Here is a 55544-nt window from a genome sequence, read left to right on the forward strand (position 1 = left end):
GGTCAAGCGCTGGCGGGTCTGCTCCCAATCCAGGATCAGGCGCTGCGCCTGCGGCGAGGCGGTCAGCGCGATGTGCTCGGTGAGCAGCGCGTGGATCGCCTGCGCCTCGGCCTCGTCGATTCCGCGGACCAGCAGATCGCCGGCCGCGGCGGCCAGCGGATTCAGGTTCTTCTCCTCGAAGTCCAGCACCCAGGCCATGCCGCCGGACATCCCGGCGCCGAAGTTGCGTCCGGTGGCGCCGAGGATCAGCACCCGGCCGCCGGTCATGTACTCGCAGCCGTGTTCCCCGATGCCTTCGGTGACGATCGTGGCGCCCGAGTTGCGCACCGCGAACCGTTCGCCGACCATGCCGTTGATGAACATCTCGCCGCTGGTCGCGCCGTAGCCGACCACATTTCCGGCGATCACCTGGTCCTGCGGGTTGGACAGGGTGGTGCGCGGCGGGTGGATGGCGATCCGTCCGCCCGAGAGCCCCTTGCCGACGTAGTCGTTCGCGTCGCCGGAGAGCCCGAGGGTGATGCCGGCTGGCAGGAAGGCGCCCAGGGACTGGCCCGCGCGCCCGGCCAGGTTCACCCGGATGGTGTCCGCGGCCAGTTCCTCGAGCCCGAAGGTCTTGGTCACGTGGTGGCCGAGCAGCGTGCCCACCGAACGGTCGGTGTTCACGATGTCCGCGTCGATCACCACCGGGATCCGGTCCGTCAGGGTCTGCGCGGCCGCGGCCAAGAGCCGCTGGTCCAGATGCTTGTCAAGACCGTGGTCCTGGCCGATCCGGCGGCGGCGTGCGGTGAGTTCCACGTCGGGCACGTGGGTGATCGCGCCCAGGGCCAGGGACTGGACCTTGTCGTGGGCGCCGGCCTGCGCGCCGCTGAGCAGCTCCACCCGGCCGATGACCTCCTCCAGGGTGCGCGCACCCAGGCTGGCGAGCAGTTCGCGGACCTCTTGCGCGATGAACTCGAAGAAGTTCACCACGAATTCGGCCTTGCCGCTGAAGCGTTCGCGCAGCGCGGGGTTCTGCGTGGCCACGCCCACCGGGCAGGTGTCCAGGTGGCACACGCGCATCATGATGCAGCCCGAAACCACCAGCGGGGCGGTGGCGAAGCCGAATTCCTCGGCGCCGAGCAGCGCGCCGATGAGCACGTCGCGCCCGGTTTTCAGCTGGCCGTCCACCTGCACGGTGACGCGGTCGCGCAACCCGTTGAGGATCAGCGTCTGCTGCGCCTCGGCCAGGCCGATCTCCCACGGGGTACCCGCATGCTTGAGCGAATTCATCGGCGAAGCGCCGGTGCCGCCATCGTGCCCGGAGATCAGCACGACGTCGGCCTTCGCCTTGGCCACGCCGGCCGCGACGGTGCCGATGCCGGACTCGGAGACCAGCTTCACGTGCACGCGCGCCGCCGGATTGGAGCACTTCGCATCGTGGATCAGCTGGGCCAGGTCCTCGATCGAGTAGATGTCGTGGTGCGGCGGCGGGGAGATGAGTCCCACGCCCGGGGTGGAGTGGCGGGTCTTGGCGATCCACGGGTAGAGCTTCTGGCTCATCAGCTGGCCGCCCTCGCCGGGCTTCGCGCCCTGGGCCATCTTGATCTGGATGTCATCGGCGTTGGTCAGGTACAGGCTGGTCACCCCGAAGCGGCCCGAGGCGATCTGCTTCACGGCGCTGCGGCGCACCGGGTCGAGCAGCCGCTCGGGATCCTCGCCGCCCTCGCCGGTGTTGGACTTGCCGCCCAGCCGGTTCATCGCGATGGCCAGGGTCTCGTGCGCCTCGGCGGAGATCGAACCGTAGCTCATCGCCCCGGTGGCGAAGCGCTTCACGATCGAGCTGACCGGTTCCACCTCGTCGATGGGGATCGGGGTGATGGACTCGGTGTTGAACTTCAGCAGCCCGCGCAGGGTTTTCAGCTCCGAGGCCTGGTCGTCGACGGCCTTGGTGTACTCCTTGAACACGTCGTAGCGGCGGGTCCGGGTGGAGTGCTGCAGGCGGAATACGGTCTGCGGGTCGAACAGGTGCGGCGGCCCTTCGCGGCGCCACTGGTACTCCCCGCCCACCTCCAGCTCGTTGGGCTGGCTCGCCCCGGAATGCTCCGGGTAGGCCCGGGCGTGCCGGGCCGCGGCCTCGGCGGCGACGACGTCGAGCTCGATGCCCGAGAGCTTGGTGGCGGTGCCGGTGAAGTACTGGTCGACCACGCGCTGGGAGAGCCCCACGGCCTCGAAGGTCTGCGCCCCGCAGTAGGAGGACACCGTGGAGATGCCCATCTTGCTCATGATCTTCAGCACCCCCTTGCCCAGGGACTTGATCAGGTTCGCGGCGGCCGCCTGCCCGGTGATGCCCGGCAGCGAGCCTTCCTCGGCCAGCTGCTCGACGCTTTCCAGCGCGAGGTACGGGTTGATGGCGCTGGCGCCGTAGCCGATGAGCAGCGCGATGTGGTGGACCTCGCGGGCGTCGCCGGACTCGATGATCAGCGACACGCGGGTGCGGGTCGAGCTCTTGAGCAGGTGGTGGTGCACCGCGGAGGTCAGCAGCAGCGACGGAATCGGAGCCCAGGCCGCGGAGGAGTCGCGGTCCGAGAGCACGATGTAGCGCACCCCGCGGTTCACCGCGGCGGAGACCTTTTCGCAGATTTCCTGCAGCCGGGCCCGCAGTTCGGATTCGCCTCCGGCCGGGCGGTAGAGCCCGCGGACCTTCAGCGAGTACTTGGCGCCCGACGCGTCGCGCAGGTTCACGATCTTCGCGACCTGGTCGTTGGTCAGCACCGGGTAGTCCAGATCGATCTGCGTCTGCGCCACGCGGTCCAGGGAGAGCAGGTTGCCGTCGGGTCCGATGGAGGTGCGCATCGAGGTGACCAGCTCCTCGCGGATCGCATCCAGCGGCGGATTGGTGACCTGGGCGAAGGACTGCGTGAAGTAGTCGAAGAGCAGCCGCGGGCGCTGCGAGAGCGCGGCGATCGGGCTGTCGGTGCCCATGGCGCCCAGCGGCTCGGCGCCGGTGGTGGCCATCGGGGCCAGCAGCATGCGCAGCTCCTCGGCGGTGTAGCCGAAGGTCAGCTGGCGCTGCAACACGGAGGCCGAATTGTGGCGCACATGCTCCAGGTCCGGGAACTCCTCCAGGGACTTGATATTCGTCCCGACCCATTCGCGCCACGGCTTCGCGGCGGCGACCTCGGCCTTGATCTCGGCGTCATCCACGATGCGTCCGGCATTCAGGTCCAGCGCGAACATCTTGCCCGGGGCCACGCGGCCCTTGGAGACGATATGCTCCTCGGCGATGTCGATGACGCCGACCTCGCTGGCGAGCACCACCAGGTCGTCGTCGGTGACCCACCAGCGCGCCGGGCGCAGTCCGTTGCGGTCCAGCACCGCGCCGGCCAGCTGGCCGTCGGTGAAGCAGACCGCCGCCGGGCCGTCCCACGGTTCGATGAGCATCGAGTGGTACTGGTAGAAGGCGCGCAGATCGGCGTCCATCTGGGTGTCGTTTTCCCAGGGCTGCGGGATCATCATCATGATCGCCTCGGTGACCTTGCGCCCCGAGAGCATCAGCATCTCGGCGACCTCGTCGAAGCTCGCGGAGTCCGAGGCGCCGGGGGTGCAGATCGGGAAGAGCTCCTCGGGCACCTCGCCGAGCAGCTCGGATTCCAGGGTCGACTGGCGGGCGCGCATCCAATTGCGGTTGCCCTTGACGGTGTTGATCTCGCCGTTGTGCGCGATGGTGCGGAACGGCTGGGCCAGCGGCCACGACGGGAAGGTGTTGGTGGAGAAGCGCGAGTGCACGATGGCGCAGCGGCTGGTGAAGCGCTCGTCGGACAGATCCGGGAAGAACGGCTCGAGCTGGGCGGTGGAGACCATGCCCTTGTAGACGATGGACTGCGCGGAGAAGGAGGCGAAGTAGACGCCGATCTTATTGTGCGCGCGCCGGCGGATGCGCCAGGCTGCCGCGTCCAGGGCCCGGGAGTCGAGCTCGCCGGAGGCCGCGCTGGAGGCGACGAAGAATTGGGTGATATGCGGCATGACCGCACGGGCGGAGGCGCCAAGTACTTCCGGATCCACCGGGACGGTGCGCCAGCCGAGCACGGTCAGCGACTCTTCGGCGGCGAGCTCTTCGAGTTCGGCCTTGGCGAACTCCAGTTCGTTCTGCGCCGCGGGCAGGAAGCCCATGCCGACCGCGTAGCTCCCGGGGGCGGGCAGCTCGAATTCGGTGACGGCGCGCAGGAAGGCATCGGGCAGGTGCAGCAGGATGCCCGCTCCGTCGCCGGTCCCCTCGTCGGCGCCGATGGCCCCGCGGTGTTCCAGGCGGCGCAGCGCGGTCAGCGCGTGGCTGACGATCTCATGAGTTGGGTGGTTCTTCAGCGATGCAATCATCGCCAGTCCGCAGGCATCCTTTTCGGCGCTCGGGTCGTATAAACCCTGCGCCGGCGGAATTGCCGCGAATCGGGTATAGGGCGAGGGGGCGGCCTCGCCAAATCCGGGCGAGGCGTTCAACTGGACTCCGGTCATGCTCATGAGCGTGCCTTTCGTGGTTCATGCGGCGGAAAAAGGCGAACCGGGTCCCACCTTGGGGATTCTCGAAGGTGCGTCAGCCACCGGTCGCCTTAACCTCGTGGCCAGCTGCGCCGCCGGCGGGGTGGGGCCGAGCGGGTGCGCTGCTTCGAAGGTTGAAGGATCCACCGCGTTGTGGTTCCTGCGCCTCGCCCGGGTCATGGGGTGTGGACTCCCGGAGAGGTGCGTAGATTTACCTTACGCCCCCTATGTTTCCCGCTTTCGCGCGGTTTTGTTTCGAAAATGTTAAAACGGTCACGCACAGCGCCAGCTAAAAAGCAGGTTTATTCGCGGTGATGCTGGCCTTTTCCATTGTTTCGCCCGGGGTTGAGCCGATTTTTAAATGTTTCGCGCAGATTGCGTACCGCCCACCCGAGGGGCAAAAAAGTCCTGCGTTAACGCCGAAACGGGGACCGAAAAAACACGCGCTGGTGTTTTTCGATCCCCGTTGGAGGTGCGGAGGCAGCTCCGCGATCAGCCCGGCGGCTGCTCGTCGTCCTTCGTAATCTGCCGCTCGGTGCCGCTCGACGGTGCGTCGGTGCCCGCCGCCGCGGCGCGGGCCGCCGGCTCGCGCCCGGGCAGGAAGAGCGAATCCTTGCCTTCCCCGCGCAGCTTCGCCAGCACGTAGGCCAGCGCCAGCGAGCCGAAGACGACCAGGGCGATGGCCAGCCACTGGTGGATGCGCAGGGACAGCGGGCCGATGCTGATGATCTCCGCCGCGTCCAGGCGCAGCGACTCGGTGAAGGTCCGGCCGATGCCGTACCAAATCACGTAGCAGCAGAACAACGCTGTGCGGCGCAGCGCGAACTTCTTGTCCAGCGCCAGCAGCACCACCACGCCCAGCAGGTTCCACAATGATTCGTAGAGGAAGGTCGGGTGGAAGAGCGTCTCGGGCGGCAGCGAGGCCGGGAAGTTATAGTGCTCCGGGTCGATTTCAAGTCCCCAGGGCAGGGTGGTCGGCGCTCCGAAGAGTTCCTGGTTGAACCAGTTCCCCCAACGGCCCACGGCTTGGGCCAGCAGCACGCCGGGGGCGACGGCGTCGATGAAGGCCGAGAGCCGCACCCCGCTCCGCCGGCAGCCGATCCAGGCGCCGACGATGCCCAGCGAGACCGCGCCCATGATGCCCAGTCCGCCCAGCCAGAGCTGCGGGATCTCGGCCCAGTGCGCTTGCTGCCCGCCGAGCCCGAAGTAGTACATCGGGTCGGTGATCAGCACGTGGTAGAGCCGGCCGCCGACGATGCCGAAGGGGATCGCCCAGATGACGATGTCCCAGAGCAGGTCCGAGTCGCCGCCGCGGGCACGCATCCGCCGCCCGGTCAGCCACAGCGCCAGCACGATGCCCAGCAAGATGCACAGTGCGTAGGCGTGGATGGTCAGCGGGCCCAGGGAGAGCTTGGAGAATTCCTCCGGCGGAGACGGGATGGAGACCGGGAGCATGCCTAGGCCCGTCCGCTCAGCTCCGCGGCGAGGCGGCCCACGGCGGGCACTCCCCCGTCGCGCAGCGCGGCGACCAGCGCGGTGCCCACGATCACCCCGTCGGCGTAGCCGCCGATCTCGGTGACGTGTTCGCGGCGCGAAACGCCGAGCCCGACGCAGGCGTTCGCGGCGCCGGCGGCATGGGCGGCGTCCACCACGGCCTGCGCGGCGGAGGAAACCTCGCTGCGCGCCCCGGTGACACCCATCAGCGAAACGCAGTAGACGAAACCGGAGGAGGCCGCGACGGTCTGCTTAACGCGCGCCTCGGTGGAGCTCGGAGCGATCAGGAACACCCGTTCCAGGTCGTACTTCTCGCTTGCGGCCTGCCATTCGGCGGCCTCATCGGGCACCAGGTCGGGGGTGATCAGCCCGGCCCCGCCGGCTTCGGCGAAGCGCCGGGCGAATTCGTCCACGCCCAGGCGCAGCACCGGGTTCCAGTAAGTCATCACCATCACCGCGGCGTCGGTACGCTCGGTGATCCCGCGCACGATGTCGAAGATCTGCGCCACGCGGAAGCCATTGGCCAGCGCGTGGTTGGTCGCCTCCTGGATGACCAGCCCGTCCATCACCGGGTCCGAGTAGGGGATGCCCATCTCGATGACGTCCACCCCGTTCTCGGCCAGCGCGACGGCCGCCTCGATGCTGGTTTCGACATCCGGGAAGCCCGCGGGCAGGTAGCCGATCAGCGCCGGGCGGCCTTCGGCACGCGCCGCGGCGATCTTTTCTGCACTAGTGACACGCGACATTTAGTTGCCCTCCGGGGTGTTCTCGGCGGCCTCGGAATCGAGCATGCCGAACCATTGCGCGGCGGTGGACACGTCCTTGTCCCCGCGGCCCGACAGGTTTGCGATGATGATGGTCTCTTCGGGCTGCGCGCCCTCGGCGATCTTGCGGGCCGCCAGCCGGATGGTGCCGGCCAGCGCGTGCGCGGATTCGATCGCCGGCAGGATGCCCTCGGTGCGGCAGAGGATCTTGAACGCGTCCATCGCCTCGGTGTCGGTGACCGGTTCGTAGTGCACGCGGCCGATATCCGCCAGGTAGGCGTGCTCCGGGCCGACGCCCGGGTAGTCCAGGCCCGCGGAGATCGAGTGCGACTCGATGGTCTGCCCGTCGTCGTCCTGCATCAGGTAGCTCTTCGCCCCGTGCAGCACGCCGGGCTTGCCCAGGGTGATGGTCGCGGCGTGGCGGTCGGTGTCCACGCCGTCGCCGCCGGCCTCGAAACCGTAGAGTTCCACCTCCTTGTCGTCGAGGAAGCCGTGGAAGATGCCGATGGCGTTCGATCCGCCGCCGATGCAGGCGGTGACCGCATCGGGCAGGCGGCCGGCCTGCGCGATGATCTGCTCGCGGGCTTCTTCGCCGATGACCTCGTGGAAGTAGCGGACCATGGCCGGGAACGGGGCCCCGCCGGCGGCGGTGCCCAGCAGGTAGTGGGTGGTGCCCACGTTGGCGACCCAGTCGCGCAGCGCCTCGTTGATCGCGTCCTTCAGCGTCTGGGAGCCGACGGTCACCGGGATCACCGTGGCGCCGAGCAGCTGCATGCGCGCGACGTTCAACGCCTGCCGGCGGGTGTCCTCGGCGCCCATGTAGACCACGCATTCCAGGCCCATCAGGGCCGCTGCGGTGGCCGAGGCGACGCCGTGCTGGCCGGCTCCGGTCTCCGCGATGATGCGGGTCTTGCCCATGCGCTTGGCCAGCAGCGCCTGGCCGAGCACGTTGTTGATCTTGTGGCTGCCGGTGTGGTTCAGGTCCTCGCGCTTGAGGAATACGCGCACGCCGCCGCAGGCCTCGGTGGAGAAGCGCTTCGCCTCGGTCAGCAGCGAGGGGCGGCCCGAGTAGCTGCGGTTCAGCTCCTTGACCTCTTCGATGAACGCCGGGTCGGCCTTGGCCGCCTCGAACGTCTCGTTCAGCTCATCCATGGCCGCCATAAGCGATTCGGGCATCCAGCGTCCGCCGTACTGCCCAAAATACGGTCCGCTGGCATGTTTCAGCGAGTCATCCGATGCGTTCATCGATTCCCTCTTCTCTTGAATTTTTTAGCGGTGCCCGGCCAGGAAGCAGGCCCTGGCCGGGCACCGAAGATCTGGGTTCGGCTCGCCTAGCGCGCCGGCTTGGCTGCGGTACCCGCCGCGATGAACTCCGCGACGGTGGCTTGCGGGTCCGCGTGCTTGACCAGCGCCTCCCCGACGAGGATTCCGTCCGCCCCGGCCGCAGCGTAGATTTCTACCTGTTCGGCCGATTCGACACCCGACTCGGCAATGAGCACCGCGTCGCTTGGCAGCAACGGGGCCAACGCGCCGAAGGTGTCCACATCCACCTCGAGGGTCTTCAGGTTGCGCACGTTCACGCCGATGATCTTCGCCCCGGCCTTTACGGCCCGCGCGATTTCCTCCTCGGTGTGCGTCTCCACCAGTGCGTTCATTCCCAGCTCGTGGGTCAATTCTAGGAAACTGGAGAGCGTTTGATCATCCAGCGCCGCAACAATGAGCAATACGAGGTCCGCGCCGTGCGCCCGGGCCTCGTAGATCTGGTACTCGTCGACGGTGAAATCCTTGCGCAGCAGCGGAATCGAGACCGCCTCGCGGACCGCGTCCAAATCGGCCAGCGAACCGCCGAAGCGCCGCTGTTCGGTGAGCACGGAAATCACCGAGGCGCCGCCGGCGGCATACGCCGCGGCGAGCTCCGCCGGTTCGGGGATCTGCGCCAGCGCGCCCTTGGACGGGGACTTGCGCTTCACCTCGGAGATCACCCGCAGGATGGTGTCGCGCGCGGCGGGGCCGGCTTGGCCGCCGAGGGCCGCGAAGCCGTCGCGGGCCGCCGGCATGGCGGCCGCGGCGGCCTTCACCTGCGCGAGGCTGGTGATGGCGCGACGGGCGCCCAGGTCTTCCCGGACGCCCGCGATGATGTCATCAAGAACAGTCAATTTAGTGCGCTGCTCCGCTGCGCGAACCGCCCACGCCGAAACCGGCCTTCTTCATGATCCAGCCGACGATCAGGCCGAGCACCATAATGCCCGCGCCCGCGTAGACGATGGCCGAGTTGTGGAACGCGAAGGCGACGCCGCCGACGATCGAACCGACGATCATGGTGCCGACGCAGGCCCAGGCTGCGATCGAGTTGCCGTGGCCGATTTCTTCGTTGTAGACCGGGTCAATCTCGGTGTTCTGCGACATTGCTGGATGTCTCCCTTTGCTCTTCAGGTTGCGCGCCGCCCCGGTGGACCGGTCGGCGCGATGGACTTCGCTTACTATTCTGCCACTTGGACTTGATGATGGCCTATTCCACGGCGCTTCGTTGCGTCCCGGTGGGCCGAATCACCTACTGGTTGCCGCTGGTGGGATCCTCGCCCTTGGAGAGCTGCTCCCAGTCGGAGATCCCGCGCGATTGAGCGTCCTTGGCCGCGGGGGCCGCGGAAACCTCCCGGTCGTACTTCGAGCTCTTCTTCCACCCGCCGCAATAGATCAGCACCAGAATTCCCTGCAGCACGATGATCGCCCCGGCCACCACGGTCAGCGACGGCCAAAGCGAAACGGTGTACTGCCCGGCGCCGCTGGTCAGCCCGGTGGCCTCGGCCACCGCGCCGGCGGCCGCCGCCTGCGGGTTGGTGACCGCTTGGACTCCGGCGGCGATCACCGCGATGCCGGCCAAGAGGGTGATCAGCCCGATCAGGTAGCGGGCGATCTTCCCGGCGATCAGCAGCGCAAGCGCACCGGCGAGCACTGCGACGCACAGGGCGGTGACGGAGGCGGCGGCGGTGGACCCGTCGACGACGATCTCCGGGACCTGCACGGTGCCGGATTCGACCTGGACCACCACCCAGGTGCGGGTGGCGGTCCACAGTCCGGCCAGCGCTCCGAGGATGCCAAGCAGGGCGGTATTGCGGGCGGTGAGATGTTTTTTCACTTGGTTCCACCAGTTTCGGTATTGGCTGGGCGCATCGAGCCGGCGGCCCACACCGCACGCAGCGGGGCGGCGGCCTTGTTGACGGTTTCCAGCGCTTCGTCGGCGAATTTCGAATCGTTCACGATGCCGCCGCCGGCCTGCACGTAGGCGCGGTGATCCTTGAGCAGCGCGGAGCGGATCGCGATGGCCATGTCCATGTCGCCGGCGAAGTCCAGGTAGCCCACCACGCCGCCGTACACTCCGCGGCGGTAGGGCTCGTACTCGTCGAGCAGCTGCAGCGCCCGGGGTTTGGGCGCCCCGGAGAGCGTGCCGGCCGGGAAGGTGGAGGCGAGCACGTCGTAGGCGTCCACGTCCTCCCGGGCCTTGCCGACCACGTTGGAGACCAGGTGCATGATGTGGCTGAAGCGCTCCACCTCCATGAACTGGGTGACCTCCACGGTGCCGGCCTGGCAGACGCGCGAGAGGTCGTTGCGCGAGAGGTCCACCAGCATCAGGTGCTCGGCGCGTTCCTTCTCGTCGGCCAGCAGCGACTTCTCGTGCAGCTGGTCTTCCTCGTAGTTCGCCCCGCGCGGGCGGGATCCGGCGATCGGGTGGGTGACCACATGCGCGTCGTTGACCGTGACCAGCGCCTCCGGGGAGGAGCCGACGATCTGGAAGGGTTCGCCGTCCTCGTTCTCGAAGTTGAACAGGTACATGTAGGGGCTCGGGTTGGTCGCGCGCAGCACCCGGTAGACGTCCAGCGCGTCCGCCTTGGTCTCCAGCTCGAAGCGCCGCGAGACGACAATCTGGAACACCTCGCCGTCGACGATGGCCACCTTCGCCTTCGCCAGCGCCTCCAAATACTCGTTTTCGGCCCAGGAGTGGCTGACCGCTTCCATCAGCGTTTCGCGCGGCACGTCGGTGCCCTGCAGGGTGATGGCCGTGGAGTCCAGCGGGGTGCCGAGCTGGTCGAGCATCTTCTGCAGCCGCGCCACCGCGGCATCGTAGGCCGCCTCGGCGTGCTCTTCGCGGCCATCGAAGTTGATCGCATTGGCGATCAGCGTCACGGTGCCCTCGGTGGCGTCGTGCGCGGCCATGTCGGCGACCAGGTTCATGCTCAGTTCGGGGATGTTCAGGTCATCAACCGGCGGATTGGGCAGGCGCTCCCAGTGCCGCACGCACTCCCAGCCGATGAAGCCGACCATGCCGCCGGTTAGCGGCGGCATGCCCGGGACCGGTTCGGTATGCAGCGCGCGCACGGTGTCGCGCAGGACGTCCACGCTCACCCCGCCGGTGGGCAGCCCCTCGGGCACATGCCCCTGCCAGTAGGCCTCTCCGCCGCGGGTGCTCAGCGTCGCGGGCGAGTTCACCCCCACGAACGAGTACCGGCTCCACACCCCGCCGGGGGCGGCGGACTCCATCAGGAAGGTGCCGGGCCGTCCTCCGGCCAGCGAGCGGTACAAGCCGATCGGGGTCAGCGAATCGGCGAGCACCGAGATGGTGACCGGAATGACGCGGCGGTTGGGTGCCATGGCCAAAAAGGCCTCGCGGGAAGGGGAAATCTTGCCTAGGGTTTTCATTCAGCTTCTTTTCAAACGCGTAAACTTTGCGGACGCCCGATGCTTGCCGGGGCGCTCGTGGGCTGCAAGCCCGGACTATTCGGGTCGGTGGCCGACGGTGGCGGGCAGCTGGCGGTCGGTAAAGCAGGACTCGGTGCCGGTATGACAGGCGGCTCCCACCTGGTCGACCATCAGCAGCAACGCGTCGCCGTCGCAGTCCAGGGCGGCGGACTTCAGGTACTGCCCATGCCCCGAGGTATCTCCCTTGCGCCAGTATTCCTGGCGCGAGCGTGAGTAGAACGTGACTCGCCCGGTGGACAGCGTGCGGCGCAGCGCTTCGTCGTCCATCCAGCCAAGCATGAGCACCAGCCCGGTGTCATGCTGCTGCACGATCGCGGCGAATAACCCGTTCGCATCGCGCTTCAGGCGCTGCGCGATCTGCGGGTCGAGGTTTTCTGGTTCGGGGCTCGGATTCGAGCCGCTCTGAGAAGTAGACATCCCCTTTAGCATACTGGGTCTCCCGCGTTCAGCTCCCGAGCGTGACGCACCGCTTAGAGCCAATCGCAACCGCTTGGCGACACCCGCGGATGATTACGCCCATCAATCGCCGACCCGTGCTAGTTTCAGAGGTGATGCACCTAGTACAAGCTTCCAGATTGGCGTTGGCCGAGACCCTGCTAGCAGCGGGCCCCAGCGCCGACACTCTGTGCGCCGGTTGGCAGACCCGCCACCTCGCCGCGCACTTAGTCCTCCGCGAAAATTCTCTGCTCAGCGCCGGCGTCGTGCTGAAGCCGCTCGCCACGAAACTCGATGTGCGCCTGCAAGAGCTCGCCGACGACGCGCAAACCCCCGAACGGTATGCGGCCCTGGTGCGCCGTTTCCGTGCCGGGCCCAAGGGCTACTCCCCCTTTTCCTTCGAAAAGCTGGACAAGGCGCTGAACCTCAACGAATTCTTCATCCACACCGAAGACGTGCGCCGTGCGCGCACCCAGTGGGCTCCCCGGGTGCTGGACAAGGAGTACACGGAGCTGCTGTGGCAATCGCTCATCAAGACCTCGCGCTTGTTCTTCCGCAAGGCGCCCGTGGGCATCATCCTGTGCCGTCCGGATGGGCAACGCCACGTAGCGAAGAAGGCTCCCAACGCCGTATCCATCAACGGCCCGGTCACCGAGCTGATGATGTACGCCTCGGGACGCACCGATGAAGCCCTGGTGACCTTCGAGGCCGGCCAAAGCGCGCTGCAGATTATCCGCGGCTACCATCCCTCGATCTAGCGCTCGTCACTAATTCCTGGCTCGGCCTGACGGCCTCGAGTTATCCACACATTTCTCGCATGCTCTCCCAATAACTGCGCGAGGGGTCTAGGATATCGCTCAAACGCGATCCTCGACATGCTCGGAGAGTTCTCATGAACACTCGGAAAATTGCAGTGGCACAATCTGTCGTTTTGGCTTGTGCATTGACGGTTACGGCCTGCGCGGGTGGCGCCTCCCCGCCGGACCCCACAGAATCATCTAGCCCGGTGGTGCAAGAATCGAAAACCACCATGCCAAGCCCGTCCCCGGCGAAGCCGAAATACGAGCCGGCAACCGCAAAAGGGCCCGCGAAAAATGTTCCGAAGCCGCAGATGCCCGAGCTGGCCAAAAAGCAAAATGAAGAAGGTGCAATTGCCTTCGTCAAGTACTACTTCGAGGTAATGAACTACTCACTGGAAACATACACAGTCGATGAATTGATTGAGATTACGATGCGTTCATGTCAACTTTGCGGTGATAATTTTATTGATCCCGTTCGGAGTCATGCGAAAAAGAAATACTGGCAAGTTTCAGGTGACTACGAAACCAATGTGTACGGCGTAAAACTTACAGTGACGGATGAGGCCCTAGTCGAGTTCGGAGCAAAAACAAACAGAGTCAAGGTTTATTCCTCAACGAATAATATCATTGCGGAGAGCCCAGCAATGGAGGACGAAAGTCTAGGTATAGCTACACTTCATTGGAAAGATCGTTGGATGATGAATGACGTTACCTTTTCCGAGTGATACGCAATGAAAAACACTACACTATTGATTCTGACACTCTTTGCTGCACAATTATTAAGTGGAGTTCCACAAGTTGCACCAGCGAAAGGTGCCTGCTCTGACTTGATAAAATTCATAAAAGACCACGGCGAAACTATTGAAAATACATGCCCCGAAACAATCCCCGAAAAAGATCGTTTTTACGTCAACGACGACGATAGACAAAAGCGGATAAACAACCGACCTAAGCCGTTGTACGAGATTGAATATCTAGATCCATGCTCTTTCGGGCTTGAACGTTTCCGGGGATGTAGTCAAAATCCAGATGCCCTGCCTTGTGAAGATGGTTCCTCTCCCTATACTCGAATCATTCGCTTTGTCGAGGGCCCAAGGAATGGCGAACAGATAATTACCAATGGACTATGCCCGGAACAAGAGACGCCTCCTGACCTTCCCAATGCAGAATTAAGGGAGCAGCAAATCATAGTCACCCCTTCAAAATTTAGAAGTTTCCCAATAGCTGCGTCAATGCTGAAAAGTGAACCCACCAAATTTTCGCTACGTAACGGGCACTCACACTTTTGGGCAGTCTCTGGCGTTCAAAATTTCCGCATAAACATGAGCGGACGTCCCGTCGCAGTAAAAGCAATTCCCGTCAGATGGAACTGGAATTATGGTGATGGAAACACCCGGAACCTGGATTTCCCAGGCGAGCCAGCACCGGAGCATACCCTTCGAGATGAAACACCGACAAGCCATTCCTACACAGAAACGGGCACCTACGGCGTCGGGCTCACCACGTTGTTCCGCGGAGAATTCAGCGTCGATGGCGGCCCGTGGCAGGCAATCCCGGGACAAGCCGCCGTGCCCAGCGAGCCTATCGAAATTGATGTCTGGCGAACCAAGAAGCAACTCATAGCCACGGACTAGCATTTTCCGAAGCTGCGATCTTGCGGACACAAAAATGGGCCAGTTCAAAATGAACTGACCCATTAGTTGTCTGATGCCTAGCGTACCGGATAGCCCGCTTCGCGGATCTTCTCCTTGACCTTGGCGATCATATCGGTGGGACCGAAGTGGAAGATCGAAGCAGCCAACACCGCATCGGCTCCGGCTTCGATTGCCGGCGGGAAGTCCTCCGGCTTTCCTGCACCGCCGGAGGCGATTAGCGGAACCTTCACGGCCGCGCGGACGGCGCGAATCATTTCCAGATCGAACCCGTCCTTGGTGCCGTCGGCATCGATCGAGTTCAGCAGGATCTCGCCCACGCCACGTTCGGCTGCATCCTTGGCCCACGCAACCGCGCACATGCCGGTGCCCGTGCGGCCACCGTGGGTGGTGACCTCATAGCCCGAGGCGATCGACGGATCGTTGGTCCGACGGGCGTCCAGGGAAAGCACCAAGACCTGCGAACCGAAGCGTTCGGTAATCTCGTTGATCACGTCCGGGCGCGCCACCGCCGCGGTGTTGATCGATGCCTTGTCTGCGCCATTGCGCAGCAGGCGATCGACATCCTCCGCCGCGCGCACGCCGCCGCCAACGGTCAATGGGATGAAAACCTCTTCGGCCGTATGGCGAACTACCTCGAAGGTCGTCTCCCGGTCCGAGCTAGAAGCGGTCACGTCGAGGAAGGTGAGTTCATCGGCACCGGCCAAGTTGTAACGCCGGGCAAGTTCCACCGGGTCCCCGGCATCGCGAAGGCCTTCGAAATTAACGCCCTTGACGACGCGTCCGGCATCGACGTCGAGGCATGGAATAACACGGATTGCTACGCTCATGAGCTGAAATCTCCTAGGGTGGCGTAACTAGATGCGGCAGGCGTGGATCTGGCTGACCAGAATCGCGCGAGCGCCAACGTCGTACAGCTCATCCATGATGTTGTTGGTTTGCGACTTCTTCACCATGGCGCGCACGGCGCACCAGTCCGAGTTCGCCAGGTCGGAAACGGTCGGCGATTCCAGCCCGGGAGTCAGCGCGCAGGCCTCTTCGACCTGAACGCGGCGAATGTCATAGTCGAGCATGACGTACTGGCGGGCGACCAGCACGCCGGACAAGCGGCGGATCAGCAGGTCAAGACCGGCCGGCTTGTGGCCGACTCGTCCGATGAGCACCGCTTCCGACTGGAGCAGCACATCGCCGAAGATTTCCATGCCGGCGGCCTTGATGGTGTTTCCGGTTTCGACCACATCGGCGATCGCATCGGCCACACCGAGACGCACAGAGGACTCAACCGCACCATCCAGGCGGACGACGCTCGCATCGATCCCCTGCTTCTTCAGGTAGTGGTCCAGAAGAATGTCATAGCTGGTGGCGATGCGCTTGCCGTTGAGCTCTTCGACGGAGTTGAACGCTCCGACCGGGGCAGCGAAGCGGAAGGCGGACTTGCCGATGCCAAGGGATAGCTGCTCCTCGACATCGTCGTCGACATCTGCATCGAGGTACAGGTCACGACCGGTGATTCCGACGTCAAGGATGCCGCGGCCTACATAGACGGCGATATCGCGCGGACGCAGGTAGAAGAATTCAACGTTGTTCTCTTCATCGACCAGAACCAGTTCGCGGGTGTCGCGGCGCTGGAGATAGCCGGCTTCCTTGAACATGGTGGAGGCGATTTCGGAGAGGGCGCCTTTGTTGGGCAGGGCTACGCGAAGCATTTATTTACTCGTTTCATGAGTGTGGCGCCGGGCGATAAGCCAAAAACAAGCGCCAAGGATTTAATTGGCCGTTGTTACTGCCGCCGAGCGGTGCCTGCGACCGGGTGCGATGACCCGGTCGCAGCAGCGCGACGGCTATAGATGCTTGTAAACGTCGGCCAAGGACAGACCCTTGGCAATCATCAAAACCTGCAAGTGGTAGAGCAGCTGGGAGATCTCCTCGGCTGTTTCCTCGTCACTTTCGTACTCAGCGGCCATCCAAACTTCGGCGGCCTCCTCGACAACTTTCTTGCCGATGCCGTGGACACCGGAATCAAGTTCGGTGATGGTACGAGAGCCTTCCGGGCGGGTTTGGGCCTTGAGCGACAGTTCGCTGAAGAGCTCGTCAAAAGTTTTCACGTCTACAAGACTAGCGTTTTTCCGGCCGACGCCCGAATTTTCCACGCCGATTGTGACGTCCGAAGCGGCCATTAGCGCAGTGCTGCGACGGTCATCACAGCGGCCGAGAAGGCTTCGTAGCCCTTATCCTCGCTGGAACCTTCCAGGCCTGCGCGGTCCAGCGCCTGCTGCTCGTCGTCGCAGGTGAGCACGCCGAAACCGACAGGTACACCGGTGTTCACCGAAACGTCGGTCAGCCCGTTCGTGGCGGCCAGGCAGACATAGTCGAAGTGCGGGGTTCCGCCGCGAATCACCACGCCGAGGGCGATGATCGCATCGTAGGACTTAGCCAGCGCGCTTGCGGCCACCGGGAGTTCGAAGGTGCCGGGCACGCGGATCAGGCTCGGATTCTCGATCCCCGCGTCGCGCGCGGCTCGCTGCGCGCCGTCGATGAGTCCGTTCATGATGACCTCGTGCCAGCTGGCGGCAACGATCGCGACTTTCAGTCCCGACAGGTTCAGCGCCTTGAGCTCATCGGCGACATTTGTCGGGGCTCCATGCTTGCTCATGTGATATTCCTTAAGGTTTGCGTTGCTGTTCTAGAAGCTGGTTTTGGTGTTCGGCAGTTGCAGGTCATGGCCGAACCGGGCCTGCTTGGTGCGCAGGTAGCTTTCGTTTTCGCTGCGTGGTGCGATCCGGCTGGGCACCAATTCGGTCACCGCCACCCCGGCCTGGGCGAGCTTGGCCTGCTTGTCCGGGTTGTTACTCAGCAGGCGGATCTCATCGATCCCCAGGTGCTTCAGGATCGCGGCGACCGCGAAGTACTCGCGCGCGTCGGCGGGGAAGCCCAGGTGGAGGTTCGCGTCGAGGGTGTCCACGCCGGTTTCCTGCAGCGCGTAGGTGCGCAGCTTGTTGAACAAGCCGATGCCGCGGCCCTCGTGGCCGCGCACGTACACCAGGTGCCCGCCCTCGGCGGCGATCTGCTCCAGCGCCGCATGCAGCTGTTCGCCGCAATCGCAACGGTAGGACCCGAAGACGTCGCCGGTGAGGCATTCGGAGTGGATGCGCACCAGATTCGTGGCCCCCTCCAGGGTGGGCGCCGGGTGGCTGAGCACGATGTGCTCGTGGCCCTCCACGCTGGCGGCCCGGGCGCTGAAGGTGCCAAAGGGGGTGGGCAGCGAAACGGCTTCGGTCAGCGAGATTTCGTCGTTGACCCGGCGCCAACGGGCGAGGTCCTCGATGCTGACCAGCGGCAGATCGTGGGCCGCGGCGAAGTCACGCAGATCATCGAGGCGCATCATCGAGCCGTCGTCGTTGACGATCTCGCCGATCACGCCCACCGGCTCCAGGCCCGCACCGCGGCAGAGATCCACCGCGGCTTCGGTGTGTCCGCGGCGCTCCAGCACGCCTCCGGCGGCGGCACGCAGCGGGAAGATGTGCCCCGGGCGGCTGAGCTGTGCCGCCTCGGCGGCGGGGTCCGCCAGCAGCCGGGAGGTGACGGCCCGGTCGGCGGCGGAAATTCCGGTGCTGATTCCGCTGACCGCGTCGCAGGAGACGGTGAACGCGGTGCCCTTGGAATCCTGGTTGATGCCGACCATCGGGGCCAGGCCCAGCTCGTCGGCGCGCTGGGCCTCCAGCGGCACGCAGATGACCCCTGAGGTGTAGCGGATGGTGAAGCCCATCAGCTCGGCGGTGGCGAATTGCGCGGCGAAGATGATGTCGCCCTCGTTTTCGCGGTCTTCATCGTCCACCACGACCACAGCCTTGCCCGCGGCCAGGGCGGCCAGGGCGGTGGGGATCGAGTCCAGTTCCTTGCGGGCCATTACTTGCCGCCTCCAAACGCGTTCAGCCGGGCCACGTATTTTGCGAGCACGTCCACCTCGATATTGATGGCGTCGCCGACCTGGCGGGAACCCATGGTCGTCTCCTCCAGCGTGATCGGGATGATGCCGACCTCCACCCAGTGGGCTCCGGTGGCGGTTGCCGCGGAGACCGCGGTGATGGTCAGCGAGATGCCGTCCAGCGCGATGGAGCCCTTTTCCGCGGTGAGCGGGGCGTATTCATCGGGCAGCCCGATGCGGAAGGTGGTCCACTGGCCGTGATCTTCGCGGGCCAGCACCGTGCCGACGGTATCAACGTGGCCCTGGACGACGTGGCCATCGAGCCGGCCGCCGGCCGGGGTGCAGCGCTCCAGGTTCACGATCGAGCCGGCGCGCAGCTGACCGGTGCTGGTGCGGCGCAGGGTCTCGCCCATCACGTCCACGCTCAGGGTTTCGCCCTCCAGTTCGGTGGCGGTCAGGCAGACGCCGTTGACCGCCAGCGAGCCGCCGAGGCCCAGCGCCTCGGTATGGCCCGGTGCCTTCAAGGTGAGCACGGCAAGATCTTCGTTCGGGTGATTCTCGATGCCCAGCACCGTGCCGGTGCCGGTGATAATTCCGGTAAACATTTTTTGGGGTCCTTTAAAGTGTGTGGGATGTGCGCTCGGGCAACGGTTCCAGATGCATCAGCACGTCCGCGCCGAGGCGGGTGAGCGCGTCGGGTTGGTGGGCGTCGAGCCTGAACTGGCGGGCCTGGGACAGGGTGGTCACCGAGCCGATATTCACCGAGGTACCGCCGGCGCCGATGATCACCGGTGCCTGGTAGCAATAGATCTCATCGGCCAGGTCGGCCTCGATAAACGCCGAGGCGATGATCGAACCTCCCTCGATGAGCAGGTGGTTGAAGCCCAGTTCGGTGGCGCGGTTGACCAAGTCGTTGACCTCGTGGGTGCGCAGCTGCTCCCAACGATCGTCGTAGGCCAGCGCCAGGTCCTCGGGCAGCGCCCGGTGGCCCAGCACAAATCGGTAGGGCTGGTGCTCGTGCAGTCCCCCGGCGGCGGTGCGCGCGGTCAGCCGCGGGTCGTCGGCGATCACGGTGTTCGTGCCCACGACGATCGCGTCCACCCGGGAGCGCAGCCCATGGGCGTGGTTGCGCGAGGCGTCTCCGGTGATCCACTGGCTGCTGCCGTCGGGGGCGTTGATCCGCCCGTCCAGGGACTGCGCGGTTTTCACGGTGATGAACGGACGGCCCTGCGCCTTGGCGCGGAACCAGCGGTGATTCAACTCCCAGGCGGCCAGATGTTGCTCGCTCTGACTGACGGCGACCCCGCGCGAGCGCAGGTAGTCCGCTCCCCCGCTGGCGGTGGCGGTTTCATCGCTCATCGCATAGTGCACCTGCCCGATGCCGGCGTTGGCGATGGCCTGCGCGCAAGGTCCGGTGCGCCCGCGGTGGTTGCATGGCTCCAGGGTGACCACCATGGTCAGCTCCGCCGCCTGGCTGCGATCCATGCGGCCCAGCCGGCGCAGCGCATCGATCTCCGCGTGCGGGTTACCGGCGCCCAGATGGAATCCGGTGGCGATCACGCGCCCGGCCCCGTCGAGCACACACGCGCCGACCAGCGGATTTGCGCCGCGGGCTCCGCGTTGCGCCGCTTCCAGCGCGGTGCGCAGCGCCTGGTCCAATTCGCTCTGCCCGATCATGGCTGCTTTCCTTTGATCGTAGGATCTAGCATTTCGGTTTCGATCTGCGGCTTTTCGCCCTTTTTCGCCTTCATCCAGACGAAGAAGCCGACGATGGTGAAGCCGCCGTAGAACAGGTACATGAAGGCGCTGGCGTAGTAGCCGGCGGAGAAGAGCAGCGGGACGCCGACCGCGTCCACAGCCACCCAGATGAGCCAGAATTCGACCCAGCCCTTGGCCATGCCATAGGTGGCCAGCAGCGAACCGACGAAGGTCCACGCATCGGCCCACACCGGATCGTAGGATCCGAGCATCCGGAACAGCGGGGTCACCGCGATGGTGCCGACGATGAGCACGGCGATCAAGCCAATGCGTTCATTGGTCGTGGCCCATTTCGGGGTGACCGCGTGGCCGCCGTCAACACCGTCGCGGGCCTGCTTCCAGCGCACCCAGCCATAGAATGACACCGCGATGAACATGATCTGGCGTCCGGCTTGGCCCCATAGGTTGGCGGTGTAGCCGGTGTCGAAGATGCTGCCCAAAAAGACCGTCAGGAGCAGCAGGTTGCCGACAATGCCGACGGGCCAGGCCCAGACCTTGCGGCGCATGCCGCCTAGCGCACTGGCCAGGCCGAAGATATTGCCGACCACTTCGCGCACCAGAAGTGCCGAGGAGCCGATCGCAATTTGTGAGTTAAAAGCTTCAATGAGCCACCGCAGAATATCCATCATTCACCCTTCTCGAAGCGGCGGCTCCGGGGGTGTGCAGTTGATGGGCCTATGGCCAGGCGTTCGTTCGGCTCGCTCGAGCGGAACGGTTGGCTAGGCCATGGCAAATCAAACCCGTGCTTCTCCCATCCAGACTTTAACTGTCGGTACCGGAATTTCACCGGCTCAACCGCTTCCTTGGCTTGTGGCCTTGGTTGCGGGTCGCGGACTATAACCGCCGGTTCGGACTTACACCGACCCCGGAGCACGTATTCGTGTTTACTAGTGACTAGTTTGGCATATTTTAATGCGCGATGCGTGCAAGATTTCTTAATGCGTCGATTTCCGCCGCCGGTTCCGGCGCGGAGTAGACGGCCGAACCGGCGACAAACACGTCCGCTCCGGCTTCGGCGGCGCGCAGAATCGTATCCCGCGAGATGCCCCCATCCACCTGGAGCGCGATCGGCTTGCCGGTTCCGGCGATGGCCGCGCGGGTGCGCTTGATCTTGGGCAGCACCAGGTCAAGGAACTTCTGCCCGCCGAAGCCCGGCTCCACGGTCATCAGCAGCACCATGTCCAGCTCGCCGAGCATATCCAGGTACGGTTCGATGGGGGTGGCCGGGCGCAGGGCCATCGCCGCCTTCGAACCGGCCGCGCGCAGTTCGCGGGCCAGGCGGATCGGCGCCGCGGAGGCCTCGGCATGGAAGGTGACCGAGTCCACCCCCAGCTGGGCGTATTCCGGGGCCCAGCGATCGGCGTCTTCGATCATCAGGTGCACGTCGATGGGCAGGTCGCTGACCTTTTCAAGCGCATCGACCACGGGCAGCCCGAGGGTCAGGTTCGGCACGAAGTGATTGTCCATCACGTCCACGTGCACCGCGTCGGCGGTGTGGATGCGCGCCAGTTCGCTGGCCAGGTTCGCGAAGTCGGCGGACAAGATCGACGGATTAATACGCGGGTTGCTCATCGGTGCTCCTTGGGGGTGGGCGCTGGATTCCGGCGCGCGGGCTACGCGCTTTTGGTGATGATTGCCATGAACATGGCGTCGGTGCCGTGGATATGCGGCCACAGCTGGGCGGTGCTGCCGCCGGCCAGCTCGTGCCCGGCGGCGGGAGTGCCATCCAGGGCCACGGCGGACACCGCGGCCCCGGTGTCCAGCAGCGTGGCGGCGGGGTTCGACTTCAGGAAATCTTCGACTACCAGCCGGGTTTCGGCCATATGCGGCGAGCAGGTCACAAATCCGATGACCCCGCCGACGCGGACCGCGTTGAAGGCGGCGGCAAGCAGTTCGCCCTGCAGGCTGGTCAGCTCCGGGATGTCCCGTGGCTGCTTGCGCCAGCGCGATTCCGGGCGGCGGCGCAGCGCACCGAGCCCGGAGCAGGGGGCATCGACCATGATCCGGTCGTAGTCCCCGGCAAAGTCGGCGGTGCCGAACTCGCGGCCGTCCTTGGTGGTGACCATCCAGTAGTCCGCGGGGACCGCGGACATCGACTGCTCGACCAGCCGTGCACGGTGTTCGGTGGGTTCGTTCGCCGTGAGCCGCGCGTCGCGTTGCACCGCGAGCGCGCCAAGCAGCGCGGCCTTGCCGCCGGGGCCGGCGCACAGATCCAGCCAGTACTTGTCTTCGCCGTCCACCGGGAGTTCCACCGCGGCCAGCGCGCGGGCCATGAGCTGGCTTCCGGCATCCTGCACGCGCACGGTCCCTTCGCGCACTCCGGGCACCCGGGCCACGTCCCCGTGCTTGTAGGTGGCCGAGGCCTCGACCACGGTGCCCGGCTCGGCGCCGGCTTCGAGGGCCGATTCCAGGGTGCCCAGCCCGGGCAGCGCGACCAGGTTGACCACCGGAGCCAGGTTATCTGCTTGGAGCAGCTCGGGCAGCTCCGCGGCATCCCGTCCGTGGGCGATGAGCGCGCCGCGCAGGGCGCGGACGATCCAGTCCGGGTGGGAATGCTCGATCGACAGCTTTTCGGACGCGCTGCCAGCTGCGGCGGTCAGCAGCGCGATCCACTCTTCGGGTTCCTTCACGCTCACCTTGCGCAGCACCGCGTTGATCAGCCCGGAGGGCCCGGCGCCGATCTGCGCGCGGGCCAGCGAGACGGTCTCATCGAGCGCGGCGTGCTTGGGCACGCGCATGGCCAGCAGCTGGTGGGCGCCCAGGCGCAGGGCGTCGAGGATCGCCGGGTCCAGCTCGGCCAGCGGCCGGTCCACCAAGGTGGTGAGGATTGCGTCGTAGAACCCCTGGGAGCGCAGTGCGCCGTAGGCAAGTTCGGTGGCGAATCCCGCATCGCGCTTTTCCAGCTGGTGCTCGCGGATCAGCTTGGGCAGGACCAGGTTGGCGTAGGCGTCCTTGGCGGAGACCTCGCGCAATACCTTGAAAGCCACCAGCCGGGCCGGATCGGCCGCACGCTTGCGCTGGCCGGGGGCGGACTGGCTGTACTTGCGCGGGCGGTCGCCCTGGCCGCGGTTGCGGGTGCGGCCGGATTCATTGCGTCGTGGTTCGTTTACTGGTTCGTGCCCGCTCATGCGAAGCTCACTTTCGTTCCCTGGGTCAATACGCCGCGAGCCCAGTCGGAGGCGTTCATCATTTTTTTGCCTGGCGGCTGGATGGTTGAAAGTTCCAGCGCCCAGGTGCTGGTGCCCACATAAACCACCGGGTGCTTGCCCGGTTCGATGTGCACCTCGCCGGGTGCCAGCTCGGCCATCTCGCGCCGCTCACGCAGCGGGCCGAATTTGTAGCGTGCCTCATCCGCGGTGGCCCAGGCGCCCGGAAAGGGGCTGGTGCCATGGGCGCGGCGACGGATTTCGGTGGCCGTGCGGGTGAAGTCCAACTGCGCGTCGACGTCGGTAATTTTCGGCGCATAGGTGTGCGATCCGCTTTGCGGTATCGCCACCGCTTGACCCGCATCAAGCGCCTGCAGGGTCTGCACCAGCAAGGTGGAACCGGATTCGCTGAGCCGATCGAGCATGATCCCGGCGGTGTCCAGCTCGCCGATCCGCTCGGTGACCTGCCCGAACACCGGGCCGGTATCCAGCCCGGTTTCCAGTTGGAAGGTCACCGCGCCGGTGATGTCATCGCCGTGGATGATCGAGTGCTGCACCGGGGCGGCGCCACGCCAATCGGGCAACAGCGAGAAGTGCAGGTTGATCCAACCGTGTTTGGGCATGTTCAGCGCGGCGGCTGGAACCAGCCCGCCGAAGGCGACGATGGCGGCGGCGTCCAGGTTGAGCTCGGCCAGCTGCCCGGTGACCTCGGCGTCGATCTTATTCGACTTGATGGTGCGCAGGCCCAGCTGCTCGGCGCGGGCGGCGACCGGCGAGGCGGTGAGCACGCGTTTGCGTCCCAGCGGGGCGTCGGGGCGGGTCAGCACGGCGGCGATGTCAAAACCGGCGGCGTGAAGGTGGTCCAGCGAGGTGACGGCGACCTGCGGGGTGCCGGCGAAGAGGATGCGCATGGGTTAGTTCCCCATTCCGGCGCCGAAGCTGGATCCGAGGAATCCTGCGCGTTGCGCCACGGTGGCGGTGGCGGTCTGTTCGTAGTTGCCGGCACGCAAGGTGCGCCAGGCGGCCTTCTTCTCCTCGGGGGCCAAGCGATCCAGGAAGAGGATGCCGTCGAGGTGATCGGTCTCATGCTGCACGCAGCGCGCCAGCATCCCTTCGCCGGCGATGCGGACCGGTTTTCCGAACTTGTCCACGCCGCTGGCAACCACCTGGCGGCGGCGCGGCACCGGAGCGGAAATACCCGGGATCGAGAGGCAGCCTTCGATTTCGTCGGGCTGGAAGTCCTCGCTCAGTTCGAGCACCGGGTTGATGATATGTCCGCGTTCCTTGCCGATTTGGTAGGTGAACACGCGCAGCGAGACCCCGACCTGGGGCGCGGCGAGGCCTGCACCGTCAACGTTTTCCATGGTCTGCTCCATGTCGTCGACCAGCTTTTGGATTTCCGGTCCAAACTCGGTCACCTCCTGCGCTGGTGTGCGTAGAACGGGATCGCCGATGATCCGAATTCCCAAAATCGCCATGGTACGTGTGGCTCCCTCTCGGTTGGTCAACTATCGCTCAGTCTCGGGCGGACCGACACTAACCACACCAGTCTACGGTGCCCCGGGCCCCGAGGCATGAGGTGGCGGGGTGATCTCGACCAGCGCGGCTCGTGCCTTGGAGATTTTGAGCTGCGCCTCCCAATTGCGGCGCAGCGCATAGAACTTGGACCAATAATCGGGCAAGGCGGCCGGTGGCGCCATGAAAGTCCGGGTTCCGCTCTGCCCGAGGGCCACCGCGAGCAGCATCGAATCGGTGCCGTAGGGCCACGGCTCCCAGTTGCCCGTCTCGGCGTCCACTACACGCTCTTCGGCTTTGGCCGCGGCAGCGAGCTGCATGATGACCTTGTCGTCCGGGGTTTTCACCAATCCCTCGCGATCGGTGCCCTTCGTCTTGTAGTCCAGCAGGCACACCTTCCCTCCGATGCGGGCGACCAGGTCGATGGTTCCGGCATAACCTACGCTTTCGTTCCAGACGGTCACCTCGGTTGCCAGCGGTTCCACCTGGTACTGTTCCCACCATTTTTCGAAGTGCGTCGCGAAGCCCAGCTCGTCGTTGGCCTCGAGGGCCGAGCGCACGGCAGCTAGTTCATCGGGCTTGCCCAGCGCGCGCAACGCAAAGTGCTCTGCGTAGTTATGCACGCGGTCCCCGCGTTCGGCGGCGGCATCGCGGTAGCGTTCTGCGGCGGCCGCGGAGTCGCGCACCAGCGAACGCATCTTGCCCGGTTGCGACAACGCATCGGACAAACGCTGATCTTCGGATAGGGACTTGGCGGCCATATATCCGGCCCAGCCAGAAAGATCCATCTTGTCCATCCCGATCACCGTGGTGATCGACGGGACCGTGGCTTCTCCTCCCACCTGACGGCTGTACATTCGTCCTAGATCGGTTTGAATCGCAAGTTTTGGTGACGTCATGCACACGATCATGGCACGGGCCGCGGACGCTTTGCTCCTAGTCCGCACGAGAATAACTAATTTTCCGCGTAGTTCCGCGGGTTTCCGGGCTTGTGAACCAGATCTCACGCTCTCGATTTGGCAGCTTGCGGAAACTCGTATAGAGTTTTTACTCGTTGGAGCGAACGGAAACGGCGCGAAAACAAGCACTTTTTGCGGACATAGCTCAGCTGGTAGAGCGCAACCTTGCCAAGGTTGAGGTCGCGAGTTCGAACCTCGTTGTCCGCTCGCAGAAAGATTCATCGACTAAGTAACATTAGTCAGCTCGGCTTCGGCCGAGTATGGTGGGGTGGCCGAGAGGCGAGGCAGCGGCCTGCAAAGCCGTTTACGCGGGTTCGAATCCCGTCCCCACCTCGCAAAGAGGTAAAAATCTTTTTGCGCGATTGGCGCAGCGGTAGCGCGCTTCCCTGACACGGAAGAGGTCACTGGTTCGATCCCAGTATCGCGCACGGAGTTTTGGTTTTCGGATCAAGACTCAAATATGCGGACATAGCTCAGCTGGTAGAGCGCAACCTTGCCAAGGTTGAGGTCGCGAGTTCGAACCTCGTTGTCCGCTCTGAGAAATCAGAGTTTTACTTTGTTTTCTGTCGAGATTCTTCGGAATCCTTCGGCGCGATTGGCGCAGCGGTAGCGCGCTTCCCTGACACGGAAGAGGTCACTGGTTCGATCCCAGTATCGCGCACTGGATATTGGTTTTTACTGGTATTCATGCGGTCATAGCTCAGCTGGTAGAGCGCAACCTTGCCAAGGTTGAGGTCGCGAGTTCGAACCTCGTTGACCGCTCCATAAAAAATGGGAATCACTCCAAGTGATTCCCATTTTTGTTTAACTTCCAGATGAACAACACGCCCGGGATTGCTCCAACTCTTCCCTGCGCGGCCGTTTCGCTTTAGTGTGGAGAGCAGTTGTGGAGCTAAAAGGGGTTCCCACCGTCGAATGGAGGTGCAGCATGGCAGGATTTGATGATCTGCGTGGCAAGGCAGAGGAATTCGCAAAGCAGAACCCGGATCAGGTTTCAGAAGGCATCGAAAAGGCCGGCGACTTTGTCGACGACAAGACCGGTGGCAAGTTCGCTGATCAGGTTGACGGGGTCCAGCAGGGCGCCGGAGACTTCCTAGGTGGACTCGGTGGCAACGCCGAGGAAAACGAAGGCGAGAACAACCAGGGCTAATCCCCTTGTGATTGTGCTTTGGCCTTGCCCGAGCATCCTGGAAAGGCACCGACCGCTGGTCGGTGCCTTTCTTGTTTTAACGTCATCTTCGGGCCGTGACGTGCGGCGATTACCGCAGGGGTAGCCGCAGCCTGTAGAAAATGAGTATGACTCGAAGCACTGCGGCTCAGGCCGATGGCATAGCCCAGGCGATCATCGCCGGTTTGATCACCACCATGGTGGGATTTGTTGCATCCTTCGCGGTGGTGCTGGCGGGGTTATTCCAGGTGGGCGCAACCGTTGGGCAGGCGGCCTCCGGTTTGCTGATCCTCTGCCTGTGCGTGGGCCTGAGCACCATCGTGCTGTCCTTGCGCCACCGCGTGCCGATCAGCATTGCGTGGTCCACCCCCGGCGCGGCGATGCTCGCGGCGCTGGCTCCCGGGGCCTTCGGCTTTGCCCAGGCGGTGGGCGCGTTCATCGTCGGCGGCGTGATGATCATGCTCTCCGGGCTGGTTCCGGTGCTGCATCGGCTGCTCACGCGCATTCCGGTGCCGATCGCGCAAGGCATGCTCGCCGGCGTGCTGATTCCGCTGTGCCTGACGCCTTTTACCGCGCTGGGCACGATTCCGCTCCCGGCGCTGGGAATCCTGCTGGTGTTTTTCCTCGGGCTGCGGCTGCTGCCCAAGTTCGCCGTCGCGCTGAGCATGCTGGCCGCGCTCGGCTTCGGGCTGTGGCATATCGCACGCACCGGCTTGTGGGGCCAGCTTGAGCTGCTGCCGCACCTGCAGTGGGTCTCCCCCGAATTCTCCTGGCAGGCGATCGCGAGCATCAGCGTGCCGCTGTTCATCGTGACCATGGCCTCGCAGAATATTCCGGGGGTCGCGGTGCTCGGATCCTTCGGCTATGCCTTGCCGTGGCGCTCCTCGATGCTGGTCACCGGGGCAGGTTCCTCGCTCGGCGCCTTCTTTGGCGGGCATGCAATTAATCTGGCGGCGATTACCGCGGCGCTCGCGGCGGGCGAGCAGGCCGGAGCGGACGCCTCGCGGCGCTGGCGGGCGGCCACCAGTTCCGGGGTGTTCTATCTCATTTTCGCGGCGCTCAGCGCGCTGATCGTCTCCGTGGCCAGCGCCTCGCCGGAGGGGCTGTTCCAGGCGGCGGCGGGCCTGGCCCTGCTGGCCACGCTGGGCAATTCGCTCCTCGGGGCGGTGGCCGATCCGTCCTGGCGGCTGAGCGCACTGGTCACCGTCCTGGTGGCTGCCGGAAATCTCACGCTCTTCGGCATCGGCGGCGCATTTTGGGCGCTGGTGGCCGGGCTGTTAACGCACTTCATCGTCGAGCGCGAGGCTCGACGATGAAGCTGCTGGCGCTGCGCTAGGCCTAGAGGGCCGGCTCGCCGGCCTGCCCCTCGCGGGCCAGGGCGGTCAGCCGGGAGACCGCGCGGTAGTACTTCTTCTGGTAGCCGCCGGACATCATTTCGTCGGTGAACAGCTCGCTGAACGGCTTGCCCGAGGCGATGATCGGCACGTCCTTGTCATACAGCCGGTCCGCGAGCACCACGAAGCGCAGCGCCACCGACTGATCGGTGATGGTGTCCACATTGTGCAGCACCAGCGCGTCGGTTTCCGCCAGCAGCTGGCGGTAGCGCGAGGGGTGGACCTTGTGCAGGTGGGCGACCAGCTCGGCGAAGTCATCAACCGCGAGGGTCTGATCCGCATAGCGTTCGGCCGCGAAGTCCTCGATGGTCTCGTCTTCCAACGGCGCCGGCGCATCGGGCAGGCCACGGTGGCGGAAATCCACCCCGTCCACGCGGTGCACGTCGAACTGCTCGGAGAGGGTCTTTATTTCGCGCTGGAAGTCGACCGCGGCGAAGCGGCCCTCGCCCAGCGCCCCGGGCAGGGTGTTGGAGGTGGCGGCGAGCTTCACTCCGGCATCGGAGAGCTCGCGCATCAGCCGGGACATCAGCACGGTGTCCCCCGGGTCATCGAGCTCGAATTCATCGATGCACACCAGCTTGTACTCGCTGAGCACGTCGACGGTGCGGCGGAAGGAAAGCGCGCCGACCAGGTTGGTGTATTCCACGAAGGTGCCGAAGGCCTTCGGGCCGGGGCTGGCATGCCAGAGCGAGGCGAGCAGGTGGGTTTTGCCCACTCCGAAGCCGCCGTCGAGGTAGTAGCCGTTCTTGGTGGCCGTTTTCTTGCCGAAGAGCTTGGAGAACAGGCCGCCGCCGTTGTTCTTGCCCACGGTTTGGGCGAAGTTGCTCAACTTGGTGACCGCTTCGGCCTGCGAGGGCTGGTTCGGGTCCGGGCGGTAGGTATCGAAGGACACCTCGCCGAAACGGTAGGACGGGTGGAAGCCGGCCAGCAGTTCATCGACCGAAAGGTTCGGTGTGGTCTGTGTCAGGTGGATGATCTTGGCCATGCGTTCGAAGGTGTCCTTTAGGTTGGCGTGCGGGTGATGATGCGGGGCCGCTGCCTTGGCCCATCGGCCAGTTTACCTTGGCGGGGGCGCGAAAATGGAGAAGAATGTCGCACCCCACACGAATGCGCAGCCACGGGGACTAGGCTAGAAGGTGAGAATGCGGCCGCCGCTTCGCGCGTCGGCCGGAAACCGAACTATGAGGAACGTGATCGCGCATGTCGCTGCCTGTTGAGCACAACCCAAGTTACGCACAGTATGCCCACCCCGAACGGCTGGTCTCCACCGGTTGGCTGGCCGAGAATCTGGGGGCCGAGAACCTGGTGGTGCTCGAATCCAACGAAGACATCTTGCTGTACTCCACCGGCCATATCCCCGGCGCCCTGAAGATCGATTGGTTCACCGAGCTGAACGATGAGGTCACCCGCGACTACGTCGAAGGCGAGGACTTTGCCGCGCTGATGTCGGCGAAGGGCATTGGCCGCGAGACCACGGTGGTGCTCTACGGCGACAAGTCCAACTGGTGGGCTGCCTACGCCTTGTGGGTCTTCACCCTCTTCGGCCACGAAGACGTGCGCCTGCTCGATGGCGGCCGCGATAAGTGGATCGCCGAGGGCCGGGAGCTTTCCACCGGCAAGCCCGCGGTGGTGGCCACCGACTACCCGGTGGTCGAACGCGACGATTCGGTGATTCGCGCCTACCTGCCGCAGGTCCTGGAGCACCTGGGCAACCCGCTGATCGACGTGCGTTCCCCGGAGGAATACACCGGCGAACGCACCCACATGCCCAGCTACCCCGAAGAGGGCGCAATGCGTGGCGGGCATATCCCGACCGCCGCCTCGGTGCCTTGGGGCAGGGCCGCGGCGGCCGATGGCACCTTCAAGCCGCGCGCGGAGCTGGAAGCCATCTACCTGGACGAGGCCGGCTTGAAGCCGGGCGATGAGGTGGTTGCGTACTGCCGCATCGGTGAGCGTTCGAGCCACACCTGGTTCGTGCTCAAGCACCTGCTGGGCTTTGAGACCGTGCGCAACTATGACGGTTCGTGGACCGAGTGGGGCAACGCGGTGGGCGTGCCGATCGTTCGCGGCGAAGCTGGCGGCGCACTACCTGCCAAGCGCGGGGCCCGCGCATGAGCGCGCTGACTCCGGCGCTGGCCGAGATCGTCGAGGAGTTCACCGAGGTCCCGGAGGCCGATCGGCTGGAACTGCTGCTGGACTTCTCCCGCGAGCTGCCCGAGCTGCCAACGCGTCTGGCCGAGCACCCGGAACTGTTCGAGCAGGTGGTGGAGTGCCAGTCGCCGCTGTTCCTGATCGTCGAGGTGGACGCCGACCGGGTGGTGAACCTGTTCTTCTCCGCGCCGCCGGAGGCGCCGACCACCCGCGGGTTCGCCTCGGTGCTGGCCGCCGGCCTGGATGGCTGCCCGGCCGCCGAGATCCTGGCGGTTCCCGAGGATATGCCGGCGCTGCTGGGCCTGTCCCGGGCGTTGTCGCCGTTGCGGATGCGTGGGATGACCGCGATGCTCGCCCGGATCAAGCGCCAGGTCTCCGAGCAGCTGGCCGCGTAGCCGCGCGGGGCTCGGCGCGCAGCGAAAGACAGGAAAATGGCGAAGAAATCGAAGGGGGCCTCCACCCCGGCAACGCTCGCGCTGGACGCGGCGGGCATCAGCTATGTGGCGCACAGCTACAGCCCGGGCGATTCGGCCGAGGGCTATGGCGCGCAGGCCGCCGCGGCGCTGGGCGTCGGCGGGGATCGGGTGTTCAAAACGCTGATGGTCTCCACCGGCGCGAATGCCAGCTTGGAGTTGGCGGTGGCGATCGTGCCGGTGGATGCGGCCTTGGATCTGAAGGCGGTCGGCGCGGCGCTGGGCAAGAAGAAGGCGCAGTTGGCCGATAAGGCGGCCGCGCAGCGCCGTTCGGGCTATGTGCTCGGCGGGATTTCCCCCTTCGGCCAGCGGCAGAGCTCGCCGACCGTGCTCGATGCCGGTGCGCAGCGGTTCGAGAGCATCTTCATTTCCGGCGGGCGGCGCGGCTTCAGCCTGCAGCTGCGCCCGCAGGATGCGGTGAAGGCCCTCGGCGCGCTGCTGGCGCCGATCTCCACTCAGCGCTGAGCGGCCAGGCGTTCGGTGAGGAATTCGCGGATCGCGGCGGCAAATCCCTGTGGGTCGCTATTGGGCTCGCGGGTATGCCCGGCCCCGGAGAAGACCCGCAGGGTGACCAGGTCCGGGCGCAGCGCAGCCAGTTTCAGGCTAGGTCCGTAGGGGACGAATTGGTCGTCCTGGCTGTGCATGATCAGCGTCGGGTGCTTCAGTTCGCTGGCCCGCTCCACCCAATTCAGCCGCTTGAGGTTCACCGGCGCCGCGAGCCCGGTGACCCAGCGTCCGGCCCGGTTGGTCAGCAGCCAGCCGGCAAAGAGCCCCACCGTCTGCGGGATCTTATTGAGCCGCGCCTGGTGGGAGATCACGTCCACCCAGTTGATCACCGGGCCGACGAGCATCAGCGAATCGATGCACTGGGCCAGCTCGGAGCGGTCCGCGGTTTGCAGGCTGATCGCCCCGCCCATGGACCAGCCGAGCAAGACGATCTGCGTGGCCCCGTGCTCGCGGGCGTAATGCACGGCGGTTTGCACGTCGTGCCATTCGGTATCCCCCAGCCCATAGCGGCCATCGGCCGCATTCGGGGCAAGCCCGTCATTGCGGTAGCTCATCAGCAGGACCGTGGCGCCGATCTCGGTGAGCACCGGCAGCGCGCGGATGGTTTCGTTGCGCCGTGCCCCGCGCCCGTGCACCCCGATCACCCAGAGGTTCTTGTGGCTGGTGCCCGGCACCAGCCAGGCCGGTCCCGGGCCGCCTTCCAGCGCCAGTTCGATATCTTGCGCGGCGATGCCGAGGTCTTCGGGATGTTCGTAGATCGCCCCGGAGAGGTAGCCGCGGCGCACCCCGTCCAGGCTCCCGCGGTAGATATGCTCCAGCTTGCGGGCGATCAGCCGCGGTTTGCCGGGCACCGCGCGGGGTGCCGAGAGCCGGGCGGCACAGGTATCGGCTTCGGAGATCAGCGTGCACCCGCCGGGATCGGCGGTGTCGGCATCCTTCAGGAAGTGCAGCCAAAGCTGGCCTTCCGCGTCGGTCACGATCTCGCGGATCACCGCGTTGCCGGTGCGGCGTTCTTCGGGAGTGACCACGCGCCGGGCAAAATACCCGGCCAGCGCGGAAACGCTCGCGGCCAGCAGCGAGCCGGCGGCAACGCCTAGGCCCACGCCGATCAGCGTCGCGGGCACCGTTTTGCGCGGTTCTAAGGTTTCAACAATGTTCCGGGCCATGATTCCATACTCTCAAATGCGGTCTCGGGAATCATCTCGCGACGCAATTCGTTTGCATCAGTATGAGCGAAGAATCGAAGAAGACCGAAATCGACTGGCAGCAGATCCTCTCCCCGCAGGAGTTCCATGTCTTGCGCCAGGCCGGAACCGAACGACCCTTTACGGGTGAATACTGGGATACCACGACCGAGGGCGTGTATGCCTGCCGCGCCTGCGGGGCAGAGCTGTTCGCCAGCAGCACGAAGTTCGATGCCAGCTGCGGGTGGCCCTCATTTTATGCGCCGCTGGCCGAGGATCGGGTGCGCTACATAACCGACGAGTCGATGGGCATGAAACGCGTTGAGGTGCGTTGCGCGAATTGCGATTCGCATATGGGCCACGTGTTCGAGGGAGAAGGCTTCAAGACGCCGACGGACCTGCGCTTCTGCATGAATTCGTTGAGCCTGACCCTGCGGGAAACGGAGGGCTAAAAGCTCTGACCGTCGTGGGTCGCACCTCACACTAAGCATTAGGAATGCTTAGTCATGATTGGCCGAGCAACACTAATTCTGTTCTTTGGGCGTAGCGTGATAGCTAAGCAACGCAAACGACCAAAGAACTTGAAGAGGTGCCCCACGATGACCCAGATCTCCCACAGCCCACAGGCAACCGCACATATGCTCGCCACCCATGAGGCATGGCTGGCACTGAAGGCGTCGGCCAGTGAATTCCAGACGCTGCAGTCCAAGGACGGCTCCCTCGCCGAGGCCGCGATGCAGCCACGCGCGGGCGAACTGATCGGCACCATCGTCGAGGCCATCGATGACCTGCTGCCGCATTTCGCCCATGACGCGAACTACCTGCAGGCGCTGGTCGCAGATCTGAAAAAGTGGGAGGCCAGCGGCTTCGGCGCGCCGGACTTCTTGGATGCGCTGCTCGAATTCCAGCCGCAGACCCAGCGTGAAGACGGGCTCCTGCACCTGGTGCTCTTCCCGATGTACACGCAGAACGGTTCGACCAACCGGCACCTCGAAGCCGTGCTGGTGCAGGTCATGTGGCCTGACTTCATCGCGCAGCTGGAGGCGGGCAGCTACTCCAACGCGCTGTTCGTGCCGCTGCGCTTCATCGATTTCACCGCCGGCTACGATACCAATTCCGCGGTGCTCTTCCCCGAATCGGTCGCCATCCGCGAAACCCCCTCCTTCACCTGGGGCGCCATCTTCCAGGACCGCGAGGCGGCCCGCTTCCGCAAGGTGCTCAAGGAAGCCGCGGCGATCACCAACCTGCAGCTGCCCGCCGATGCGGCGCAGCTGCTCACCGACCAGCAGCTGACCGAAGAAACCTTCATCATGTGGGATCTGATCCACGATCGCACGCACATGCGCGGGGACCTGCCCTTCGACCCATTCATGATCAAGCAGCGCATGCCGTTCTTCCTCTACTCGCTCGAAGAGCTGCGCTGCGACCTGACGGCTTTCCGCGAATCCATGAAGATCGCCGCGGACCCGGCAAGCGATCCGAAGGCAGCACAGACCGCGAAGCTGGTGCAGTACGCGGTCATCTTCGACCGGATCTTCCGCTTCGCGATTACCGGCTCGCGGGTGCGCAACTACGACGGGCTGGGCGGGCAGCTGCTCTTCGCCTGGATGCACCAGCACCACGTCCTGCACTGGACCGACACCAAGCTGAGCATCGACTGGGATCAGGTGCCCGAGGTGGTTGCGGCCTTGGGGGAAGCGATCGACGAACTGTACTGGAAGTCCATCGACCGCCCGAAGCTCGCCCATTGGCTGGCGGCCTATGAGCTGGTCTCTGCCACCGTCACCCCGAACCCTGCCTCGGCGTGGGCCAAGGGTCCTGAAGCCTTGCCGCTGACCGCGCCACTGCGCGAAATCACCGACCAGGTGCTGGACGATGAGTTCCCCCTGTCGATGTTCTACGAGGCGTTGAACAAAAAAATGGCGGCGGTGATCGAGTCCACCCGCGGCATGACCGGCGCCACCAGCATCTAGGATCGATACCGTGAGCAAAGTACAGAACAATCAGCTGGTGCTGATCGCCGGGGCCACCTCGGCCGCCGGGGTCGCAACGGCCCGCCAACTCCTCAACGCCGGGGCGCGCGTGCTGGTGGTCGGCAGCAACGCCGCACGCCTGGACGAACGCCTTGGCTTCGCCACCGCACGCTACGAATGCGACCTGGCCGACCGCCAAGCCGTCGATGACCTGGCCGAGAAGGTCCATGCGCAGCACGGCCAGATCGATGTGCTGCTGCATCTGGTCGGCGGCTGGCGCGGCGGCAAGTCGATCACCGGGCAGACAGACTCCGACTGGGACTTCTTGCACACCAACGTGTTGACCACGCTGCGCAACACCACCCGCGCCTTCGTTGATGACCTGGTGGCTTCGGAGGCCGGCCGGCTGGCCATCATCAGCGCCCAGGCGGTGACGAATCCGACCCCGTCGAACGCGAACTACGGCGCGGTGAAGGCCGCCGCCGAGCACTGGATCAATGCGATCGCCCGGCTATTTAGCAAGCAGGCCCCGCAGGCAGCCGCCGTGAGTTGGGTTGTCAAGGCACTGAGCGACAAGTCTGCCGGTGAGATTCCGACAGGGCATACCTCCGTCGACACCGTCGCGCAGGCAGCGGTGCAGCTTCTGGACGCCGCGGCGCTCATGCACAACGGACAGCGACTACCGCTGGCCCAGGCCTGAACGCGATTTGGCGCTGCTGGTGTAGCGTTTTCCACTGGGCACATCACCTGCTCAGCACCATTACGAAGGACCAAAAATCTCATGACTTTTAGCCACGACCCTGCGGTGCGCGGATTCGCCTCCGATAACTACTCCGGCGTGCACCCACGCATCCTCCAGGCAATTACCCGCGCCAATGGCGGGCACCAGAGCGCCTACGGCGATGACGAATACACCGCCGCGCTGGACGCGATGGCGGGAGAACTGTTCGGTGCGCAGGCCGCGATCTTCCCGGTCTTCAACGGCACCGGCGCAAATGTCACCGCCCTGCAGTCCTTGCTGCCCCGCTGGGGTGCGGTGATCTGCGCGAGCACCGCGCATATCAATGTCGACGAGAATGGCGCGCCGGAACGCATCGGCGGTTTTAAGCTGTTGCAGGTCGACTCGGCCGATGGCAAGCTCACCGCCGAACTGATCGATCAGGAGGCCTGGGGTTGGGGCGATGAGCACCGGGCACAGCCGCTGGCGGTGTCGATCACCCAGGGCACCGAATTAGGCACGATCTACACCCCGGATGAAATTCGAGCCATCACCGAGCACGCCCACAAACTGGGCATGAAGGTTCACCTGGACGGTTCACGCTTAGGCAATGCCGCCGCCGCGCTCGGTGTGGAGTTGCGGGAGCTGACCACCGACGTCGGGGTCGACATCGTCTCGCTCGGCGGCACCAAGAACGGGTTGCTGCTTGGCGAAGGGATCTTGACCCTTGATCCCGCGTTGGCCCAAGATCTCAAGTACCTGCGCAAGATGAACATGCAGCTCGGCAGCAAGATGCGTTTCATCTCAGCGCAATTGCTCGAACTCTACGGGACCGGGCTGTGGCGCGAATTGGCCGGGCATTCGAATGCGATGGCTGCGAAGCTGGCTTCCGCCGTGGAAGAGCTCGACGGCGTAGAGCTGGTTTACCCGGCCCAGGCCAACGGGGTTTTCGCGCAGTTGCCTACCGAGGTATCCGATCAACTGCGTGAGCACTTCCGCTTCTACGATTGGGACCGCGCAGCAGGTCACGTGCGTTGGATGTGCTCCTTCGACACCACCGAGGAAGATGTCAGCGCATTCACCGCAAAACTTCGCGAGCTGCTGGCTGCCTACCGCGCAGCTTGAGCCGTCTCGGCGCGCCGTACCGCTACCGCGGTGCGGCGCGTTTTAGACTCGACCTGTGACCAACGATCGTGCTTCTGCAGCTATCCCACCGGCGTTTTCCAAGGCCCTGGGCGAACTTTCGCATGCCGCCGTTCGCAAGGAATTGAAGATCACCGAAATCCCTGCTCCGGCGCGGCTGGCGCCGTTCGCCTTGGCGCTCAGCGGTGATGTGCTGGAAGGCTCCGGGCCCGGCCACGGAGAGCACGGCCAGGAGTACTCGCGCACCCCGTTTTTGCAGCCCGAAGCCCCGCTGGCGACCGGACGCTTCGTGTTGCTCTTCGACCCGGCAGGCCAGGAACTATGGGGCGGGCAGTTCCGCGTCGTGAGCTATATCCGGGCGCGCCTGGATCATGAAATGGGCCAGGACTCGATGCTTGCCTCGGTTGCCTGGAGCTGGCTTGAAGATGCCTTGCGCGAACGCCAGGCCTCCTACCATTCTGCCGGTGGCACCGCCACCCGGGTCATCTCAGAGTCCTTTGGCAATTTGGAAGGCGAGCAAGACCATATCGACATCGAACTGCGCGCTTCTTGGACCCCGCAGCAGAGCGAGGAGCTCGGGGCACACCTGAGCGCCTGGGCCGATATGGTGTGCACTTTTGCCGGCATGCCGCCGCTTCCCGAGGGCGTGCAGCAGCTGCCGCATCGCCGCCTAAGCTAAAACTTCGCGCCATCGGTCCTAGAATAGAGGGACCATGACTACTTCAGAGCCAGCCGCAGACCAGCCAACCCTGACCCCACTGACCGCCCCAAGAGACGGCATTCCGGAAGTCATCAACACCGCGGCGGCGCTGAATCGAGCGGTGCGCGCACTACGCGCCGGCACCGGGGACCTGGCCGTCGATACCGAACGCTCCAGTGGATTCCGCTATGGACGACGCGCCTTCCTCATCCAGATCCGCCGCGAAGGCGCAAGCACCTGGCTGATCGACCCGGAGAGCCTCGACTCGCTGGACCCGCTGCTGGAACTCATGAACGAGCTGCCGTGGATCCTCCACGCGGCCACCCAAGATCTACCCTGCCTGCACGACGCGGGACTCTCCCCCACCGGCCTGTTCGATACCGAACTGGCCGGACGCTTGGCGGGTTTCCCCCGCGTGGCCCTGGGCACCATGGTCGGCGAACTGCTTGGACTGCAGCTGGCCAAGGAACACTCGGCGGTGGACTGGTCCACCCGGCCGCTGCCGGAGTCCTGGCTGAATTACGCGGCGCTGGACGTCGAGGTGCTCTTCGAACTGCGCGAAAAGATTTCCGAGGTGCTTGAGGAGCAGGGCAAGCTGGAATTCGCCGCCCAAGAATTCGAGTACGTCCGCCAGCTGCCGGACCCGGTGGCCCCACCGGAAGCCTGGCGCAAACTCTCCGGAATCCATAAGATCAAAAACCGGCGCAATCTCGCGGTGGCGCGTGAGCTCTGGCAGTCCCGCGAGACCCTGGCCCAGTCCCGTGATGTGGCTCCGGGCCGCTTGCTGCCAGACTCTGCGATTATGGCCGCCGTCGACCACCGGCCGAATAGCGTGCCCGCATTGCTGCAGATTTCCGGCTTCCACGGGCGCAGCGCCAAGCGCGACGCTCCGCGCTGGCTAGATGCGATGCAGCGCGGGCGAAATTCCACGGACCTCCCAGACCTGCGAACCGGCGGTTCGGAACTGCCGAATGCGCGCCTGTGGGGCGAGAAGAACCCGCAGGCCGCGGTCCGGCTGACGGCTGCCCGAGAGGTGCTTTCGGAAGTCAGCGAAGAATGGAACATTCCGGGAGAAAATCTTCTGACCCCGAAGTTCTTGCGTGCGCTGTGCTGGAATCCCCCGGCCATATACAGCGCCGGATCGATCGATGCCGCTTTGGAAGAACTCGGCGCGCGCCCCTGGCAACGTGATCTGCTCAGCGCAAAACTCGCCCAGGCGCTGCGCGGCTAGAGCAAAATAGCGCTAGCGGGGCCCGGAGGGTGGAACCAGCACTTGCACTTGAAGTTACTCATGAGTAACGTATGGTTCAGGTCACAGTGATGCTGGCCACTGCCCCGGCTCTCGGGGCAGCCTGAAACTACCCCAAGGAGCCCGACGGTGAGTGTCAACACCTCGACCGTGCCCGGAAACGCGCACACCTCGCTCGACGACCGCGATGTCGTCTTCATCGACGGGGTACGCACCCCCTTCGGCAAGGCAGGCGAGAAGGGAATCTACCACGGCACCCGCGCCGATGACCTCGCGGTCAAGGCCGTACGTGGCCTCCTTCGCCGCAACCCAGAAATTCCCGCCGAGAAGATCGATGAGATCGCCATGGCTGCCACCACCCAGACCGGCGACCAGGGACTGACCATCGGACGCACCGTAGGCCTGCTCTCCGGAATCCCAAAGTCGGTGCCCGGATTCGCCATCGACCGGATGTGCGCGGGCGCCATGACGGCGGTGACCTCGCTGGCCGGCGGCATCGCCTTCGGCTCCTACGACGTGGCCATCGCCGGCGGCGTCGAGCATATGGGGAACCACCCCATGGGTGAGGGCGCGGATCCGAACCCGCGCTTCCTCTCCGAGAAGATCGTTGACCCGCAGGCCCTGAACATGGGCAACACCGCGGAGAACCTGCACGACCGCTTTCCGGAGATCACCAAGGAACGCGCCGACAGCTACGCGGTAGCCTCGCAAAACAAACTGGCTCGCGCCTATGAGAACAACCAGATCCAGCCGGATCTCGTGGCGGTCGCCGCGCAGCGTCCGGGCGAAGGCTGGGCGGTCAACACCGTTGACGAGCCACCGCGGCCGGGCACCAGCTTGGAATCGCTGGCCGAACTGCGCACCCCATTCCGTGCCCACGGCCGGGTGACCGCCGGCAACGCGGCGGGACTGAACGACGGGGCCACCGCAGCTATGCTCGCCAGCGGCGCAGCGGTGCGTGAGCTGGGTCTGACCCCGAAGATGCGCATGGTTTCCTTCGCCTTCGCCGGGGTGGAGCCCGATGTCATGGGATACGGCCCCGTTCCGGCCACCGAAAAGGCGCTGTCCAAGGCCGGCCTCAGCATCACCGATATCGGACTGTTCGAAATCAACGAGGCCTTCGCCGTGCAGGTGCTCTCCTTCCTCGACTTCTACAACATCGCACAAGACGATGAGCGAGTGAACCGCTACGGCGGGGCGATCGCCGTTGGCCACCCGCTGGCTTCCTCGGGCGTGCGCCTGATGACTCAGCTGGCCCGCCAGTTCGAAGAGGACCACACGGTGCGTTACGGAATTACCACCATGTGCATCGGCCTCGGCATGGGTGGCACGGTGATTTGGGAGAATCCAAACCACGCAGAATTTGGCGCAAAGGCTTAGGGAGCAAGAAATGACTCAGGACTTTTCGGCCGTAGCCGAACTCATGCACGATGAAACGATCACCCACTCGTTCACCAAGGATGTAGCCCTACCGAGCGGCAAAACCCTGGTACTGCTCACCCTGGACAACGGGTTGGACCATAAGAAGCCCACCACGCTGGGCCCCAACGGCCTGCTGGAGCTGCACGCCGCGCTCGAAAAGCAGGCGGCCCGCGCCAAGGCCGGCGAAATCCACGGACTGGCCATCACCGGCAAGCCCTACTTCCTCATCGCCGGCGCCGACCTCTCGGCGGTCACCCGGCTCTCCGCACCGGAGCAGGCGACCGCGATGGCCACCCTCGGGCACCGAGCCTACGCATTGCTCGCAGATCTAGGGGTGCCGACCTTTGCGTTCACCAACGGGCTTGCCCTAGGTGGCGGCCTGGAAATCGCGCTGGCCTGCACCTACCGCACGGTGAGCACCGCAGCCGGAGCCCTGGGGCTGCCCGAAGCCTTCCTGGGCCTGATCCCGGGATGGGCCGGCGTCTACCGACTGCCGCGGCTCATCGGACCAGAAAACGCGTTGCAGGTCATGGTGGAGAACCCGCTGAACAACAACCGCACGCTCTCCGGCCCGGCGGCCTACAAGCTCGGTGTGGCCGATGCGCTATTCGAGCCCGCCGACTTCATCGAGAGCTCGGTCGCGTTCGCAGACGGCGTGCTCAGCGGCGACATCGAGGTCAAACGAGAAAATTCGGTAGACCCCAGCGATCCAGAGGTAGCCCGACGCTGGCTGCAGGCGGCAGACAAGGCCGAACAGTTTGTCGACGCGAAACTTTCCGGAGCAGCCCCCGCGCCTTACAAGGTGCTCGAAGTCTTCCGCCGGGGGTTGAAGCTCACCCAAAAGGAATCGGCCGAACTGGAAATCCAGGCGCTCACCGAGCTGATGGCCACCAACCAGTTCAAAAATACCGTGTATGCCTTCCTCGAGCTGGTGCAAAAGCGCGGCAAGCGCCCGGCCGGAGCGCCCAATGCCAAGCTCGCCCGACCGGTTACCAAGGTCGGCGTGGTCGGCGCGGGCCTCATGGCCAGCCAGCTGGCCTTGCTCTTCGTGCGCAAGTTGAACGTTCCGGTGATCATCACCGATCTGGATCAGTCACGCATCGACAAGGGCTTGGCCTACATCCACGGTGAGATCGACAAGTTGCACGGCAAAGGCCGGATGAGCCAGGACGCGGTCAACCGCGCCAAGGCGCTGGTCTCCGGTTCGGTCACCAAGGAGGTGTTCACCGATGCCGACTTCGTCATCGAGGCGGTCTTCGAGGAACTCAACGTCAAGAAGCAGGTCTTCGCCGAGGTGGAAGCCGTCGTCTCCCCCGAATGCATCCTGGCCACGAACACCTCCTCGCTCTCGGTCACCGAGATGGGACGGGACCTGTTGCATCCCGAACGCCTTGTCGGCTTCCACTTCTTCAACCCGGTAGCGGTGATGCCACTGCTGGAAATCGCTGCGACGCAGTGGACGAATGAAACCACCGTAGCCACCGCCTTCGCCCTGGGCAAGAACCTGCGCAAGACGACGGTGCGCACCAAGGACGCCACGGCATTTGTGGTGAACCGCGTGCTCTTGCGGCTGATGAGCGAAGTTCAGGCCGCGTTCGACGAAGGCACCGACGCGCAGACGGCGGATACCGCGCTGACTCCCATGGGCCTGCCGATGACGCCGTTCACGCTCCTGGCCATGGTGGGTCTGCCCGTCGCGCAGCACGTCAACGAGTCGCTCAACGCGTCCTTCGGGGATCGGTTCGCGGTGTCCGAGAACCTCGGCAAATTGGTCGACGCGAAGATCACCAGCTTATGGGCCAAGGACGGCAACGGCCAGCCGATGCTGGATCCCGCGGCCCAAGCGTTGCTGAGCTTCGGCGGCAAGCCGTCGACCAAGGATGAGATCCTCACCCGGGTGCAGAATGCGCTGGCCGAAGAAATCGGCCTGCTGCTTTCCGAAGGGGTGGTCGCCGAGGCCGCCGACGTTGATCTGTGCATGATCACCGGTGCGGGTTGGCCAATGCATCTGGGCGGGATCACCCCGTATCTGGATCAGGTCGGAGCCTCCGAGCGGGTGAACGGGAAGAAATTCAATTCCTAACACCCCGGCAGTTCACGCCCCGTGTTGCCAACTCCCCCACGGAGTCGTTGGCAGCACGGGGCGTTGTCCATGCCGGACACAATCGGCGTTGACTAGAGACGAGAGTAATCTTCAACTTAGCTATGGCACAGGTTCATCTGAGAGAATCCCGGTATGACCGAATTTGCACGCCCAGCCCGCCGCACGGTGATGTGCGCCTCCGCGCTTCTAGGATCCAGCGCCCTGCTCGCCGCCTGCGGCAACGGAGAATCTGCCGCCCCGAATCCGACGCCCGGGCAAGTGCCCGAACCAGCCGGCGAAGCGCAGAACGTCTTGCCGTTGGCGGACCTTCCCGAGAAGTCCCGCGCACAGGTCGTGGCGAAGGACCCGGCTACCGGTGAAGAAATAGGCGTCTTGCTTTTCCGCCAGGATGCGAAGACCGTGCATGCCTACTCGAATATCTGCACTCATCAAGGATGTGCGGTGACTACGAAATCTTCCAAAGATGATTTCTACTGCGCCTGCCACGGCTCGCGTTTCCAACCCGCCGACGGTGCGGTGTCCGCCGGTCCGGCCATTGCCGCCCTGCCTCGCTATGCCTGCACCATCGAAGATGAGCAGATCGTGGTGTATCTGGGCCAGGCCTAGCGACGGGCGGCGGAGGAATAAATGCCCTTGGGCTAGTGCCAGCCCGGGCATCGTCTGCAACAATTGGCCTATGAATGGATCTATCCCACCAACGCGCCGCAACTTGCTCGGGGCGGCCGGTGCCGCAGGAACCATCGTTGCGCTCACCGCCTGTAGCGGCGGATCCTCCTCCGAGCCAGCTATCCCGGCGAGCGAGGCGCCCAGCCCCAGCGGGGAAGGGCAAATTGTGCTCGGCACGGCAGAATTGCCCGAGAACGGCAAGGCCGAAGTGATCGTGCGCGGTCCAGCAAGCGGCAAGGACCTAGGAGTCTTACTCTATCGCGCCGACGCGGGCACGGTGCTGGCATACTCGAATATTTGCACCCACCAAGGTTGCGCGGTCGGCACGGACACCGATGAGGCGAACTTCTATTGCCCCTGCCACGGATCACGCTATGCCTACCAGGACGGTACTGTGCTCGGTGGGCCGGCCCCGCGACCGCTGGTTCGCTACGCGGCGGCCATCGAGGGCGAGAACATCCTCGTCTTCCCGCCGCAGGATTCCTGAACCACGGACAGCTGACAGTTCACGGAGCTAAGGTGCGCCGACCCCTTCTTGGGCTGGCGCACCTTAGCTCCGCGTCTTTGGCGGTGTTCCGCTAAAACAGGGCAACCTTTTGCGGGCTAGGGAAGATCGCGTCGATTTCAGCGCTTTCCTCCGTGGTGGGCACCCACCGAATCGCGTGCGCATTGGCCTTGACCTGCTCTGGGCGCGTGGAACCGGCGATCACCGAAGCCACCGGCTCTTGTGCAGCCAGCCAGCAGAAGGCCAGCTCGGCCGGTGCCAGATCGCGGTAGGCGGCAAAGGCGGAGAACTTCTCCAGCTGTTCGAAATCGCTGGTTTCCAGTAGTTGCTGGCGGGCATGGGTCAACCGGCTGCCCTGGGGCGCCGAGCCCTTGGCGTACTTTCCGGTGAGCAATCCATTGGCCAGCGGGAAGTAGGGAAGGACCCCGAGCCCGAACTCCTTGGCTGCGGGCAGCACTTCCAGTTCGGCCCGGCGGTCGATTAGGTTGTAGTGGTTCTGCGCCGAGATGAATCGCTCCGTTCCCAGCTCGCGGGCCACATATTCCGCCTGGGCGATCTGCCAGCCGGACCGATTGGAATGGCCGAGGTAGCGCACCTTGCCGCTGGTGACCAGGTCATCCAGGGCACGCAAGGTTTCGTCAATGGGAGTGTTCGCATCAGGGGTGTGGAACTGATACAGGTCGATATGGTCGGTACCAAGTCGGCGCAGCGAGGCTTCCACGGCGTTGACGATATAACGCCGCGAGCCGCGAGCCGCAAAGTCGGGCCCGTTGACGCCTTTCATATCCATGCCGAATTTTGTCGCTAGGACCACGTCCTTGCGGGCGGCGCCCAACGCCTTGCCCAGGCGCTCTTCGGACAATCCGGGTTCGCGCCCATAGGTGTCGGCAACATCGAAGAGGGTGATTCCTGAATCGAGGGCGGCGTGGATCACCGCGTCGGTTCCCTCTTGAGATTCCGTGGCGGTTCCGGGGCGCCCCAGGTTGTTGCAACCGAGTCCGACGACGGAAACACTCAGACCACTGCGGCCAAGCTGACGAAATTCCATAAGCACCTCTTTGATTGTTTTCGTGGGGCCGCTTCACGCAACGGCTACTTACCCATAGGCTATCGGGTAGGACGGTGTGCGGAACATTTCACGCCTCAATTCACTGTGTTGCATATTTATCCATTAGGATGGAAACATGTCTAAAGTCCTCACCTCTCTCCCTGTAGGCGAACGCGTAGGTATCGCGTTCTCCGGCGGCCTTGATACTTCGGTCGCAGTTGCCTGGATGCGCGACAAGGGCGCCATCCCGTACACCTACACCGGCGATCTCGGCCAGTACGACGAGCCAGATATCGATGCAGTTCCGGACCGCGCCCTGGAATACGGCGCCGAAGCCTCGCGACTGGTCGATTGCAAGCCAGCCCTGGTCGAAGAAGGTCTGGCCGCGCTTTCCTGCGGTGCCTTCCACATTCGCTCGGGCGGAAAAGCCTACTTCAACACCACCCCGCTGGGCCGCGCGGTCACCGGCACCCTGCTGGTGCGCGCCATGCGCGAAGACGGTGTTGACGTGTGGGGCGATGGTTCGACCTACAAGGGCAACGACATCGAGCGCTTCTACCGTTACGGCCTGATGGCCAACCCGAAGCTGCGCATCTACAAGCCATGGCTTGACCCGGCATTCGTCGCTCAGCTCGGCGGACGCTCGGAGATGAGCGAATGGCTGCAGGAACACGGTTTCCCTTACCGCGACTCGGCCGAAAAGGCCTACTCGACCGACGCCAACATCTGGGGCGCAACCCACGAGGCGAAGACCCTGGAACTGCTGGACACCTCCCTCGAGGCTGTCGAGCCGATCATGGGCGTGAAGTACTGGGACGAATCCGTCGAGGTCAAGGCCGAGGATGTTTCGGTCACCTTCTCCGCCGGCCGCCCGGTTGCCATCAATGGCAAGGAATACACCGATCCGGTGGCCCTGGTCAACGAGGCAAACATCATCGGCGGTCGTCACGGACTGGGCATGAGCGACCAGATCGAAAACCGCATCATCGAGGCGAAGTCGCGCGGCATCTACGAGGCTCCGGCCATGGCGCTGCTGCACATCGCCTACGAGCGTCTGGTCAACGCCATCCACAACGAAGACACCGTGGCCAGCTACCACAACGAAGGCCGCCGCCTGGGCCGCCTGATGTACGAAGGCCGCTGGTTGGACCCGCAGGCGCTGATGCTGCGCGAGGCGCTGCAGCGTTGGGTCGGCTCGGCCATCTCCGGTACCGTGACGGTACGTCTGCGCCGCGGCGACGACTACACCATCTTGAACACCGAAGGCGAGAACCTGAGCTACCACCCGGATAAGCTGTCCATGGAGCGCGTAGGCGACGCAGCCTTCGGCCCACTGGATCGCATCGGCCAGCTGACCATGCGCAACCTGGACATCGCCGATTCACGCGGTCGCCTGGAACAGTACGCCGGCATGGGCCTTGTCGGTGGATCCACCGCCAAGCTCGTTGGCTCGTTGGAGAACGGCGGCGCCAACGATATCGTTGACGCTTCGCCTGTGGATGATTCCGGACGGGCGCAGGACCGCGCCATCGAGTCCGCAGCGTTCGACTCCGGCACCGACTAAGCGTCGCGGCAAGCCAAAAGAGCCGGCCGGAACTTTTCCCTTGCGGGATTGTTCCGGCCGGCTCTTGCGCTTTGCGCAGCATGCTAAAACTTGCTGGTCGGCTAACTGGCTGCGCTCCAGCCGTTGAGCACCAAAAGCGGCTGCAAGGCCAAGCCGAAGCCCAGCACCACGCGGGCGATCGGCTGGCCAAGAGCAGGGACTTGCTCCGGTTACCGCTTAGCGATTAGCTGGCTCGTGGTGAATCGCTCATGCTTCGATCAGGGTCAGCAGCGGGCTGACGGCGATTGTGAATCCGATCAGCGAAACCAGGCGCAAGACCAGGCGGATCCGCGATCCGGTCTTCGTGGTCGGGGCCGGCAGCCGGAAACCTTGCTCAACGATCCACGCGGCAAGTACCACGAAGACGCCGCCCAGGGCCAGCTGGGCGCCGGGCACCTCGCCGAGCAGCGAGGTAATGCCAATTCCAACAATCACACCGAGGCAGGCTTGGAACACCAGGTGAAGTGGTGTTCGGGTGGCCCCGATCTGTGATGTTTTACGCGTGGCTCCCGGGGATTCGTCCCGATCCTCTTGTGGAATCATTTGTCCTTTGTCCTTTGTGCTTCGTGCGGCCGATGGCGGAGAAGCCTGGCTTCAGCATCGCTTTCGGGCGCAGCTACTGCGGGTCAGCGTGCGGCCCCATCGCTTTTAGCTCAGTGAAAATGGTTTCGCCGGCATCGGGTGAACCATCTTGACGGCCTCCAGGTTGTCATAGGGCGCGGTGCCCACGCTCATCTTGGTGAAGTCCAGCTTGGCGTCACGGATGCACACCTTTACCGCCGCGACGGCAAGCTTTGGAGCCGGTGAGAGCACCCGGATGTTCAACTTGCGCGGCGCGAAGTCGCTAGACTCCACGGTGCCAAGTCCCCGCCAGGCGAGGTGTCCGGTCAGCGCTTCGGTCGCCTTCTTCTCCATGTAGCGGTCGCGTTCGGTGCCTTCCACCGTCTTCAGCGCGTACTGCACGATCACCCAGCTCTGTTCCTCGGTAGGGATCTCCGCGAAACCGTCCTCCGCGCAGGTGGCCAGGAATCCGGCGAAGAGCTCGTCGGCGCGTTCGGCCTTCACATCTTGGACTTCGTTGGTCTTTGACATGTGGCCGACGGTACCGTGGTTGATCACGAACTGTCCGAGTTCCTCGTCGTCAAACTGCTGGTACCAGGCTTCGCGGAACTGCAATTCGTTCTTCTCGTCAAGACGGTAGGTGCGGATGATCGCCATAGTTTTTTCCTCTAGGTAGGTTTGGGTGCCGGGCTCAGTGCGGGAGTTCCGCGACCTTGGCCAGCCAGATCTGTCGGTGTGCGTGGGTGAAGGGCGGCAGGTTCTCGGCGACGTCGTGCAATAGCGTGGCGCTGGTTTCGCGCATCTGGCGCTGCAGTTCCTCGGGATATTTCATGCTGAGCGCATGCTCCGCGAATTCGTCTTCGTCGTCCAGGAACGTGCCTCGGGTGCGCGAACGGATGACGTCGAGGTCCATGTCCACGGAATTCACTTCCCACCCGCCGCGGCGCAGCGGCTGCCAGCCGATGGAAGTAGCCAGATCGATGTAGACATCGAAGTCATCGGCCGCATCTGAATACAGGGTCGCTACCCAGAAGCCCCGGTGCGGAACCAGGCACAGCGCGTCGGTAGCCGCCAGATGCGCGGTTCCGGGCCTGGCGACCAAAGAACCGGCCGGCTGGTGCAGCCAATGGCCGTGTTCATCGGAGCCAAGGTAAAAACCGGGGACCACCCAGTGGGGGCTACCGTCGTATTTCCAGGCGCGGCTGACAATCAGCGAGCCGAATTTCATCGGCTCCGGGTTCCGCGTTAACCCGGTTGGCAATGGCATCGGTCCGCTCACAGCTTGGGAATCTGCCCGGTGGGAAGTTCCTGGCCAGGCAGCGGCCGGGCGAAGGGCACCTTCGTGCCGAGCACCTGGGCCAGCGTGTCGCGGGCTACCTGCTTGGCGGTCAACCCCACGCGTTCAAGCACCTGGGCGCGGCTGCCGTGAGCCAGGAACTCGGTGGGCAGACCGACCTCGTTCAAGGCCGTGTCGACCCCTGCAGCGCGCATTTCGGTACGCAGCCGGGAACCGACGCCCCCGGCGCGCACGCCATCTTCGATGCAGACCACGATGCGGTGGCGGGCGGCCAAGGAAACCACCGAAGCCGGTACCGGCAGCACCCAGCGCGGGTCAACGACGGAGACCGAAATGCCTTGGCTGTTCAGCCGGTGTGCGACGTCCAGGGAGAGCTCGCTCATCGCGCCCACCGAGACGATCAGCACATCCGGGGCCGCCCGGTCGCCGAGCCGTGCCAGCACGTCCACCCCATCTGGCAGCCGGTCGATCGCCTCGACTTCCTCGCCCACCGATCCCTTGGAGAACCGCACCACGCTCGGCGCGTCGTCGATGGCCAGCGCTTCGCGGAGTTCTTCGCGCAGCCGCGAGGCATCACGCGGGGCGGCCAGGTGCAGATTTGGAATGATCTGGGTCAGCGCCATATCCCACATGCCGTGATGGCTTGGGCCGTCGGGGCCGGTGACTCCGGCCCGGTCCAGCACGATGGTGACCCCGGCCTTGTGCAGTGCCACATCCATCAGCAGCTGGTCGAAGGCCCGGTTCAGGAAGGTCGCGTAGACGCAAACTACCGGGTGCAGGCCGCCAAAGGCCAGTCCCGCGGCGGCCGTCATGGCATGCTGCTCGGCGATTCCCACGTCGATGACGCGCTCGGGGTACTTGTCGGCCATCTTCTTCAGGCCCACCGGCTGCAGCATGGCGCCGGTGATTGCGACAATATCCTCGCGTTCATCCGCCACTACGGCGATTTCCTCGCCGAAGACGCTGGTCCAGCTCTGCGCTCCCCCGCTGGACACCGGGGTGCCGGTCTCCGGGTCGATCACGCCCACGGCGTGGAACTGATCCGCCACGTCGGCAATGGCCGGCGCATAGCCGTGGCCCTTTTCGGTCATCGCATGCACCAGCACCGGGCCGCCGAACTGCTTGGCCTGGAGCAATGCTTCTTCTACGGCGCCCTGGTTGTGCCCATCGATGGGTCCGATATATTTCAGCCCCAGATCCTCGAACAGGCCCTGCGGAGCCCACCAGTCCTTGATGCCCTTCTTGGTGGCATGCAGGGACTTGTAGGCAAAGTTTCCTACCGCCCCCGAGTCCTTGAGCCTGCCCTTGAGCTTGCTCATGGCATCTTCGTAGTACGGGTGGGTGCGGAACTTATCCAGCTGCTGGCGCAGGCCCGAGAGCTGGTTGGCGAGTCCGCCGATGGTCGGCGCATAAGAGCGTCCATTGTCGTTGACCACGATGATGGCTTTGCGATCCTTGTCGGCGGCAATATTGTTGACCGCTTCCCAGGCCATGCCACCGGTCAGCGCGCCGTCACCGACCAGCGCAATCGCGTAGCGCTCGGTGTTTTTGCGCAGCTTGTTGGCCCGCGAGATGCCATCGACCCAAGAGAGGGAGGAGGAGGCGTGGGATGATTCGACGATGTCGTGTTCGGACTCTCCGCGGTCCGGATAACCGGCAAGTCCACCTTGCTGACGCAGGGTGGTGAAGTTTTGGCGTCCGGTGACGAGCTTATGCACGTAGGACTGGTGACCGGTATCGAAGACGATGGAGTCGGTGGGTGAGTCAAAGACACGGTGAATGCCCAAGGTCAGTTCGACCACCCCGAGGTTCGGTCCGAGGTGGCCGCCGGTACGGGCCACGTTGGCGATGAGGAATGCGCGAATTTCCCCCGCGAGGTCCTCCAATTGTTCCAGGGTAAGTGCCCGCAGATCGCTAGGCTTGTTGATGGTCTCCAACAAAGACACTGTCATCCCCTTTACTTGTTCGCCCACTACGGACCGGTCGATCCATCCGAAACTCTTAGTGTAGCTTTCGCAGGACTATTTCCATTATCCGTCACCTTGCGGTGAGGTGCGAATTTACCCGCAATGACCTTGACTACTGTTAGGCGGCAGCCCGCAAGCCTGGGGCCGCCGCCGGTATTTTCAGAATAGTTCCAACGCGTCGCGCAGCATACGGTGTCCTTGGATTTCAAAGGCCGTGTCGCCGACCTGGTAGGCCCAGGCCGCGGTGCCGATCGCCTCGCGCAGCTGCACGATGGGCCAGCTGCGCAATTCCCGCGGGTCCTGGCCATACCCTCGAAAGAACGCGGTAGCTAGTTCAGGATGCTCGCGCCACTGCTGGGCCGAGAGCCTGGCCAGGTCGCTTTCGGCGGGCCGGAAGGCGAAACGGCCGAAGTCGATCACCCGCAGTTTCCCTTGATCTATCAACCAGTTACGCGGTTGCCAATCACCGTGCGTGGGCACCACGAGGACCGGTTCAGGACGATAATCTGCGAAGATCTTGCGCGCGGCGGCCACGAAACTCGGTTCAATCCGGTGCTCTGCGTCCAGCCATTTCAGGCCATTGGCTATGAAATTCTTTTCATATCCTTCGTCCACCTTGGCGTGCTGCCCGTGCAGGAGCTGCAATGCCCGCCCCGCCTGCTCGTGTACCTCCGGGTCATCGGCGCTGGAAGTCCGTTCGCATAAGACACCGGGCAAATAATCCAGGAGCAGCAGACGCAGCGCCCGGTCTTCATGACGCAATGCAGCGGTCAGCCCGTGTGCCAGCAACGGGGCGGTGTAGCCTGCGTGGGCCTTGAACTCTCGGCCGAGATGAAGATTCGCCGATCCGGCCGTCTTGAGGATGTAGTCCCGTCCGAGTGAACGCAGGCGCAGCACTCGGGTGTCGGTCAGACCCCACGAGAGATCTTCAACCAGCAGCGGAGAACTCAGCCACTGCTGCACCAATGCCGCCTGCGGGTCGGCGAGCAGGCCACGATGCCAGTTAGCGCTCATGGCTTCAGCTTAGTTCCTTGCCGCAGGGCATTAAATGCCCGAAGGCCCCATAGCAATTGCTTTGGGGCCTTCGGCGTTGTTCCAGAAACCGGAACCAACTTCAGGTGGAAACCTTAGTTAGCAGCGGCAATCTGGCGCAGGACGTACTGAGACATGCTTCGCTGAAGTGTGCGGTAGTTGAACGCTCCTGTCGACGAGGCAAATTTCCTGATCAGAGGCACATTAGGAGGCGTGTGTGACTACTTTGCAGCTGCCCATCTATCCCCGTTGAGATGCTTCGGTTGCGGTACTTGGGAGCCTCACCCCTTCCCCGAATGCTCGCCTTGTCGCCGGTCGTGTGGAATCCTGAGGACGGCCGCTGCACCTGTCGTGGCATCTCGAAAAGTCGTCGCGTATGAGGCGTATTGGACTCCGACTTCTGACACCGAGGCCACCGCCCGATCGGGCTCCGCGTCACGTGGATTGTCAGGGAGATGATCACGAGACGCCGAACCAGAAACGAGGACGTGGGGAGCGTGAGGTCCTCACGGCATCGATCGAACGAGCCCACGCCTTGTGCTACCTCTCTACAAGTGGGGGGCAGATCTCAGCTCGGCGAAGGCGACCCCTTGACACTGCCCTCCGCGACACTGACGAGCGCCTCGACTGATGCGATGAGCAGGATGCGGTGTCGCCGAAGACGCTCAGTTGACCAGGGTCCTTCTGCAGCATGTGCGCGCAGTGCAGACGACGCGAACTGCCAGGCGGTGATCTGGCCAAGCAACAAAGCGAGCACGTCGACAGCTGCATCATCGAACGACTCCGACAGAGCTGCTACCTTGGGCGCATATGCCTGAACCTCGCCCTGCGAGGCATCGGCACGCTCAAGACCAGCCCAGGTTGTCAACCGCAAGACCTCGGGCCGTGCAGTCAAGTAGTCAAACAGTGCGCCAGCGTAGGACGGCAGATCCTCAGCAGTGAACGGCACCTCTTCGGCCATCTCGGTCAATGCCGTTGCCACGACCAGGTCGAAAAGCTGATCCTTCGGCCCGAAGTGCACATAGATCGATCGCTTGTTGACCCGTCCCGTCTTGGCAATTCGGTCCACCCGCGCGCCGGCCAGGCCGAACTGGGCGAACTCTCCGCGTGCCGCGACGAGGATCCGTCGCTTGGTGTCTGTTGCATCTGGTGGCATGCCCTCAGTCTATAGGTAACCATCTAGTTATTGACCGTGCCGGCAAGATGTGGCAGGCTTCCGTATGTAAGTATCCAGATAGTTACTCAGAGGAGTTTCACATGTCCCAGAAGATACTCATCACAGGTGCCAGCAGCGGATTCGGCCAAGGAACCGCACTGGAGCTTGCCCGTCAAGGCCACAAGGTGATCGCCGCCGCCGAGACCTGGCCACAGGTCCGTGGCCTCCGGGCGGACGCCGAAGCGGCTGGCGTCGAGCTCAAAGTCATCAAGCTCAATCTTCTCGACGCGATCGACGTTGCCCACGCCGGTTCCTTCGACGTCGACGTCCTCGTCCTGAACGCCGGCGTCATGGAGGGCGGAGCAATGGTCGACATCCCGCTGCAGCGCGTGCGGGAATCGTTCGACATCAACCTGTTCGGACATCTCGAGTTAGTCCAGGCCATCACGCCGAAGATGATCGCCCGAAAGAGCGGACGAATCGTGTGGACGTCGTCGATGGGCGGGATCCTCGTCGTTCCCTTCCTCGGTGCCTACTGCGCGACTAAGCACGCGATCGAGGCCGTCGCCGGCTCCATGAAGGCCGAGCTGGAGCAGTTCGGCATCAAGGTCGCCACCGTTAACCCCGGAGTCTTCGGAACTGGATTCAACGACACCGGCGCTGAGAGCTACGTGCAATGGCACGACGCCGAGACCGCGCACGTCCCCATGCCTGACTTTGGACCCTCACTGGCCGACCAGGCCGATCCGCAGGAAATGGTCGACGCGATGGTGGAGACCATCGTCTCTAACGATCCTGACTACCGGACCATGCGGCCACTGGAGACCATCGATGCCGCCAAGCAGTGGCAGGAAACCGAATGGACCCAGAAGGCCTGAGGCAGAGCAGAAGAAAGGAACCAATCTGATGTCACACTCGACAATCACTCTTGAAGCTGCCGGCCGGATTATCGACGCCGGCCAGGAGAAGGCCCGCGATCTCGGCCTGAATGCCGTCTTCGCCGTCCTTGATGCTGGAGCAAATCTCGTCGCTTTCGAGCGCATGGATGGAGCCTGGCTGGCTTCCAACGATCTCGCGCTGGCGAAATCACGAACCTCAGTCATGTTCGAGGCACCAAGCGAAGCGCTGAACGCGCCCCTGCAGATCGGCGAGCCCGTCCCGCACTTCGACCACACCAACGGTGGGCTCCTGTTGATGGGCGGCGGCGTTCCGATCCTGGACGAGAACGGTCGGCTCATCGGCGCGCTCGGCGTCTCGGGTGGAACGCCCGAACAGGACGCCGAGATCGCCCGCACCGCAGTCGGCTAAGGATTTAGCCAGGGTGTGCTTCCAGAGCCACGCAAGGAGGCACGCCCTGGCTGCCGCGAGGACGACTATTTTTGGAACAGTCGTGGCTCGTTCACACCTCACTGGTGCTCCCACTCATTGACCGACGACTCAAATGAGCACCCCGGCGACCAACACTGGTCGCCGGGGTTCTCAACGGATTAGGATTCTGCACCATGCCCACCTCCTCTCGATTCGGCCTTGTGCCCATGCGACCGCGCGACCCGCACGAATCCGGGCGGACAGCCTCCACGCTGGAGTTGTTCTTTGACCTGGTCTTCGTTGTCGCTGTGAGCATTGCGGCCGCCCAGTTGCATCACGAGCTCGTCGAGGGCCACATCCTCGACGGCATCGTCACTTACTTGATCGTGTTCTTCGGGATCTGGTGGGCGTGGATGAACTTCACCTGGTTCGCCACCAGCTTCGATACCGATGACTGGCTCTACCGAGTACTGACCATCGTCCAGATGGGCGGCGTACTGGTCCTCGCCTCTGGCATCGGCCCGGTATTCGAGGAGCACGACTTCTCTGTTTTGATTCTCGCGTACGTCGTCATGAGGCTGGCACTTGTCGCCCAATGGCTGCGCGCATCTCGAGGAGCAGGATCGGCACGCCGCGCAACCCTCATCTACGCGGGCGGCATCGCCCTGGTTCAGGTCCTCTGGCTCACTGCCTTGCTATTGCCGGCAGGCCTATTCCCAGTCGCTTTGGTCCTGCTGTTCGTCGCGGAGATCTCTGTACCGATCGTCGCTGACCACACCGGCTCGACCCCATGGCATCCGCATCACATCACCGAGCGGTACGGACTGTTCACCCTCATCCTTCTCGGCGAGAGCCTGCTGGCTTCCGCGAACGCGATCATCGAAGCCGTGCACGACGCCGATGCAATCGGGCCACTGATTTCGATCGCCGTTCTCACACTCATCGCCACCGCGGCACTGTGGTGGATCTACTTCTGGCCGCCACACCACCGAGCTATCAACGGGATTTGGAGCTCACTGGTCTACGGCTACGGTCACTACTTCATCTTCGCTGCTGCTGGAGCGTTCTCCGCTGGGATCGAGGTTGAGATCGACGTCCTCACCGGTCACAGCCAGCTGCATCAACCCTGGGCATCGTTCGCTTACACGGTCCCGCTGGCGGTATTCGTCGTCGGCATATGGGCGCTGGCGATCAGGCCCCATGCAGACCAAATCGTCAATACGGTCATACCCGGAGCAGCTCTTCTGATTCTCGTCGACCCCCTGATCCCTGTTCCCTTCGCGCTCACAGCCGCGATTCTCGTGGGAACAATCGTCGTGCTCGTTTGGCGGCATCCGATCGATCGCCGTGTCACGCAAACGGATGTCTGAATCAGCGCCTGGCGATGTGGGATGGGGTGTTCGCATAAGGGCACCATTCATATAGTTGAAGGCGGCCCCTTCGAACAGGTCCGCAAAATTCCTGGACTGGATCACCCTGGGTTTGTTATCGGCTCGCAAGTGTTGCGCCGGCGGATGCAGTCTCCGCACGACAGGCGCATCGTCATCGCCGAGGATATGGCTGAGGCCTTTACCCCACGCGGCGTCCTACGCTGAGACCGGCGCGACCGCACCACGCTCGTCCCATCACGATCAGCCCGTTACCGAAAGGCCCGAGCTGATCTCTCCTGTGCAGGAGACCCTGCGTGATCTGCGCACGGCGCGCCCAAGAAGCCACGCGCTTCATTCATCAATCCCCAACGGCAAGTGCGTGGTCTCGAGCTGTGGGAACCCTGCGAGGTGTACCTAGCGGCGGGCCACCGTTCACCACCGCAGTATGGGAATTAGCAGGCCAGCGCTCCATGAGACGCCGTCTGCCCGGGCGCTAGCTCCGCCTCGGCACGACGAAGCTGCTCGTGGCGTCCGCGTCTTCGACTGCCGCTTCGAAGTCCTGCTCGGAGATTGAGTACAGTAGGTCGACCGGCGATCGATCCGAGCCGTCCGAATCTTTCGGCAGTCCAGGATGCGGTGTCTGCCACCAACCCAGCAGCGCCGCGGCGACTGGCGCTGGCTCCGCGTCTTCGCAAGCCGCGGCAAACGCCTTGTTGATCTCCGCGAGGGCGTCGATGATCTTGCCGTCGCGAAACTGGAAAACGGGATAGAGCTTGGTCTTCCCCAGTTCGACCTCGATCACGACCTGGTGCTTCCGATAGGCCCGCAGCAGGCTGCGCTGGGCCGCCTTCAACGCCCGCGACGCCTGCTCCGGGGTCCGATCATGCTCGGCCTCAGTGACCTCTGCGTGAGTCAGCGCGGCTCGCGTCTCTGCAGCTGTCCAGCACTTGGCGCGGTCGAGCAAGCTGGCCGCCAGCATCGGCGAGGGATCGAGCGAGAAGCCCCGACCCCAGGCCGAGCTGCTCCGCCAGCCGTCGGGGAAGCCGAGCTGGGCCACGGAGAATCCGATCTCCTGCGACCTGGCCTCGATGAGGTCGGCGACGTCGACGACGTCGGACCGCTCCGGCGCG

At 64.3% G+C, this 55544-nt stretch carries 54 protein-coding genes, 6 tRNA genes and 1 riboswitch (2 of these 61 only partly in view); of the genes, 28 read left to right on the forward strand and 32 right to left on the reverse strand.

Features of this window, described 5'->3' with window-relative positions:
• The 9 genes from gltB to hisI form a co-directional block, all read right to left on the reverse strand.
• Positions 1–4494, reverse strand: the 5' portion of a protein-coding gene (gene gltB / locus CQ017_RS02465; RefSeq protein ID WP_374954984.1) for a glutamate synthase large subunit. The gene continues 120 nt to the left of window position 1, outside the view; 4494 of the gene's 4614 nt are visible here — the first part of the coding sequence; the start codon lies at positions 4492–4494; the stop codon falls past the left edge of the window.
• A 510-nt stretch (positions 4495–5004) separates the two neighbouring features.
• Positions 5005–5967, reverse strand: coding sequence for a prolipoprotein diacylglyceryl transferase (lgt, locus tag CQ017_RS02470; RefSeq protein WP_105552344.1), 963 nt, complete (start codon positions 5965–5967; stop codon positions 5005–5007).
• Between the two features lie 2 nt (positions 5968–5969).
• Entirely contained in the window at positions 5970–6752 is a 783-nt protein-coding gene (trpA, locus tag CQ017_RS02475; RefSeq protein ID WP_096285238.1) for a tryptophan synthase subunit alpha, read from the reverse strand.
• Positions 6753–8015: a tryptophan synthase subunit beta gene (gene trpB, locus CQ017_RS02480; protein ID WP_105552345.1), complete on the reverse strand. Its 1263-nt coding sequence runs from the start codon at positions 8013–8015 to the stop codon at positions 6753–6755.
• Positions 8016–8101: 86 nt separating this feature from the next.
• The gene (trpC, locus tag CQ017_RS02485) at positions 8102–8926 is read right to left on the reverse strand and encodes an indole-3-glycerol phosphate synthase TrpC (protein WP_105552346.1); all 825 of its coding nucleotides are present in this window, start codon (positions 8924–8926) and stop codon (positions 8102–8104) included.
• Between the two features lies 1 nt (position 8927).
• Positions 8928–9176, reverse strand: a complete 249-nt coding sequence (locus CQ017_RS02490) for an HGxxPAAW family protein (protein ID WP_105552347.1) — start codon at positions 9174–9176, stop codon at positions 8928–8930.
• 145 nt (positions 9177–9321) lie between these two features.
• Positions 9322–9906, reverse strand: coding sequence for a Trp biosynthesis-associated membrane protein (locus CQ017_RS02495; protein WP_181148234.1), 585 nt, complete (start codon positions 9904–9906; stop codon positions 9322–9324).
• Positions 9903–11465, reverse strand: a complete 1563-nt coding sequence (locus tag CQ017_RS02500; protein WP_105552349.1) for an anthranilate synthase component I — start codon at positions 11463–11465, stop codon at positions 9903–9905. Before CQ017_RS02500 ends, CQ017_RS02495 begins: the two co-directional genes overlap by 4 nt.
• 75 nt (positions 11466–11540) lie before the next feature.
• The gene (gene hisI / locus CQ017_RS02505) at positions 11541–11942 is read right to left on the reverse strand and encodes a phosphoribosyl-AMP cyclohydrolase (protein ID WP_096285251.1); all 402 of its coding nucleotides are present in this window, start codon (positions 11940–11942) and stop codon (positions 11541–11543) included.
• Positions 11943–12076: 134 nt separating this feature from the next.
• Here hisI and CQ017_RS02510 point away from each other — a divergent pair, with 134 nt between their 5' ends.
• The 3 genes from CQ017_RS02510 to CQ017_RS17805 all read left to right on the forward strand — a co-directional run bounded on the left by CQ017_RS02510 (position 12077) and on the right by CQ017_RS17805 (position 14394).
• Positions 12077–12718 (forward strand): TIGR03085 family metal-binding protein, encoded by a 642-nt coding sequence (locus CQ017_RS02510; protein ID WP_105552509.1) that lies wholly within the window; start codon positions 12077–12079, stop codon positions 12716–12718.
• Between the two features lie 134 nt (positions 12719–12852).
• Positions 12853–13485: a DUF6318 family protein gene (locus tag CQ017_RS02515; RefSeq protein WP_146112409.1), complete on the forward strand. Its 633-nt coding sequence runs from the start codon at positions 12853–12855 to the stop codon at positions 13483–13485.
• Positions 13486–13491: 6 nt separating this feature from the next.
• The gene (locus CQ017_RS17805) at positions 13492–14394 is read left to right on the forward strand and encodes a hypothetical protein (protein ID WP_146112410.1); all 903 of its coding nucleotides are present in this window, start codon (positions 13492–13494) and stop codon (positions 14392–14394) included.
• Positions 14395–14471: 77 nt separating this feature from the next.
• On the opposite strand, the gene hisF is transcribed toward CQ017_RS17805, so the two are convergent.
• The 13 genes from hisF to CQ017_RS02585 form a co-directional block, all read right to left on the reverse strand.
• Positions 14472–15242, reverse strand: a complete 771-nt coding sequence (gene hisF / locus CQ017_RS02525; protein ID WP_096285255.1) for an imidazole glycerol phosphate synthase subunit HisF — start codon at positions 15240–15242, stop codon at positions 14472–14474.
• Positions 15243–15269: 27 nt separating this feature from the next.
• Positions 15270–16118 (reverse strand): ATP phosphoribosyltransferase, encoded by an 849-nt coding sequence (gene hisG, locus CQ017_RS02530; protein ID WP_096285257.1) that lies wholly within the window; start codon positions 16116–16118, stop codon positions 15270–15272.
• 135 nt (positions 16119–16253) lie between these two features.
• Complete coding sequence (locus tag CQ017_RS02535) at positions 16254–16517, reverse strand: phosphoribosyl-ATP diphosphatase (RefSeq protein ID WP_096285317.1); 264 nt, start codon at positions 16515–16517, stop codon at positions 16254–16256.
• A gap of 71 nt (positions 16518–16588) precedes the next feature.
• A complete protein-coding gene (gene ribH / locus CQ017_RS02540; RefSeq protein WP_096285259.1) occupies positions 16589–17065 on the reverse strand; it encodes a 6,7-dimethyl-8-ribityllumazine synthase in 477 nt (158 codons plus the stop codon).
• A 30-nt stretch (positions 17066–17095) separates the two neighbouring features.
• Positions 17096–18319, reverse strand: coding sequence for a 3,4-dihydroxy-2-butanone-4-phosphate synthase (gene ribB, locus CQ017_RS02545; protein WP_105552352.1), 1224 nt, complete (start codon positions 18317–18319; stop codon positions 17096–17098).
• On the reverse strand, positions 18319–18942 hold the full coding sequence (locus CQ017_RS02550) for a riboflavin synthase (RefSeq protein ID WP_105552353.1): 624 nt from the start codon (positions 18940–18942) through the stop codon (positions 18319–18321). Before CQ017_RS02550 ends, ribB begins: the two co-directional genes overlap by 1 nt.
• A 13-nt stretch (positions 18943–18955) precedes the next feature.
• Positions 18956–20014 (reverse strand): bifunctional diaminohydroxyphosphoribosylaminopyrimidine deaminase/5-amino-6-(5-phosphoribosylamino)uracil reductase RibD, encoded by a 1059-nt coding sequence (ribD, locus tag CQ017_RS02555; RefSeq protein ID WP_105552354.1) that lies wholly within the window; start codon positions 20012–20014, stop codon positions 18956–18958.
• Positions 20011–20721, reverse strand: a complete 711-nt coding sequence (gene pnuC, locus CQ017_RS02560) for a nicotinamide riboside transporter PnuC (protein WP_105552510.1) — start codon at positions 20719–20721, stop codon at positions 20011–20013. The genes ribD and pnuC overlap by 4 nt, the downstream gene beginning before the upstream one ends.
• A gap of 113 nt (positions 20722–20834) precedes the next feature.
• Positions 20835–20972: riboswitch (FMN riboswitch) on the reverse strand.
• Between the two features lie 32 nt (positions 20973–21004).
• On the reverse strand, positions 21005–21667 hold the full coding sequence (rpe, locus tag CQ017_RS02565; RefSeq protein WP_105552355.1) for a ribulose-phosphate 3-epimerase: 663 nt from the start codon (positions 21665–21667) through the stop codon (positions 21005–21007).
• 41 nt (positions 21668–21708) lie between these two features.
• On the reverse strand, positions 21709–23223 hold the full coding sequence (locus CQ017_RS02570; protein ID WP_105552356.1) for an RsmB/NOP family class I SAM-dependent RNA methyltransferase: 1515 nt from the start codon (positions 23221–23223) through the stop codon (positions 21709–21711).
• Complete coding sequence (gene fmt, locus CQ017_RS02575) at positions 23220–24152, reverse strand: methionyl-tRNA formyltransferase (RefSeq protein ID WP_105552357.1); 933 nt, start codon at positions 24150–24152, stop codon at positions 23220–23222. The genes CQ017_RS02570 and fmt overlap by 4 nt, the downstream gene beginning before the upstream one ends.
• Positions 24153–24155: 3 nt before the next feature.
• On the reverse strand, positions 24156–24719 hold the full coding sequence (gene def, locus CQ017_RS02580) for a peptide deformylase (protein ID WP_105552358.1): 564 nt from the start codon (positions 24717–24719) through the stop codon (positions 24156–24158).
• A gap of 72 nt (positions 24720–24791) precedes the next feature.
• Positions 24792–25655: a cytochrome gene (locus CQ017_RS02585; RefSeq protein WP_146112411.1), complete on the reverse strand. Its 864-nt coding sequence runs from the start codon at positions 25653–25655 to the stop codon at positions 24792–24794.
• Between the two features lie 194 nt (positions 25656–25849).
• Here CQ017_RS02585 and CQ017_RS02590 point away from each other — a divergent pair.
• The 8 genes from CQ017_RS02590 (at position 25850) to CQ017_RS02625 (ending at position 28199) form a co-directional block, all read left to right on the forward strand.
• Positions 25850–25922: transfer RNA gene (locus CQ017_RS02590), tRNA-Gly, on the forward strand.
• 55 nt (positions 25923–25977) lie between these two features.
• A tRNA-Cys gene (locus tag CQ017_RS02595) sits at positions 25978–26048 on the forward strand.
• Between the two features lie 23 nt (positions 26049–26071).
• Positions 26072–26143: transfer RNA gene (locus tag CQ017_RS02600), tRNA-Val, on the forward strand.
• Positions 26144–26177: 34 nt separating this feature from the next.
• Positions 26178–26250 (forward strand) — tRNA-Gly (locus tag CQ017_RS02605).
• A gap of 54 nt (positions 26251–26304) precedes the next feature.
• A tRNA-Val gene (locus CQ017_RS02610) sits at positions 26305–26376 on the forward strand.
• A 28-nt stretch (positions 26377–26404) separates the two neighbouring features.
• Positions 26405–26480: transfer RNA gene (locus tag CQ017_RS02615), tRNA-Gly, on the forward strand.
• A gap of 163 nt (positions 26481–26643) precedes the next feature.
• Entirely contained in the window at positions 26644–26865 is a 222-nt protein-coding gene (locus tag CQ017_RS02620; protein ID WP_105552360.1) for an antitoxin, read from the forward strand.
• Positions 26866–27011: 146 nt separating this feature from the next.
• Positions 27012–28199 (forward strand): benzoate/H(+) symporter BenE family transporter, encoded by a 1188-nt coding sequence (locus tag CQ017_RS02625; protein ID WP_105552361.1) that lies wholly within the window; start codon positions 27012–27014, stop codon positions 28197–28199.
• A 22-nt stretch (positions 28200–28221) separates the two neighbouring features.
• Here the strand turns inward: CQ017_RS02625 and zapE are convergent, their stop codons facing one another.
• Positions 28222–29262, reverse strand: a complete 1041-nt coding sequence (gene zapE, locus CQ017_RS02630; RefSeq protein ID WP_096286345.1) for a cell division protein ZapE — start codon at positions 29260–29262, stop codon at positions 28222–28224.
• Positions 29263–29477: 215 nt separating this feature from the next.
• On the opposite strand from zapE, the gene CQ017_RS02635 reads away from it, so the two are divergent.
• The 3 genes from CQ017_RS02635 to CQ017_RS02645 are packed head-to-tail and all read left to right on the forward strand — an operon-like array spanning position 29478 to position 31366.
• Positions 29478–30392 (forward strand): sulfurtransferase, encoded by a 915-nt coding sequence (locus CQ017_RS02635; protein ID WP_105552362.1) that lies wholly within the window; start codon positions 29478–29480, stop codon positions 30390–30392.
• Positions 30389–30823, forward strand: coding sequence for a SufE family protein (locus CQ017_RS02640; RefSeq protein WP_096286349.1), 435 nt, complete (start codon positions 30389–30391; stop codon positions 30821–30823). Before CQ017_RS02635 ends, CQ017_RS02640 begins: the two co-directional genes overlap by 4 nt.
• 36 nt (positions 30824–30859) lie before the next feature.
• The gene (locus CQ017_RS02645) at positions 30860–31366 is read left to right on the forward strand and encodes an aminoacyl-tRNA deacylase (RefSeq protein ID WP_105552363.1); all 507 of its coding nucleotides are present in this window, start codon (positions 30860–30862) and stop codon (positions 31364–31366) included.
• On the opposite strand, the gene CQ017_RS02650 is transcribed toward CQ017_RS02645, so the two are convergent.
• Positions 31357–32574: a S9 family peptidase gene (locus CQ017_RS02650; RefSeq protein WP_096286353.1), complete on the reverse strand. Its 1218-nt coding sequence runs from the start codon at positions 32572–32574 to the stop codon at positions 31357–31359. The two genes, CQ017_RS02645 and CQ017_RS02650, sit on opposite strands and share 10 nt — an antisense overlap.
• 62 nt (positions 32575–32636) lie before the next feature.
• Between CQ017_RS02650 and msrB the strand changes: the two genes are divergently transcribed.
• The 10 genes from msrB (at position 32637) to CQ017_RS02700 (ending at position 43054) form a co-directional block, all read left to right on the forward strand.
• Positions 32637–33044, forward strand: a complete 408-nt coding sequence (msrB, locus tag CQ017_RS02655; RefSeq protein ID WP_096286355.1) for a peptide-methionine (R)-S-oxide reductase MsrB — start codon at positions 32637–32639, stop codon at positions 33042–33044.
• Positions 33045–33191: 147 nt separating this feature from the next.
• Positions 33192–34565, forward strand: coding sequence for a DUF6421 family protein (locus tag CQ017_RS02660; RefSeq protein ID WP_105552364.1), 1374 nt, complete (start codon positions 33192–33194; stop codon positions 34563–34565).
• Between the two features lie 10 nt (positions 34566–34575).
• On the forward strand, positions 34576–35265 hold the full coding sequence (locus CQ017_RS02665; RefSeq protein ID WP_258133464.1) for an SDR family oxidoreductase: 690 nt from the start codon (positions 34576–34578) through the stop codon (positions 35263–35265).
• 81 nt (positions 35266–35346) lie between these two features.
• On the forward strand, positions 35347–36408 hold the full coding sequence (locus CQ017_RS02670; RefSeq protein WP_105552366.1) for a low specificity L-threonine aldolase: 1062 nt from the start codon (positions 35347–35349) through the stop codon (positions 36406–36408).
• A 55-nt stretch (positions 36409–36463) separates the two neighbouring features.
• Complete coding sequence (locus CQ017_RS02675; RefSeq protein WP_105552367.1) at positions 36464–37105, forward strand: DUF3000 domain-containing protein; 642 nt, start codon at positions 36464–36466, stop codon at positions 37103–37105.
• Between the two features lie 34 nt (positions 37106–37139).
• Positions 37140–38357: a ribonuclease D gene (locus CQ017_RS02680; protein ID WP_105552368.1), complete on the forward strand. Its 1218-nt coding sequence runs from the start codon at positions 37140–37142 to the stop codon at positions 38355–38357.
• 147 nt (positions 38358–38504) lie between these two features.
• The gene (locus tag CQ017_RS02685; RefSeq protein WP_105552369.1) at positions 38505–39755 is read left to right on the forward strand and encodes an acetyl-CoA C-acyltransferase; all 1251 of its coding nucleotides are present in this window, start codon (positions 38505–38507) and stop codon (positions 39753–39755) included.
• 10 nt (positions 39756–39765) lie between these two features.
• On the forward strand, positions 39766–41880 hold the full coding sequence (locus CQ017_RS02690) for a 3-hydroxyacyl-CoA dehydrogenase NAD-binding domain-containing protein (RefSeq protein WP_105552370.1): 2115 nt from the start codon (positions 39766–39768) through the stop codon (positions 41878–41880).
• A 153-nt stretch (positions 41881–42033) separates the two neighbouring features.
• Positions 42034–42507, forward strand: a complete 474-nt coding sequence (locus CQ017_RS02695) for a Rieske (2Fe-2S) protein (RefSeq protein WP_105552371.1) — start codon at positions 42034–42036, stop codon at positions 42505–42507.
• Positions 42508–42577: 70 nt separating this feature from the next.
• A complete protein-coding gene (locus CQ017_RS02700; RefSeq protein ID WP_105552372.1) occupies positions 42578–43054 on the forward strand; it encodes a ubiquinol-cytochrome c reductase iron-sulfur subunit in 477 nt (158 codons plus the stop codon).
• A 91-nt stretch (positions 43055–43145) separates the two neighbouring features.
• On the opposite strand, the gene CQ017_RS02705 is transcribed toward CQ017_RS02700, so the two are convergent.
• Positions 43146–44120 (reverse strand): aldo/keto reductase, encoded by a 975-nt coding sequence (locus tag CQ017_RS02705; protein ID WP_105552373.1) that lies wholly within the window; start codon positions 44118–44120, stop codon positions 43146–43148.
• Positions 44121–44256: 136 nt separating this feature from the next.
• Here CQ017_RS02705 and argG point away from each other — a divergent pair, with 136 nt between their 5' ends.
• Complete coding sequence (gene argG / locus CQ017_RS02710) at positions 44257–45684, forward strand: argininosuccinate synthase (RefSeq protein WP_096286375.1); 1428 nt, start codon at positions 44257–44259, stop codon at positions 45682–45684.
• Between the two features lie 246 nt (positions 45685–45930).
• Here argG and CQ017_RS02715 read toward each other — a convergent pair whose 3' ends face one another.
• The 6 genes from CQ017_RS02715 to CQ017_RS02740 form a co-directional block, all read right to left on the reverse strand.
• Positions 45931–46266, reverse strand: a complete 336-nt coding sequence (locus tag CQ017_RS02715; protein ID WP_105552374.1) for a hypothetical protein — start codon at positions 46264–46266, stop codon at positions 45931–45933.
• 105 nt (positions 46267–46371) lie between these two features.
• Positions 46372–46941, reverse strand: coding sequence for a hypothetical protein (locus tag CQ017_RS02720; protein WP_105552375.1), 570 nt, complete (start codon positions 46939–46941; stop codon positions 46372–46374).
• Between the two features lie 34 nt (positions 46942–46975).
• Positions 46976–47551: a DUF402 domain-containing protein gene (locus CQ017_RS02725; protein ID WP_105552511.1), complete on the reverse strand. Its 576-nt coding sequence runs from the start codon at positions 47549–47551 to the stop codon at positions 46976–46978.
• A gap of 8 nt (positions 47552–47559) precedes the next feature.
• Positions 47560–49527: a 1-deoxy-D-xylulose-5-phosphate synthase gene (dxs, locus tag CQ017_RS02730; protein ID WP_105552512.1), complete on the reverse strand. Its 1968-nt coding sequence runs from the start codon at positions 49525–49527 to the stop codon at positions 47560–47562.
• A 180-nt stretch (positions 49528–49707) separates the two neighbouring features.
• Positions 49708–50562, reverse strand: coding sequence for a phosphotransferase family protein (locus CQ017_RS02735; RefSeq protein ID WP_105552376.1), 855 nt, complete (start codon positions 50560–50562; stop codon positions 49708–49710).
• Positions 50563–51148: 586 nt separating this feature from the next.
• Positions 51149–51736 (reverse strand): TetR family transcriptional regulator, encoded by a 588-nt coding sequence (locus CQ017_RS02740; RefSeq protein WP_105552377.1) that lies wholly within the window; start codon positions 51734–51736, stop codon positions 51149–51151.
• Between the two features lie 101 nt (positions 51737–51837).
• Here CQ017_RS02740 and CQ017_RS02745 point away from each other — a divergent pair, with 101 nt between their 5' ends.
• From CQ017_RS02745 to CQ017_RS02755, 3 genes are all read left to right on the forward strand, one after another.
• A complete protein-coding gene (locus CQ017_RS02745; RefSeq protein ID WP_105552378.1) occupies positions 51838–52614 on the forward strand; it encodes an SDR family oxidoreductase in 777 nt (258 codons plus the stop codon).
• Between the two features lie 28 nt (positions 52615–52642).
• Positions 52643–53044 (forward strand): heme-binding protein, encoded by a 402-nt coding sequence (locus CQ017_RS02750; RefSeq protein WP_105552379.1) that lies wholly within the window; start codon positions 52643–52645, stop codon positions 53042–53044.
• A 194-nt stretch (positions 53045–53238) separates the two neighbouring features.
• Positions 53239–54414, forward strand: coding sequence for a low temperature requirement protein A (locus CQ017_RS02755; protein WP_181148231.1), 1176 nt, complete (start codon positions 53239–53241; stop codon positions 54412–54414).
• 493 nt (positions 54415–54907) lie between these two features.
• On the opposite strand, the gene CQ017_RS02765 is transcribed toward CQ017_RS02755, so the two are convergent.
• Positions 54908–55544, reverse strand: partial view of an Abi family protein gene (locus tag CQ017_RS02765; protein WP_105552381.1) — the final stretch only. Its footprint extends 890 nt past the window's final position; 637 of the gene's 1527 nt are visible here — the last part of the coding sequence; its start codon lies off the right edge, out of view; it ends in the stop codon at positions 54908–54910.

This window comes from Arthrobacter sp. MYb224 (assembly GCF_002975455.1).
Lineage (GTDB): Bacteria > Actinomycetota > Actinomycetes > Actinomycetales > Micrococcaceae > Glutamicibacter.

What these genes read in the sequence shown, in the direction of transcription:
- CQ017_RS02745 (WP_105552378.1), top strand. Translation starts at nt 51,838, where the DNA reads ATGTCCCAGAAGATACTCATCACAGGTGCCAGCAGCGGATTCGGCCAA.
- CQ017_RS02550 (WP_105552353.1), bottom strand. Translation starts at nt 18,942, where the DNA reads ATGTTTACCGGAATTATCACCGGCACCGGCACGGTGCTGGGCATCGAG.
- zapE (WP_096286345.1), bottom strand. Translation starts at nt 29,262, where the DNA reads ATGGCCAAGATCATCCACCTGACACAGACCACACCGAACCTTTCGGTC.
- hisF (WP_096285255.1), bottom strand. Translation starts at nt 15,242, where the DNA reads ATGAGCGTAGCAATCCGTGTTATTCCATGCCTCGACGTCGATGCCGGA.
- trpA (WP_096285238.1), bottom strand. Translation starts at nt 6,752, where the DNA reads ATGTCGCGTGTCACTAGTGCAGAAAAGATCGCCGCGGCGCGTGCCGAA.
- CQ017_RS02720 (WP_105552375.1), bottom strand. Translation starts at nt 46,941, where the DNA reads ATGGCGATCATCCGCACCTACCGTCTTGACGAGAAGAACGAATTGCAG.
- CQ017_RS02740 (WP_105552377.1), bottom strand. Translation starts at nt 51,736, where the DNA reads ATGCCACCAGATGCAACAGACACCAAGCGACGGATCCTCGTCGCGGCA.
- CQ017_RS02650 (WP_096286353.1), bottom strand. Translation starts at nt 32,574, where the DNA reads ATGGCCCGGAACATTGTTGAAACCTTAGAACCGCGCAAAACGGTGCCC.
- CQ017_RS02515 (WP_146112409.1), top strand. Translation starts at nt 12,853, where the DNA reads ATGAACACTCGGAAAATTGCAGTGGCACAATCTGTCGTTTTGGCTTGT.
- CQ017_RS02670 (WP_105552366.1), top strand. Translation starts at nt 35,347, where the DNA reads ATGACTTTTAGCCACGACCCTGCGGTGCGCGGATTCGCCTCCGATAAC.
- trpB (WP_105552345.1), bottom strand. Translation starts at nt 8,015, where the DNA reads ATGAACGCATCGGATGACTCGCTGAAACATGCCAGCGGACCGTATTTT.
- CQ017_RS02585 (WP_146112411.1), bottom strand. Translation starts at nt 25,655, where the DNA reads ATGACGTCACCAAAACTTGCGATTCAAACCGATCTAGGACGAATGTAC.
- CQ017_RS02645 (WP_105552363.1), top strand. Translation starts at nt 30,860, where the DNA reads ATGGCGAAGAAATCGAAGGGGGCCTCCACCCCGGCAACGCTCGCGCTG.
- def (WP_105552358.1), bottom strand. Translation starts at nt 24,719, where the DNA reads ATGGCGATTTTGGGAATTCGGATCATCGGCGATCCCGTTCTACGCACA.
- CQ017_RS02705 (WP_105552373.1), bottom strand. Translation starts at nt 44,120, where the DNA reads ATGGAATTTCGTCAGCTTGGCCGCAGTGGTCTGAGTGTTTCCGTCGTC.
- CQ017_RS02620 (WP_105552360.1), top strand. Translation starts at nt 26,644, where the DNA reads ATGGCAGGATTTGATGATCTGCGTGGCAAGGCAGAGGAATTCGCAAAG.
- CQ017_RS02700 (WP_105552372.1), top strand. Translation starts at nt 42,578, where the DNA reads ATGAATGGATCTATCCCACCAACGCGCCGCAACTTGCTCGGGGCGGCC.
- rpe (WP_105552355.1), bottom strand. Translation starts at nt 21,667, where the DNA reads ATGAGCAACCCGCGTATTAATCCGTCGATCTTGTCCGCCGACTTCGCG.
- CQ017_RS02735 (WP_105552376.1), bottom strand. Translation starts at nt 50,562, where the DNA reads ATGAGCGCTAACTGGCATCGTGGCCTGCTCGCCGACCCGCAGGCGGCA.
- CQ017_RS02635 (WP_105552362.1), top strand. Translation starts at nt 29,478, where the DNA reads ATGTCGCTGCCTGTTGAGCACAACCCAAGTTACGCACAGTATGCCCAC.
- CQ017_RS02690 (WP_105552370.1), top strand. Translation starts at nt 39,766, where the DNA reads ATGACTCAGGACTTTTCGGCCGTAGCCGAACTCATGCACGATGAAACG.
- argG (WP_096286375.1), top strand. Translation starts at nt 44,257, where the DNA reads ATGTCTAAAGTCCTCACCTCTCTCCCTGTAGGCGAACGCGTAGGTATC.
- pnuC (WP_105552510.1), bottom strand. Translation starts at nt 20,721, where the DNA reads ATGGATATTCTGCGGTGGCTCATTGAAGCTTTTAACTCACAAATTGCG.
- CQ017_RS02755 (WP_181148231.1), top strand. Translation starts at nt 53,239, where the DNA reads ATGCCCACCTCCTCTCGATTCGGCCTTGTGCCCATGCGACCGCGCGAC.
- CQ017_RS02695 (WP_105552371.1), top strand. Translation starts at nt 42,034, where the DNA reads ATGACCGAATTTGCACGCCCAGCCCGCCGCACGGTGATGTGCGCCTCC.
- CQ017_RS02510 (WP_105552509.1), top strand. Translation starts at nt 12,077, where the DNA reads ATGCACCTAGTACAAGCTTCCAGATTGGCGTTGGCCGAGACCCTGCTA.
- CQ017_RS02640 (WP_096286349.1), top strand. Translation starts at nt 30,389, where the DNA reads ATGAGCGCGCTGACTCCGGCGCTGGCCGAGATCGTCGAGGAGTTCACC.
- lgt (WP_105552344.1), bottom strand. Translation starts at nt 5,967, where the DNA reads ATGCTCCCGGTCTCCATCCCGTCTCCGCCGGAGGAATTCTCCAAGCTC.
- CQ017_RS02570 (WP_105552356.1), bottom strand. Translation starts at nt 23,223, where the DNA reads ATGAGCGGGCACGAACCAGTAAACGAACCACGACGCAATGAATCCGGC.
- ribB (WP_105552352.1), bottom strand. Translation starts at nt 18,319, where the DNA reads ATGGCCCGCAAGGAACTGGACTCGATCCCCACCGCCCTGGCCGCCCTG.
- CQ017_RS02500 (WP_105552349.1), bottom strand. Translation starts at nt 11,465, where the DNA reads ATGAAAACCCTAGGCAAGATTTCCCCTTCCCGCGAGGCCTTTTTGGCC.
- ribD (WP_105552354.1), bottom strand. Translation starts at nt 20,014, where the DNA reads ATGATCGGGCAGAGCGAATTGGACCAGGCGCTGCGCACCGCGCTGGAA.
- fmt (WP_105552357.1), bottom strand. Translation starts at nt 24,152, where the DNA reads ATGCGCATCCTCTTCGCCGGCACCCCGCAGGTCGCCGTCACCTCGCTG.
- CQ017_RS17805 (WP_146112410.1), top strand. Translation starts at nt 13,492, where the DNA reads ATGAAAAACACTACACTATTGATTCTGACACTCTTTGCTGCACAATTA.
- CQ017_RS02625 (WP_105552361.1), top strand. Translation starts at nt 27,012, where the DNA reads ATGACTCGAAGCACTGCGGCTCAGGCCGATGGCATAGCCCAGGCGATC.
- CQ017_RS02660 (WP_105552364.1), top strand. Translation starts at nt 33,192, where the DNA reads ATGACCCAGATCTCCCACAGCCCACAGGCAACCGCACATATGCTCGCC.
- CQ017_RS02750 (WP_105552379.1), top strand. Translation starts at nt 52,643, where the DNA reads ATGTCACACTCGACAATCACTCTTGAAGCTGCCGGCCGGATTATCGAC.
- hisI (WP_096285251.1), bottom strand. Translation starts at nt 11,942, where the DNA reads ATGTCTACTTCTCAGAGCGGCTCGAATCCGAGCCCCGAACCAGAAAAC.
- ribH (WP_096285259.1), bottom strand. Translation starts at nt 17,065, where the DNA reads ATGAGCAAGCATGGAGCCCCGACAAATGTCGCCGATGAGCTCAAGGCG.
- CQ017_RS02715 (WP_105552374.1), bottom strand. Translation starts at nt 46,266, where the DNA reads ATGATTCCACAAGAGGATCGGGACGAATCCCCGGGAGCCACGCGTAAA.
- CQ017_RS02725 (WP_105552511.1), bottom strand. Translation starts at nt 47,551, where the DNA reads ATGCCATTGCCAACCGGGTTAACGCGGAACCCGGAGCCGATGAAATTC.
- msrB (WP_096286355.1), top strand. Translation starts at nt 32,637, where the DNA reads ATGAGCGAAGAATCGAAGAAGACCGAAATCGACTGGCAGCAGATCCTC.
- hisG (WP_096285257.1), bottom strand. Translation starts at nt 16,118, where the DNA reads ATGCTTCGCGTAGCCCTGCCCAACAAAGGCGCCCTCTCCGAAATCGCC.
- CQ017_RS02490 (WP_105552347.1), bottom strand. Translation starts at nt 9,176, where the DNA reads ATGTCGCAGAACACCGAGATTGACCCGGTCTACAACGAAGAAATCGGC.
- CQ017_RS02680 (WP_105552368.1), top strand. Translation starts at nt 37,140, where the DNA reads ATGACTACTTCAGAGCCAGCCGCAGACCAGCCAACCCTGACCCCACTG.